Genomic DNA, 57,671 nt, shown 5'->3' with positions numbered 1-57,671 from the left:
CCGCGCGTCCCCGTAGTGGTGCGAGCCGTCCATGACGAGGCAGGGCACCGCCAGGTAGGGCGCGTTGCGCAGCACGTCGCCGCGGCGCACCCGCTTGGCGATGGACTCCTCGCTCTTGCCGTCCCGGCGCAGGTCCGCGATCCAGGCGTCCCGCATCGCGTCCAGCAGCCGGGTCCGGGACTCGGCCGACTCCAGCAGCACGAACCGCCAGGGCGTGGTGTGGTGCGGGGCGGGCGCGGTCACGGCCGCCGCCACCGCCCGCCGCACCGAACCGGGGTCCACGGGATCGTCGGTGAAGGCCCGCACGGTGCGCCTTTGGGTCACCGCCTCGCGGACGGCCTCGGAGGTGCCGAGCCGGAACATGTCGTCGGCCGCGTTGCGCACCAGCGCCCGCGCGCCCGTGTCGCCGTCCCGCTCCACCACGTGGGGCAGACCGCGCACCACCGCGACCGGCCGGCCCTCGGCCTTGCCCTTGACCAGGTCTCCGGCGGCGGCCAGTTCGTCCGCCGTGGCCACCACGGTGGCGCTGAGCGGATTGCCGTACGCGTCCGTGCCGCCGCGCAGGTCGTCCAGCACCCGCACCCCGGCGGCGCCGATCGCCACGTCCGTCAGCCCGGAGCGCCAGGGTCGCCCGAAGGTGTCGCTGACGACGACCCCGACCTCGACCCCGAGCGTGTCCCGCAGGCCGTCCCGGATGGCCCGGGCGGAGGCGTCCGGGTCCTCGGGCAGCAACAGCACGGTTCCGGCGGGGGTGTTGGAGGCGTCCACCCCGGCGGCGGCCATGACCAGGCCCTGCCGGTTCTCCACGATCCGCAGGGTGCCCCGGCGGGCCACCACCCGGACCGTCTCCGCGTCGATCGCGGCCTCCCGGTCCTCGGCCTCCATGATCCGGCCCTCGGCCTTGGAGACGATCTTGGAGGTGACGACCACCACGTCGCCGTCGGCCAGGCCGGGCTCGGCGTCGGCGATCAGCTTGGCGAGGTCGTCGCCCTCGCGCACCTCGGGAAAGCCGGCCGGCGCCCAGACCCGGAACCCCGGGCGCTCCTCGCTGTCCGTGCTCACGCGCCGCGCACCTCCTCGGCCAGGGCCAGCGCCTCCCGCGCCATCTGCGCGGCCGCGTCCACGTCGGTCATCATCAGCGGTACGGCCCGGCAGCGGATGCCGTCGGCCTCGACGCGCTCCACCACCGCGGCGTCCACGGTGTCCACCAGCCAGCCGTCCAGCAGGCCCGAGCCGTAGTGCTCGGCGACCGCCGCGGCGGTGGACTCCACGCCGACCGCCGCGAGCACCTTGTCGGCCATCCCGCGCACGGGCGCGTCGCCGACGATGGGGGACAGGCCGACCACGGGCACGCCCGCGTCCGCGATGGCCTCCCTTATGCCGGGGATCGAGAGGATCGTGCCGATGGACACGACGGGGTTGGACGGCGGGAAGAGGATGACGTCCGCCCCGGCGATGGCCTCCAGGACGCCCGGGGCCGGCTTGGCCTGCTCGGCGCCGACCGGGACCACGGCCTCGGCGGGGACGGAGGCCCGCAGCCGCACCCAGTACTCCTGGAAGTGGACCGCCTTGCGTTCGCCGTCGATCTCGACGGCCACATGGGTCTCCACGCGGTCGTCGGTCATCGGGATCAGCCGCACGCCGGGCTTCCAGCGGTCGCACAGCGCCTCGGTCACCGCGCTCAGCGGGTAACCGGCGCCGAGCATCTGCGTCCGCACGATGTGCGTGGCGAAGTCCCGGTCGCCGAGCCCGAACCACTCCGGGCCGACGCCGTAGGCCGCCAGTTCCTCCTTGAGATGGAAGGTCTCGTCGGACCGCCCCCAGCCCTGTTCCTCGTTGATGCCGCCGCCCAGCGTGTACATCACCGTGTCGAGGTCCGGGCAGACCTTCAGCCCGAAGAGGTGGATGTCGTCGCCGGTGTTGCCGATCACCGTGACGTCCGCGTCCGGCACGGCCCGCTTCAGACCGCGCAGGAAACGGGCACCGCCGATGCCGCCTGCCAGAACCACAATGCGCATGGGGACCAGTCTCGCAGGAGGGGCCGACAACATGTCAGGCGGTCGCCGGACGCGCCTCGCAGGAGGGGGCCGTAGGGGCGGCCCCGGCCGCACGGAGCCGGGACGGGGACAGCATCGGCATCTCGGTCAGGCCGGGGTGGTAGATGTGCAGGCTGACCGCCGGTTCCAGCGTGTCGTTGACGACCTCGTGCACATAGCCCGGCGCGAACACCCGCTGCGCGCCGGGCGCGAGGGCGTGGCCGCCGCGCCGGGTGTGCTCGGTGAGGGTTCCGGCGAGGACGGTGAGGACACCGGAGGAGCGGCCGTGGTCGTGCCGCCCGCTGCCCTGCCCGGGCAGCCAGGACAGCAGCCACACCTCGTAGCCGGGGCCGGTGCGCAGCCGGTGGTACCAGCGGGTGGTGGCGTCGTAGCGGACCAGGCCGGCCCACTGGGCGCGGTCGGCGGCGATGGCGCGGGCCAGCCCCGCGAACTCGGCGACGGTGGCCGGGTGCTCGCGCGGCGGCTGGAGCAGGTGCGGGACCTCGAGCAGGTCGCCGGCGATCTGGAGGTCGTTGTCGCTGTTCATGGGTGCGCTGGTTCCTCGGCGGAGAGAGGGCGGAGAAAGCGGGGACCCGGGTCGGGAGCCGGATCCGGCGAAGCGGCGGAGCTGGGGTGGGGACGTACGGCCGAGCCGCGCGGGGCGTCGGCGGCAGCCGGAGCGAAGACCTGGGAAGAGGCCGGCTCAACAGCTGGAACAGCGACAACAGCTACAGCGCGCCCGGGCAGCACCGTGGGACCCGGCGGTGCGGGTCGAGGTGAATGCCGAGTGCGCGAGCATGCCCCCTAGGACAACGGTTCACACCTGCGCTGTCAACTCGATGACCGCCACGTGGGACACAATTCACCTCATCCGGGGCATCTGGCCGAGTGGGGGTTTGCGCCTCGGGACTCCGGGACACATGGGGCACATCCGAGCGGGCGACGAGCCGTGTGCAACGCGATCGAACGCCAGGGCGTCTTTCTCCGTACAGGGGCCCCAGAGGTGCCGTGCGGGGTACGGCAGCCCGTCGGGCCTCGGCCATGTGTCGGGGTTTATGGCGATTTGAACACTTTCCGCATGGCCTTGGTTCCGCAGAGTGAATAACGGGCTCAATAGCAGATCTCGGCTTGACTCGCCCGGAGCAGCACACTTGTAATTTCACTCGTGTCGTTCAGCCGAAATCGGTAACGGCCACGCCACGGGGACGCGAAAGACAGACGAGGGGCGCACATGACCGAGCTGGTGCAGCAACTGCTGGTCGACGACGCGGACGAGGAACTCGGCTGGCAGGAGCGCGCGCTGTGCGCCCAGACCGACCCCGAGTCCTTCTTCCCCGAGAAGGGCGGCTCCACCAGAGAAGCGAAGAAGGTCTGCCTCGCCTGCGAGGTCCGTTCCGAGTGCCTTGAATACGCCCTCGCCAACGACGAGCGCTTCGGCATCTGGGGCGGCCTGTCCGAGCGGGAGCGCCGCCGCCTGAAGAAGGCCGCCGTCTGAGCGCGCGCGGGCAGCACGCATACCCGGGGAAACGTCACGAACGGCCCGTGGCCGGTGGGTTGTCCACAGGCGGCGGGCCGTCGTCGTGGGCAGCCGATAGTGTGGTCGCTCGTCCGAGACGGCCCGCACTCCCCTCGACGTCCCCCTGAGGTCGCAGGAGGCGCGGGCGTCCACCGCAGTCCATCGAACCGGGGCCCGTACCTCGATGTCCGTGCACAGCCATACGGCAGCCCAAGACCCGGCCGCCGCCGCAGCGTTCGACCCAGCCCGCCCGCCCGAGTTCCCACGCCATGTGGTGACCGCGGTCCTCGTCTCCCACGACGGCGCCCGCTGGCTGCCCGACGCGCTCGCCGGGCTGCTCGGCCAGGAGCGCCCGGTCCAGCAGGCGGTGGCCGCCGACACCGGCAGCGCGGACGACTCCGCCCGGCTGCTCGGCGAATTTCTCGGCGACGCGGGCGTGCTGCACCTCGCCCGTCGCACCGGCTTCGGCCAGGCCGTCGAGGAGGCGAGCCGCACCGCACCCGTCCTCACCCCGGACGAGCTGCCCTACCTCAAGCGTCCCAGCGGCTGGGACCCGGCCACCCGCACCTGGCGCGACGACGCCTACGACCTTCCCGAACTGCCGTACGGAGAACCCGTCCAGTGGCTCTGGCTGCTGCACGACGACTGCGCGCCCGAACCCGACGCCCTCGCCCAGCTGCTGCGGGTCGTCGACAACGAACTCGAACTGGGCCGCGACGACGTGGCGGTGGTCGGCCCCAAGCTGCGCGGCTGGTACGACCGCAGGCAACTGCTGGAGGTCGGCGTCTCCATCGCCAACTCCGGCCGCCGCTGGACCGGTCTGGACCGCCGTGAACAGGACCAGGGCCAGCACGACCACGTCCGCTCCGTGCTGTCCGTCTCCACCGCCGGCATGCTGATCCGCCGCGACGTGTTCGAACAGCTCGGCGGCTTCGACCGCCGACTGCCCCTGATGCGCGACGACGTCGACCTGTGCTGGCGCGCCCACCTGGCCGGTTACCGTGTCCTGGTCGCCCCCGACGCGGTCGTACGGCACGCCGAGGCCGCCTCCCGTGAGCGCCGCACCGTCGACTGCGTGGGCCGCACCGCCGCCTCACCGCACAAGGTCGACAAGGCGGGTGCCGTCTACACCCTGCTCGCCAACACCCGTACCGCGACCCTGCCCTGGGTGATGCTCCGGCTCGTCCTCGGCACCCTGCTGCGGACCGTCGCCTACCTCGTCGGCAAGGTCCCCGGACAGGCCGTGGACGAGATCCGCGGCCTGCTCGGCACCCTGCTGCGCCCCGAGCGGATCATCGCCGCCCGACGCCGCCGCGGCACCCCGAGGATCGACAAGGACGAGCTGCGCCGCCTCTTCCCGCCGCCCGGCGCCACCATCCGGGCCACCGTGGAGCAGTTCGCCGGCAACCTCACCGCGGGCTCCGACACCGACACCGCCCCGGCCGGCCGGCACGGCGGCGCCGTGGAGTCCGGGCCCGGCGGCGACGACGCCGACTTCCTGGAGATCGAGCAGTTCGCCCGGCTCAAGCGCATCGCCCGCAGGCCCGGACCGGTGCTCTTCCTCGCGCTACTGGTCATCTCCCTGGTCGCCTGCCGCGCCCTGCTCTCCGGGGGCGCGCTCGGCGGCGGCGCCCTGCTGCCCGCCCCGGCGAGCGCCGGCGAACTGTGGTCCCGCTTCGCGGACGCGTGGCACCCGGTGGGCGCCGGCGGCACCCCGTCCGCGCCGCCCTACCTGGCGCTCGTCGCCACCCTCGCCACCCTGCTCCTCGGCTCCACCGGACTCGCGGTCACCGTGCTGCTGGTCTGCTCGGTGCCGCTCGCCGGGTGCACCGCCTACTTCGCCTCCCGGCCCCTGGTCACCTCCCGGCTGCTGCGCGCCTGGGCGGCCATCGCCTACGCCTTCCTGCCCGCCACCACCGGCGCCCTGGCCGGCGGACGCGTCGGCACCGCCGTACTCGCCGTGCTGCTGCCGCTCATCGCCCGCGCGGGCATCGCCGCGAGCGGCCTCACCGGCCGCGACGGCACCCGCGGCAGCTGGCGCGCCACCTGGGCGTACGCGCTGCTGCTGACCATCACCACCGCCTTCACCCCGGTGGTCTGGCCGATCGCGCTGATCCTCGGCCTCGGCGTGCTCGCGCTGCGCCGCGCCGACCTGGCCGCGTCCGGACTGCGCTTCCTCGCCCAGCTCGGCACCCCGCTGCTGCTCCTCGCCCCCTGGTCGCTGACCCTGCTGCCGACCGGCTTCTTCACGGAGGCGGGCCTGGCGTACGGCGCCTCGGCCGCCTCCGCGCTCGACCTGCTCGGCATCAGCCCGGGCGGCCCCGGCACCGCGAGCGGCCTGCTGCTGCTCGGCATCGTGCTCGCCGCCCTGGCCGCACTGCTGCGCTCCGAACGGCAGTTGGGCATCCGCACCGCCTGGGCCGTCGCCCTGGTGGGCCTGGTCTTCGCGGTGCTCGCCAACCGGTCCGCCTGGGCCGGCCCGGCCACTCTCGTCTACGGCATCGCCCTGCTGTCGGCCGCCGCCCTCGGCGCCGACGGCGCCCGCGCCCGCGTGGCCGAGCAGAGCTTCGGCTGGCGCCAGCCCGTCGCCGCCCTGATCGCCCTCGCCTCGGCCGTGGGCCCGCTGCTGCTGGCGGCCGGCTGGATGCTGCGCGGCGCCGACGGGCCCGTGGAGCGCCGCGACCCGGCCCAGGTGCCCGCGTTCGTCGCCGAGGACTCCACCACCGGCGACCGCGCCCGCACCCTCGTCCTCGACAGCGACTCCGCCGCGCGGGTGCGCTACACCCTGGTGCGCGGCGCCGGCGCCCGCATGGGGGACGGCGAACTGGCCGCCGCCGACGGCGAGAACGCGCGCCTGGACAAGGTCGTCGCCAACCTGATCGCCGGCTCCGGCGCCGACCAGGCCGACGAACTCGGCGGCTTCGCCGTGCGCTACGTCCTCGTCCACAAGGGCGCGCCCCGCGACATCTCCCGCGTCCTCGACGCCACCCCCGGGCTCGCCCGGCTCAGCCAGCAGGACGGCAACGCGCTGTGGCGCGTCGACCAGGAGGTCTCCCGCGCCGTCATCCTGCCCGCGGGCGGCTCCGGTTCCGCGGCCGGCCGGCCGGTGAGCGCCGGACCGGTGGACATCCACACCACCGTCCCCGCCGGCTCCGACGGCCGGGTCCTGCGCCTCGCCGACAGCGCCGCCCCCGGCTGGACGGCCACCCTGGACGGCAAGCCGCTGCCGCGCACCACCGTCGACGGCTGGGCCCAGGGCTTCCGGCTGCCGTCCGCCGGCGGCCGGCTCGACGTCACCTACGACGCGCCGATCACCCACACCGCCTGGCTGTGGGCCCAGGGCCTGCTCGGCCTCGTCCTGGTCGTGCTCGCCCTGCCCGGCCGCCGCCGGGACGTGGACGACGACCTCCCCGAGGAGGAGCCGGTGCCCGCCCAGGCCGTCGCCGGTGAGGGCCGTCGCGCCCGCCGCCTGCGTGCCCAGGCCGAGGCCGAGCGGGCACCGGCCGAGGACGCACGGGAGACACCGGTCGAGGAGGCACCGGCCGTCGTGGACGACGCCGGGGAGCAGCCCGCGCCGATCCCGCACCAGCAGCCGTACGACCCCTCCTTCGACGAGTCGTACGCCGGCTCCTACGCGAACACCCCGTACCCCGGCTACGGCACCGACGCCTACCAGACCGGCGGCTACGACCAGCAGCAGCCGTACCAGGCCGACCCCTACCAGACGGCCGGGTACGACCCGTACGCCTACGGCGACGGTCAGCAGCCGTACGACCCGGCGGCCTACCAGCAGCAGGTCTACGACCCGGCGTACGACCCCACCCAGCAGGGCTACGACCCCCAGCATCCCCATGGCACCGGCAGCGAGCGCCCCGACGGGAGCCAGCAGTGAACCGCACCACCCTGTCCCTGATCGCCGGCACCAGCGCGCTGGCCGCCGTCACGGCGTTCGCCGCGCTGGCCGGTCCCTCGGCCTCCGGCGCGGCCGCGCCCACGGCCGCCGCCCACCTGCCGGTGGAACGCACCAGCCTCATGTGCCCGGCGCCCAGCGTCTCGGACATCGCCGACACGTCGTACACCTCGTTCACCCCCGTCACCCAGGGCGCGGCGAGCGACGGCAAGGCCCAACTCCGGCCCGCCTCCGAGGAGTCGGCGGACGGCACGGGCGGCACCCGGCAGGGCAAGGGCAAGGACGGCAAGAAGACCACCGCCGAACCCGTGCTCACCCCGAAGGCGCCGGGCACCCCCGCTACCGGGGACACCTCGGGCGCCGACGCCCCCGCGGTGATCGGTACCGCCGACGGGAAGTTCGCGCCCGGCTGGACGGTCCAGGAGACCACCGAGATCGCCGTCGGCACCGGCCGCGGCCTCCAGGGCGTCACCTGCACGCCCGCGGACACCGAGTTCTGGTTCCCGGGCGCGAGCACGGCCGACAGCCGCACCGACTACCTCCACCTGACCAACCCGGACGACTCCGCCGCCGTGGTGGACGTCGAGCTGTACGGCAAGAACGGCGCGATCAAGTCGCCGCTGGGGGAGAACCTCACGGTCAAGCCGCACACCAGCGAGCCGATCCTGCTGTCCACGCTGACCGACGAGCGGCAGGACGACGTGACCGTGCACGTCAGCGTGCGCAGCGGGCGGGTCGGCGCGACCGTGCAGGCGCTGGACGGCAAGACCGGCGGCGACTGGCTGGCGGCGGCCGCCGACCCGGCGGGCTCCCTGGTGCTGCCCGGCATCCCCAAGGACGCCACCGACGTCCGTCTGATCGCCTTCACGCCCGGTGACGCCGACGCGGACCTCACGGTCCGCCTCGCCTCGCCCAGCGGTCTGATCACCCCCGCCGGGAACGAGACGCTGCACGTCAAGTCCGGCATGACCACCGCGGTGGACCTCGGCCCGGTGACCCGCGGCGAGGCCGGCTCGCTGGTGCTGACGCCCACCGACCAGTCGGTGCCGGTGGTCGCCGCGCTGCAGGTGCTGCGCGGCAAGGGCGCGAACCAGGAGATGGCCTTCATCCCGGCCACCGCCCCCGTCGGCACCCGCGCCACCTCGGCCGACAACAGCGCCAAGGGCACGACCCTCGCCCTGACGGCGCCCACCGGCGCGGCCAAGGTCAAGGTCACCGCCTCGGCGGGCAGCGACGGCGGTACGGCGGTCTCCAGGACCTACACGATCGGCTCCGGCACCACGCAGAACATCGAGGCGCCGGTCCCCTCGGGCCAGGGCGGCACCTATGCCCTGACGGTCGAACCCCTCAACGGCGCGCCCGTCTACGCCGCCCGCACCCTCACCGCCACCGAGTCGGGCATCCCCGGCTTCACCATCCAGACCCTCCCGAACGACCGGGGCCTGGTCGCGGTCCCGAAGACGGACGAGGACCTGTCCATCCTCCAGAAGTGACCGGCCGGCGCCCGCGGTTGCACCGCCGCACTCCGCGAACGCGGGCGCCCGGCCCGGTCCGAACGAGAGGTCCTAGTCCTCCCCGTACCGGGGATCCACGGTCTCCGGGGTCAGCCCCAGCAGCTCGGCGACCTGCTCGACGACCACCTCGTGCACCAACGCGGCCCGTTCGTCCCGCCCCTTGGAGCGGATCTCCACCGGACGCCGGTACACCACCACCCGCGCCCGCCGCCCCTCGCGGGCCGGCACGGCCCCGCCGAGCGGCACCGCCTCGTCGCCCCACAGCCCCGCCTCGGCCCCTTCGAGCCGCGGCACCTCCAGCACCAGGAAGTCGACCTCGGTCAGCTGCGGCCACCGCCGCTCCAGCCGGTCCACGGAGTCCTGCACCAGGTCGGCGAAGACCTCCGCGCGGCTGGCCGCCAGCGGCACCTGCGGAGGCGCGATCGGCCCCCGCATGCCCCGCCCGTGGCGGTCACGGCGACGGGGCCCGGGGCCTGCGGCTCGGGGCGGTACACGGTTGTCCATCACCGGTGAAGCGTAGTCCTCGCCCGCCCGGCTCGCCCGGCCGCACGCGCCAACCGGCCACCGGTGACTTCATGTCGCGTTCGTGTCGCCGGATGACCGTTCCGGCCAAGGACCGGCTCGTTTCGGCAACCGTCCGGAAACCGTTCACGGCCATAGAACTCAAGCCATTTGACGGTGTTTGTACCGGGTGATGACCGAAAACGGCCCCTCCCGATCCCCCCGAAAACCCCTTCCGCGCAGGTCAACAAGGCCTGTCCGAGGGGCATGTGGGGCGTCTCACAGCACGACACGGGGGAGTGACTGGGCGGGGAGTCGTCGCGGCCCGCTCAAGAGTGCGGTACCGTCCAACGTCGTGAGCCCTGTACGTCGCTGTTCGCGCACCGCCTGCGGCCGACCCGCCGTCGCGACGCTGACGTACGTCTACGCCGACTCGACCGCGGTCCTCGGCCCGCTCGCCACCTACGCCGAACCCCACTGCTACGACCTGTGCGCCGAGCACTCCGAGCGCCTCACCGCCCCGCGCGGCTGGGAGGTCGTCCGTCTCCTCGACGGCTCCGCCCCCGCCCGCCCCAGCGGTGACGACCTGGAGGCGCTCGCCAACGCCGTGCGCGAGGCCGCCCGCCCCCAGGAGCGCGCCGCCGAGGCCGGCGGCGGCGCCCGCACGGCGGACCCCATGGAGGTCGCCCGCCGCGGCCACCTCCGGGTCCTGCGCTCCCCGGACAACTGAGCGGTACCGGACACCACTCCTGCCGGTGATGCCCACGCGTCCTGCCGGTGTCCGCACACCTCGCCCTTACCCCGGACGGGTAGTTTGTGGGCACCCAAGAACTTCAGGAGGGTTGGCCGTGACTGCTGATCTGTCGCAGATCGTGAAGGCGTACGACGTGCGCGGAGTGGTCCCGGACCAGTGGGACGAAACACTGGCCGGGCTCTTCGGCGCCGCCTTCGCGGAGGTGACGGAGGCCACGGCGATCGTCGTCGGCCACGACATGCGGCCCTCGTCCCCCGGACTGTCCCGCGCCTTCGCGCGCGGCGCGGCGGACCGCGGCGCCGACGTCACCGAGATCGGCCTGTGCTCCACGGACCAGCTGTACTACGCCTCGGGCGCGCTGGACCTGCCCGGCGCGATGTTCACCGCCTCCCACAACCCGGCCCAGTACAACGGCATCAAGATGTGCCGGGCCGGTGCCGCCCCGGTCGGCCAGGACACCGGTCTCGCCCAGATCCGCGAACTGGTCGAGGAATGGCTGGAGTCGGGCGCCCCCGAGCCGGTCGCCGAGCCCGGCACCATCGGCTCCCGCGAGACGCTGGAGGACTACGCGGCGCACCTGCGCTCGCTGGTCGACCTCACCGCCGTCCGCCCCCTGAAGGTCGTGGTGGACGCGGGCAACGGCATGGGCGGCCACACCGTGCCCACGGTCTTCGCCGGCCTGCCCCTGACCCTCGTCCCGATGTACTTCGAACTGGACGGCACCTTTCCGAACCACGAGGCCAACCCGCTCGACCCGGCCAACCTCGTGGACCTCCAGAAGCGGGTCCCGGCCGAGGGCGCCGACCTCGGCATCGCCTTCGACGGCGACGCCGACCGCTGCTTCGTCGTCGACGAGAACGGCGACCCGGTCTCCCCGTCCGCCGTCACCGCCCTGGTCGCCGCCCGCGAACTCGCGCGCAACGGCGGGGCGGGCACCGTCATCCACAACCTGATCACCTCGCGCACCGTCCCGGAGGTCGTCCGCGAGCACGGCGGCACCCCGGTCCGCACCCGCGTCGGCCACTCCTTCATCAAGGCGGAGATGGCCCGCACCGGCGCGATCTTCGGCGGCGAGCACTCCGCGCACTACTACTTCAAGGACTTCTGGAACGCCGACACGGGCATGCTGGCCGCCCTGCACGTGCTGGCCGCCCTCGGCGGCCAGGAGGGCACGCTGTCCGCGCTGGTCGCCCAGTACGACCGCTACGCGGGCTCCGGCGAGATCAACTCCACCGTCGCCGACCAGGCCGGCCGCATCGCCGCGATCCGCGCCGCCTACGAGGGCCGCGACGGCGTCACCCTGGACGACCTCGACGGGCTCACCGTCTCCGCCGCCGACTGGTGGTTCAACGTCCGCCCCTCCAACACGGAGCCCCTGCTCCGGCTGAACGCCGAGGCGAAGGACGAGGCCACCATGGCCGCGATCCGCGACGACGCCCTGGCGATCATCAGGGCCTGAAACCCCGACCCGCCCCGCAGCGGTTACGCTGACCAGCGGTCAACGAAACTCCGCCCCTCGAAGGGACACCCCATGCCGCTCGAAGCCGGCCTTCTGGAGATCCTCGCCTGCCCGGCCTGCCACGCGCCCCTCAAGGAGCAGGACGCCGAGCTGATCTGCACCGGCCGGGACTGCGGTCTCGCCTACCCGGTCCGCGACGGCATCCCGGTCCTCCTCGTGGACGAGGCCCGCCGCCCCGAGTGAGCCGGGCCGCCCGGCGCCGTGACCTCCAGCAGCGTCACGGGCGCCGCGGACCCGCGTAGCGTCGTAGACACCGCATCCCGGCGATCGGAGGGCTGCCGCCCATGCTGGACGAAACGCTGCTCGACAGCCCGGAGGGCCTCGCCGAGGCCGACCACCGGGGCCTGCTGCGCGGTGCCGCCGAGGCAGGCGCCCGGGTGCGCACCGCGGCCCGGCACGCCGCCGAGGCCGGCGTCGGCGGCCTGGCACCCGACGGCCGCCCCCGCGCCGTACTGATCGCGGGCCCCGGCGCCGCCGCCACCCACACCGCCGACCTGCTCGGCACCCTGGCCGGGCCCGGCAGCCCGGTGGTCCGCCTGGCCCCCACCGGAGTCGCCCCCGCCGCGGGCGCCCTGCGCTGGGAACTGCCCGGCTGGGCCGGCTCCGTGGACCTGCTGCTGATCGCCACTCCGGACGGCACCGAGCCCAGCCTCTCCCTCCTCGCCGACCAGGCCTACCGCCGGGGCGTCTCGGTGGTCGCCGTCGCCCCGGCCGGCACCCCGCTCGCCGAGGCGGTCTCCGGCGCGCACGGACTGTTCGTTCCGATGGCGACGGCCCCCTACGACCAGGAGGAACCGCTCGCCGCGTCCTCCCCGGGCGTCTTCTGGGCCCTGCTGACCCCGCTGCTCGCCCTGCTGGACCGCGTCGGCCTGCTCAGCGCCCCGCCGGAGGCCCTGGAGAAGGTCGCCGACCGGCTCGACGAGGTCGCCGAGCGCTGCGGCCCCGCCATCGTGGCCTACAGCAACCCGGCCAAGACCATCGCCGCCGAACTCGCCGACGCACTGCCCGTGGTGTGGACCGAAGGCGCCTCCGCCGGTCCGGCGGGCCGCCGGTTCGCCGCCGCCCTCGCCGAGCTGGCCGGCCATCCCGCCGTCGTCGCCGAACTCCCCGAGGCGCTCGCCGCGCACGGCGCCCTGCTGGCCGGCCCGCTCGCGGCCAGCGCCGACCCGGACGACTTCTTCCGCGACCGGGTGGAGGAGCCGCCCGCGCTGCACGCACGCGTGCTGCTGCTGCGCGACCGCCCGCTCGGCGGCCTCACCGCCGCCCCCGCCGCCCGTGACCTGGCGCTGAGCCACGACACACCGATCAGCGAACTCGAACCCGAGGAGGGCGGCGAACTGGAGACGCTCGCGGAACTGATCGCCGTCACCGATTTCGCCGCCGTTTACCTGGCGCTCGCCTCCGGGGCCTGATCTGGCTACAGGCCGGAGAGCACCGGTCGGCGCACGCACGGAAGACAGAGAAGACACATGGACCGCCTCGACAACACCGTCCGCCCCTACGCCTGGGGTTCCCGCACCGCCATCCCGCGGCTGCTCGGCACCGAGCCGACCGGCGAGCCCCAGGCGGAGATGTGGATGGGCGCCCACCCCGGCGCCCCCTCGCGCACCCCGCGCGGCACGCTCGCCGAGGTGATCGACGCCGACCCGGAGCGCGAACTGGGCAAGGAGGCCGTCGCCAAGTTCGGCCCGAGGCTGCCGTTCCTGCTGAAGATCCTCGCCGCGGACGCGCCCCTGTCCCTCCAGGTGCACCCCGACCTCGCGCAGGCCAGGGAGGGCTACGCCGACGAGGAGCGCCGCGGCGTCCCGCTCGACGCCCCCGAACGCAACTACAAGGACGCCAACCACAAGCCCGAACTGATCTGCGCCCTCACCGAGTTCGACGGCCTGTGCGGTTTCCGGCCCCCGGAGCGGGCCGCCGACCTGCTCGCCGCGCTCGGCGTCGACTCCCTCAAGCCGTACGTTGACCTGCTGCACGCCCGCCCCGAGGACGCGGCCCTGCGCGAGGTCCTCACCGCGATCCTCACCGCGGACCGCGAGGAGACGGCCCGCACGGTCGCCGAGGCCGCGGCCGCCTGCGCCCGCCTGGGCGGCGACCACGCCCCCTACGCCCAACTCGCCCACCACTACCCCGGCGACCCGGGCGTCCTCGCGGCCATGCTGCTCAACCACGTCCGACTCCAGCCCGGCGAAGCCCTGTTCCTCGGCGCCGGCGTCCCGCACGCCTACCTCAGCGGCCTCGGCGTGGAGATCATGGCCAACTCGGACAACGTGCTGCGCTGCGGGCTGACCCCGAAACACGTCGACGTGCCCGAACTCCTGCGCGTGGTCCGCTTCGAGGCGAGCGAACCGGGCGTGCTGCGGCCCGAGGCCGCCCCGGACGGCGAGGAGGTCTACGAGACGCCGACCGACGAGTTCCGGCTCTCCCGCCACGTCCTGCCCGAGGGCGGCACCGCCCACGACCTCACCCGCGACACCCCGCAGATCCTGCTCTGCACGGCCGGTGCCGTCCGCGCCGGCGAGCACGAACTGGGCCCCGGGCGCTCGGTGTTCGTCCCGGCCGGCGAGAAGGCCGAGATCTCGGGCGCGGGCACGGTCTTCCGCGCCACCGTGGTCGTATGAATGGTCGTATGACCGGGCCTGTGGAAACCTGACGCGCCGGTGCCCGGCCGGGCTGCAAGAATGGCCCACCGGCAAAGGCCGGGCAAAGACGCAGGCACCGAGCAGAGACCGAAGGGACAACGCGGACACATGAGCGCGTCAGGCGGTACCAGGGCGATCGTGGCGGCACTCGGCGCCAACCTCGCGATCGCGGCATCGAAGTTCGTGGCGTTCGCCTTCAGCGGCTCCTCCTCGATGCTCGCCGAGGGCGTCCACTCGGTCGCCGACTCCGGCAACCAGTTCCTGCTGCTCATCGGCGGCAAGAAGGCCCAGCGCGAGGCCACCCCGCAACACCCCTTCGGCTACGGCCGCGAGCGCTACATCTACGCCTTCCTCGTCTCGATCGTCCTCTTCTCCATCGGCGGCATGTTCGCCATCTACGAGGGCTACGAGAAGATCTCCCACCCGCACGCGCTGGAGAACTGGTACTGGCCGGTGGCCGTCCTCGTCTTCGCGATCCTCGCCGAGGGCTTCTCCTTCCGCACCGCCATCAAGGAGTCCAAGGAACTGCGCGGCACGCTGTCCTGGTCGCAGTTCATCCGCCGTGCCAAGGCCCCCGAGCTGCCCGTCGTCCTCCTGGAGGACTTCGGCGCGCTCATCGGTCTCGTCCTCGCCCTCGCCGGCGTCGGCCTCTCCCTGCTCACCGGCGACGGCGTCTGGGACGGCATCGGCACCGTCTGCATCGGTGTCCTCCTCGTCTGCATCGCCCTGGTGCTGGCCGCCGAGACCAAGTCGCTGCTGCTGGGCGAGGCGGCCGGCCTCGACGTGATCAAGAAGATCGAGGCGGCGACCGTCGACGGCGAGACGGTCACCCGCATCATCCACATGCGCACCCTCCACCTCGGCCCCGAGGAACTCCTGGTCGCCGCCAAGATCGCGGTCCGGCACGACGACACCGCCGCCGAGGTCGCCGCCGCCATCGACGCCGCCGAGGACCGCATCCGCACGGCCGTCCCCATCGCCCGCGTCATCTACCTGGAACCGGACATCTACAGCGAGGCCGAAGCCGCCAAGGGCCCGGACCCGGCGGCCACCCCCGGCGGCCCGAACCCGCACGCCACCGGCCACTGACCCGGCCCCGGCCGGTCGCCCGCCGGCCGCGTGGCCGCCCGGCGAACGGGTCACACCACGCGGACGCGGACTGTGGGCGACCGGGCCGTCCGGTGTAGCTTGGGACGGAGCCAGACGTCGCTGCTGATGGCGGTCGGGCGGTCCCCACGGACCGGCCGAGGGAGAGAGGGCCTCCGACGGACTGCGCTGCGCACACGCGGGCATGCCAGTGTCCTCTTCTCGGGGACCCATATGTCCGCCGCCGCGCAGACCAGCCGTACCCACCTCGACCCGAATCCGAGGAGCAGCTCGCAATGACGACTGTCGACAACCGACAGGACTTCAAGGTCGCCGATCTCTCGCTGGCCGAGTTCGGCCGCAAGGAGATCACCCTCGCCGAGCACGAGATGCCCGGTCTGATGGCGATCCGCAAGGAGTACGCCGAGGCCCAGCCTCTCGCCGGCGCCCGTGTCACCGGCTCTCTGCACATGACTGTGCAGACCGCGGTGCTGATCGAGACCCTGGTCGCGCTCGGCGCCAGGGTCCGCTGGGCTTCCTGCAACATCTTCTCCACCCAGGACCACGCGGCCGCCGCCATCGCCGTCGGCCCCGACGGCACGCCCGACAACCCGCGCGGCGTCCCGGTCTTCGCCTGGAAGGGGGAGACCCTGGAGGAGTACTGGTGGTGCACCGAGCAGGCGCTGACCTGGCCGGACAGCCCCACCGGCGGCCCGAACATGATCCTGGACGACGGCGGTGACGCCACCCTCCTCGTCCACAAGGGCGTCGAGTACGAGAAGGACGGCAAGGTCCCCGGCCTGGAGACCGCCGAGTCCGACGAGCACCGCGTCATCCTCCAGCTCCTGCACCGCACCCTGGGCGAGAACCCCCAGAAGTGGACCCAGCTGGCCTCCGAGATCCGTGGTGTGACGGAGGAGACCACGACGGGTGTGCACCGGCTGTACGAGATGCAGCGTGACGGTGTGCTGCTGTTCCCGGCGATCAATGTGAACGACGCGGTCACGAAGTCGAAGTTCGACAACAAGTACGGCTGCCGGCACTCGCTGGTGGACGGTATCAACCGGGCCACCGATGTGCTGATCGGTGGGAAGACCGCGGTGGTGTGCGGTTACGGCGATGTCGGCAAGGGGTGTGCGGAGTCGCTGCGCGGTCAGGGTGCGCGGGTGATCGTGACGGAGATCGACCCGATCTGCGCGCTGCAGGCGGCGATGGACGGGTACCAGGTCACGACGCTGGACGAGGTCGTGGACAAGGCCGACATCTTCGTGACGACGACGGGCAACAAGGACATCATCATGGCCTCGGACATGGCCCGGATGAAGCACCAGGCGATCGTCGGGAACATCGGTCACTTCGACAACGAGATCGACATGGCCGGTCTGGCGAAGGTCCCGGGCATCGTCAAGGACGAGGTGAAGCCGCAGGTCCACACGTGGACCTTCCCGGACGGCAAGGTGATCATCGTGCTGTCGGAGGGGCGGCTGCTGAACCTGGGCAATGCCACCGGTCACCCGTCGTTCGTGATGTCGAACTCGTTCGCGGACCAGACGCTGGCCCAGATCGAGCTGTTCACCAAGCCGGACGCGTACCCGACGGGTGTGTACGTGCTGCCCAAGCACCTGGACGAGAAGGTCGCCCGGCTCCACCTGGACGCGCTCGGTGTGAAGCTGACCAAGCTGCGCCCGGAGCAGGCCGCCTACATCGGTGTCGAGGTCGACGGCCCGTACAAGCCGGACCACTACCGCTACTGACCGCCCCCGAGCCGCTCACCGCGTCTCGGCCAGGTCCGCAGAGACAGGCCCCCGCACCCCCGTGCCGGGGGCCTGTCCCGTTGGCGCCGGTACGGCCCCCATCCACCCGCCCGGCGCTCACGCCCGGACCGGCACACGGCGGCGACCCGAGCCCGTCACGACCCAGGACCCCCATGCCCCGCGGCCGCTATTCGCTCCACGATCCGCACGACCACACCCCCCTCGGAGAAGAACACTTCCAGTGCGCCCCCGGCCCGTCCGGCTGGCGCTACGTCTCCCGGCTGACCACCCCCGCGGGGGACCACCGCGGCTCGGTCGACCTCGCACTGGACGACCTCGGCCGCCCCCTGCGCCTCGAACTCCACGCGGGCGGCTGGCAGGTGCGCGGTGCCGCCCTCGACGGCGTCACCTGGGTCCGCACGGACCCCACCGGCACCCATGCCACCGAAGGCAATGTGCGCGCCCACGCCTTCACCGGCACGTCCCCCGCGTTCCTCGTCGCCACCGCTCGTCTGCTGCGCCTCACCCCTTCCTCCGCGACCCGCGTACGACTCGTCGCCTTCACGGACCCGGTCCTCGCCCCCCGCACCGTGGACCAGTCCTGGGCACTGGTGGACAGCGAAGCACACGCCACTGACAACGGACCCCTGACCGTGGACGAATACCAGGTCACAGCCCTGGACACCGGCGAACGGCACACCGTCCACATCGCCGGCGACGTGGTGCTGGCCGCGCCCGGGATCGAGCTGGAGGACCTCGAGTCCCCGCCGTCGGCGTTCGACTGAGCGGGGCGCGCGAGGGAAGGAAGGCGCCTGCCTTACGCGGGCGGCGCGAACCCGGTGGCCGGACGCTCCTGCCGTCCGGGACCGGCCGACGGCCCGACGGATGCCCGCGGCGCCGTCGCAGGTGGCTGGTCCGTGGGCCGCGGGCCGGCCCCGGGGCCCGGCTGCCCGCCCGTCCCGGTCGCGGCCGGGTCGCCCTCCGGCACGGGACCGCCCGCGCCGAACGCCCGCCGGGTTTCCCGCGACTGCCGCTCGTGCACCACGGCGGCCAGGAAGACGGCCGGAGCGAGATCGGCGGGCGGCAGAGCCCCCGTGCACGCCGCGAGGTCGCCCGCGAGCCGCTGTGCCATGTCCCGGGACACCCCGGGTTCCAGCTGGTGCATCCGCATCAGGTACTGCCGTACGGCGAGCCACAGCCCGTCCGGTACGGCCGACAGATCCAGCCCGGCGAACCGCCCCGCGAGCTGCGGCGGCGGAGGCACGACGAGGCCGGTCCGCGCCACCGGTATCCGCTCCCGCACCACGAGGGTCCCCGCGAACACGTCCCCGAGCCGCCGCCCGCGCGCGGACACCAGGGACGCGATGCTGGCGATCGTCCCGAACGTCATCAGGATCTCGACCACACCGATCGCGCCCCGCACCAGCGCGTGCCGGAACCGGATCGGCCCGCCGTCGTCGCGCACCACCCGAAGCCCGAACGCCAGCTTCCCCAGCGAACGGCCGTGGCTCAGCGTCTCCACCGCGATCGGCCCGCCGACCGGCACCAACAGGAACGCCGCGATCCCCAGCGCGGTCTGCGCGGCGGTGTCCAGGGAGGACGTGGTCAGCACGAGCACCACGGTGACCGCGACATAGGCGATCATCGCCGTCACCACGTCGAGCAGCACCGCCAGCGCCCTGCTCGGAAGCTTCGCGGGCAGCAGTTCGAGCGCCACCGCCTCGCCCGTCACCAGCTCACTCACGCTCGCCCGTCCCTTCCCCTGGTCCACCCGTGGGCAGCAAGTCTGCCAAGCTGTGGGCGCATTGCACGCCAGTACGACAAGCTGACGGCAAGCCCGAGCAGCCACGACGAGCAGTCGGTGACCAGCCGAGGAGCAGGCAGACCCGATGGACCTGGACGTCTTCGTCTCCGCGCACCGAGCCGATTGGGACCGCCTCGACGCCCTGCTCCGCCGCCGGCGCCGCCTGGACGGCGCCGAGGTCGACGAGCTCGTCGCCCTCTACCAGCGCACTGCCACCCACCTCTCCCTCATCCAGTCCAGCGCGCCCGACCCGCAGCTGACCGGATGGCTCAGCCAACTCGTCGCCCGCGCGCGCAGCGCCGTCACCGGCGCCCGCCGCGCCTCCTGGCGTGACGTGACCCGCTTCCTGGGCCGCGGCTTCCCGGCCGCCGTCTACCGCGCGCGCCACTGGTGGGTCCCCACGGCGCTCGTCTCCACGGCCGTGGCGATCCTGCTCGGGTGGTGGATCGGAGCCCACCCGGAGGTGCAGTCGTCCATCGCCGCCCCCGACCAGCTGCGCCAGCTGACCCGCCCGGGGGGCGAGTACGAGACCTACTACTCCAGCCACCCGGCGGCCTCCTTCGCCGCCCAGGTGTGGACGAACAACGCCGAAGCGGCCGCGCTCTGCCTGGTCCTCGGCGTCTTCCTGGGCCTGCCGGTGCTGCTGATCCTCTTCGAGAACATGCTCAATCTCGGTGTCGGCTTCGGCTTGATGTCCTCGGCCGGCCGCCTCGACACGTTCCTCGGCCTGGTGCTGCCGCACGGACTGCTCGAACTGACCGCCGTGTTCGTCGCCGCCGGCACCGGCCTGCGCCTGGGCTGGACCCTCGTCGATCCAGGCCCCCGCACCCGGCGCGCCGCGCTCGCCGAGGAGGGCCGGGCCGCGGTGGGCATGGCCATCGGCCTCGCCCTGGTCCTGTTCGTCTCCGGTGCCATCGAAGGCTTCGTCACCCCGTCGGGGCTGCCGACCTGGGCCCGCATCGGCATCGGTGTCGTGGCCGAGCTGGCGTTCCTGACGTACGTCTTCGTGCTCGGCGGCCGCGCGGTCCGTGAGGGCGAGACGGGTGATCTCGACGCCGCGGATCGCAGTTCCTCCGTGCCCACGGCCGCCTGATGTGCGTTCGACCCCTGTGAGCTGCTAGTCTCCTCTTCGCCCCGCAAGAGCCGTTGACACGGCAGGCGTGGGGAGGTAGATTCAAACAGTTGCCTAGAACTGGACAGGTTCGATGGGCGGCCGTTAGACTCTACTGGCTTCCAAGAAGTCGCTATCGACATTCAAAAGAAGCATCCTCTCCGATTACTCAGAAATGAGCGGCTGGTCAGACCGGCCGAGAACTTCTGATAAAGTCGGAACCGCCGGAAAGGGAAACGCGGAAGCGGGAACCTGGAAAGCACCGAGGAAATCGGGTCGAGAAAAGATCTGATAGAGTCGGAAACACCGAAGGGAAGCGCCCGGAGGAAAGCCCGAGAGGGTGAGTACAAAGGAAGCGACCGTTCCTTGAGAACTCAACAGCGTGCCAAAAGTCAACGCCAGATATGTTGATACCCCGTCCATCGGATCACCGATGGTCGAGGTTCCTTTGAAAAAACACAGCGAGGACGCTGAGGACGATCGGACTATTCCTCCGGTCGTTCCGCTCCCGTGTGTGCCAACCGGATTACCGGTAAACATTCACGGAGAGTTTGATCCTGGCTCAGGACGAACGCTGGCGGCGTGCTTAACACATGCAAGTCGAACGATGAAGCCCTTCGGGGTGGATTAGTGGCGAACGGGTGAGTAACACGTGGGCAATCTGCCCTGCACTCTGGGACAAGCCCTGGAAACGGGGTCTAATACCGGATATGACCGTCTTGGGCATCCTTGATGGTGTAAAGCTCCGGCGGTGCAGGATGAGCCCGCGGCCTATCAGCTTGTTGGTGAGGTAATGGCTCACCAAGGCGACGACGGGTAGCCGGCCTGAGAGGGCGACCGGCCACACTGGGACTGAGACACGGCCCAGACTCCTACGGGAGGCAGCAGTGGGGAATATTGCACAATGGGCGAAAGCCTGATGCAGCGACGCCGCGTGAGGGATGACGGCCTTCGGGTTGTAAACCTCTTTCAGCAGGGAAGAAGCGAGAGTGACGGTACCTGCAGAAGAAGCGCCGGCTAACTACGTGCCAGCAGCCGCGGTAATACGTAGGGCGCAAGCGTTGTCCGGAATTATTGGGCGTAAAGAGCTCGTAGGCGGCTTGTCACGTCGGTTGTGAAAGCCCGGGGCTTAACCCCGGGTCTGCAGTCGATACGGGCAGGCTAGAGTTCGGTAGGGGAGATCGGAATTCCTGGTGTAGCGGTGAAATGCGCAGATATCAGGAGGAACACCGGTGGCGAAGGCGGATCTCTGGGCCGATACTGACGCTGAGGAGCGAAAGCGTGGGGAGCGAACAGGATTAGATACCCTGGTAGTCCACGCCGTAAACGGTGGGCACTAGGTGTGGGCAACATTCCACGTTGTCCGTGCCGCAGCTAACGCATTAAGTGCCCCGCCTGGGGAGTACGGCCGCAAGGCTAAAACTCAAAGGAATTGACGGGGGCCCGCACAAGCGGCGGAGCATGTGGCTTAATTCGACGCAACGCGAAGAACCTTACCAAGGCTTGACATACACCGGAAAGCATTAGAGATAGTGCCCCCCTTGTGGTCGGTGTACAGGTGGTGCATGGCTGTCGTCAGCTCGTGTCGTGAGATGTTGGGTTAAGTCCCGCAACGAGCGCAACCCTTGTCCCGTGTTGCCAGCAGGCCCTTGTGGTGCTGGGGACTCACGGGAGACCGCCGGGGTCAACTCGGAGGAAGGTGGGGACGACGTCAAGTCATCATGCCCCTTATGTCTTGGGCTGCACACGTGCTACAATGGCCGGTACAATGAGCTGCGATACCGTGAGGTGGAGCGAATCTCAAAAAGCCGGTCTCAGTTCGGATTGGGGTCTGCAACTCGACCCCATGAAGTCGGAGTCGCTAGTAATCGCAGATCAGCATTGCTGCGGTGAATACGTTCCCGGGCCTTGTACACACCGCCCGTCACGTCACGAAAGTCGGTAACACCCGAAGCCGGTGGCCCAACCCCTTGTGGGAGGGAGCTGTCGAAGGTGGGACTGGCGATTGGGACGAAGTCGTAACAAGGTAGCCGTACCGGAAGGTGCGGCTGGATCACCTCCTTTCTAAGGAGCACTTCTTACCGGGCTTGCCTGGTCAGAGGCCAGTACATCAGCGAATGTCTGATGCTGGTTGCTCATGGGTGGAACGTTGACTACTCGGCACGGTTCAGGATGGACCAGGCGTTAGTACTGCTCTTCGGGGCGTGGAACGCTGATCTGGTTGGCTGATCGTGTCGGGCACGCTGTTGGGTGTCTGAGGGAATGATCTTCTCCTCAGTCGCCGGCCCCAGTGCACTCACCGGCTTTGCTGGTGGGGTGATGGGTGGCTGGTCGTTGTTTGAGAACTGCACAGTGGACGCGAGCATCTGTGGCCAAGTTTTTAAGGGCGCACGGTGGATGCCTTGGCACCAGGAACCGATGAAGGACGTGGGAGGCCGCGATAGTCCCCGGGGAGTCGTCAACCAGGCTTTGATCCGGGGGTTTCCGAATGGGGAAACCCGGCAGTCGTCATGGGCTGTCACCCGCTGCTGAACACATAGGCAGTGTGGAGGGAACGAGGGGAAGTGAAACATCTCAGTACCCTCAGAGAAAACAACCGTGATTCCGGGAGTAGTGGCGAGCGAAACCGGATGAGGCCAAACCGTATGCGTGTGAGACCCGGCAGGGGTTGCGTGTGCGGGGTTGTGGGATCTCTCTTCTACGGTCTGCCGGCCGTAGGGCGAGTTAGAAACCGTTGATGTAGGCGAAGGACATGCGAAAGGTCCGGCGTAGAGGGTAAGACCCCCGTAGTCGAAATGTCAGCGGCTTGCTTGAGAGACACCCAAGTAGCACGGGGCCCGAGAAATCCCGTGTGAATCTGGCGGGACCACCCGCTAAGCCTAAATATTCCCTGGTGACCGATAGCGGATAGTACCGTGAGGGAATGGTGAAAAGTACCCCGGGAGGGGAGTGAAATAGTACCTGAAACCGTGTGCCTACAAGCCGTGGGAGCGTCGGAATGTGCTTGCACATTCTCGTGACTGCGTGCCTTTTGAAGAATGAGCCTGCGAGTTTGCGGTGTGTTGCGAGGTTAACCCGGGTGGGGAAGCCGTAGCGAAAGCGAGTCCGAATAGGGCGTTTTTAGTAGCACGCTCAAGACCCGAAGCGGAGTGATCTAGCCATGGGCAGGTTGAAGCGGAGGTAAGACTTCGTGGAGGACCGAACCCACCAGGGTTGAAAACCTGGGGGATGACCTGTGGTTAGGGGTGAAAGGCCAATCAAACTCCGTGATAGCTGGTTCTCCCCGAAATGCATTTAGGTGCAGCGTCGTGTGTTTCTTGCCGGAGGTAGAGCACTGGATAGGCGATGGGCCCTACCGGGTTACTGACCTTAGCCAAACTCCGAATGCCGGTAAGTGAGAGCGCGGCAGTGAGACTGTGGGGGATAAGCTCCATGGTCGAGAGGGAAACAGCCCAGAGCATCGACTAAGGCCCCTAAGCGTACGCTAAGTGGGAAAGGATGTGGAGTCGCACAGACAACCAGGAGGTTGGCTTAGAAGCAGCCACCCTTGAAAGAGTGCGTAATAGCTCACTGGTCTAGTGATTCCGCGCCGACAATGTAGCGGGGCTCAAGCGTACCGCCGAAGTCGTGTCATTGCAGCATTAGGGCCAACGCCTGCTGTGATGGGTAGGGGAGCGTCGTCTGCCGGGTGAAGCAGCACCGGAAGGTAGTTGTGGACGGTTGACGAGTGAGAATGCAGGCATGAGTAGCGATTCACACGTGAGAAACGTGTGCGCCGATTGACTAAGGGTTCCTGGGTCAAGCTGATCTGCCCAGGGTAAGTCGGGACCTAAGGCGAGGCCGACAGGCGTAGTCGATGGATAACCGGTTGATATTCCGGTACCCGCTGTGAAGCGTCAAACATCGAGCATCGTGATGCTAAGGCCGTGAAGCCGCCCCGGAGCCTTCGGGCAAAGGGGAGTGGTGGAGCCGCTGAACCAAGCGGTTAGTAGGTGAGTGATGGGGTGACGCAGGAAGGTAGTCCATCCCGGGCGGTGGTTGTCCCGGGGTAAGGGTGTAGGCCGCAAGGTAGGCAAATCCGCCTTGCATACGGCTGAGACCTGATGCCGAGCCGATTGTGGTGAAGTGGATGATCCTATGCTGTCGAGAAAAGCCTCTAGCGAGTTTCATGGCGGCCCGTACCCTAAACCGACTCAGGTGGTCAGGTAGAGAATACCGAGGCGTTCGGGTGAACTATGGTTAAGGAACTCGGCAAAATGCCCCCGTAACTTCGGGAGAAGGGGGGCCACACCTGGTGATGATCTTTACGGTCTGAGCTGGGGGTGGCCGCAGAGACCAGCGAGAAGCGACTGTTTACTAAAAACACAGGTCCGTGCGAAGCCGTAAGGCGATGTATACGGACTGACGCCTGCCCGGTGCTGGAACGTTAAGGGGACCGGTTAGCTCCACTTCGGTGGGGCGAAGCTGAGAACTTAAGCGCCAGTAAACGGCGGTGGTAACTATAACCATCCTAAGGTAGCGAAATTCCTTGTCGGGTAAGTTCCGACCTGCACGAATGGCGTAACGACTTCTCGACTGTCTCAACCATAGGCCCGGTGAAATTGCACTACGAGTAAAGATGCTCGTTTCGCGCAGCAGGACGGAAAGACCCCGGGACCTTTACTACAGTTTGATATTGGTGTTCGGTTCGGCTTGTGTAGGATAGCTGGGAGACTGTGAAGCGGCCACGCCAGTGGTTGTGGAGTCGTCGTTGAAATACCAGTCTGGTCGTGCTGGATGTCTAACCTGGGTCCGTGATCCGGATCAGGGACAGTGTCTGATGGGTAGTTTAACTGGGGCGGTTGCCTCCTAAAGGGTAACGGAGGCGCCCAAAGGTTCCCTCAGCCTGGTTGGCAATCAGGTGTTGAGTGTAAGTGCACAAGGGAGCTTGACTGTGAGACCGACGGGTCGAGCAGGGACGAAAGTCGGGACTAGTGATCCGGCGGTGGCTTGTGGAAGCGCCGTCGCTCAACGGATAAAAGGTACCCCGGGGATAACAGGCTGATCTTCCCCAAGAGTCCATATCGACGGGATGGTTTGGCACCTCGATGTCGGCTCGTCGCATCCTGGGGCTGGAGTCGGTCCCAAGGGTTGGGCTGTTCGCCCATTAAAGCGGTACGCGAGCTGGGTTTAGAACGTCGTGAGACAGTTCGGTCCCTATCCGCTGTGCGCGTAGGAGTCTTGAGAAGGGCTGTCCCTAGTACGAGAGGACCGGGACGGACGAACCTCTGGTGTGCCAGTTGTTCTGCCAAGGGCATGGCTGGTTGGCTACGTTCGGGAGGGATAACCGCTGAAAGCATCTAAGCGGGAAGCCTGCTTCGAGATGAGGACTCCCACCCACTTGATGGGGTAAGGCTCCCAGTAGACGACTGGGTTGATAGGCCGGATCTGGAAGCCAGGTAACTGGTGGAGGTGACCGGTACTAATAGGCCGAGGGCTTGTCCTCAGTTGCTCGCGTCCACTGTGTTGGTTCTGAAACCACGAACAACCATTGTGCTGGTTGTCAGTTTCATAGTGTTTCGGTGGTTATAGCGTGAGGGAAACGCCCGGTTACATTCCGAACCCGGAAGCTAAGCCTCACAGCGCCGATGGTACTGCAGGGGGGACCCTGTGGGAGAGTAGGACGCCGCCGAACAATTTTTGAGGGGAACCCCCGCACTTTTGGTGCGGGGGTTTTCCGCGTTTCAGGGGCCTTTTCCGTCGATGGGGGGATGGTCGACGCCCGACGGACGGCGTCAAAAAACCACCCATGCCCCGAGGGGCGACGGGCCGGAAACACTCAGAGCCGGCCCGCCGCCTTCAGAGCCAGATAGGCGTCCGCCAAAGCGGGCGCCAGCTCCTCCGGCGTCGCGTCGACGACCGTGACACCGCGGCGACGCAGTTTGTCGGCGGTACGCCGGCGTTCGTCCTGCGCGTGGGCCGCCGCAGCGGCCTCGTACACCGCTTCCGCACTACCCCGCGCCTGAGCCATCCGAGCGATGTGCGGGTCCGCCACCGCCGCGACCACGACCGTGTGCCGCTGTGTCAGCCGAGACAGCACCGGAAGCAGGCCCTGCTCCACCGGCGCCGCGTCCAACGTCGTCAGCAACACCACCAGGGAGCGCCGCGGCGCCGTACGCAGCGCCATGGAAGTGAGACCGCGGCTGTCGGTCTCCACGATCTCCGGTTCGAGCGTGGCCATCGCCCCCACGAGCGACGGCAGCAGCTCACCCGCGGACCTGCCCTGCACCAGGGCCCGTACCCGGCGGTCGTAGGCGAGGAGATCCACACGGTCACCGGCACGGGAAGCGAGGGCCGCGAGGAGAAGGGCCGCGTCCATGGCGGCGTCCAGGCGCGGGACGTCCCCCACACGCCCGGCCGAAGTGCGCCCGGTGTCCAACACGAGAAGGATGCGCCGGTCGCGCTCCGGGCGCCACGTGCGCACGGCCACCGCGGACTGCCGGGCGGTGGCCCGCCAGTCGATCGAGCGGGTGTCGTCACCGGGCACGTACTCCCGGAGACTGTCGAACTCCGTGCCCTCACCACGCGTCAGGACGCTGGTGCGACCGTCGAGTTCACGCAATCGAGCGAGTTTCGACGGAAGATGCTTCCGGCTCGTGAACGGGGGCAGAACCCGTACAGACCAGGGCACCCGATGGGCGCCCTGGCGGGAGAACAGCCCGAGGGGACCGTAGGAGCGGATCGTCACGCGATCGGCCTCGCGGTCGCCCCGGCGGGTGGGGCGCAGCCGGGTCGTCACCCGCCGGCGCTCGCCCGGGGGCACGGTCAGGCGGTGCCGGGACGACTCGACCTCCGTCCCGGGCAGCCAACTGCTGGGCGGCCAGCCGTCCCGCAGCCGCGCCCGCAGAAGGCGGCGCGACGGGTTGGTGACGGTGAGCGTGACATCGGCGCCTTCCCCGAGGCGAGCGGTGGTGTCGCCGGAACGCGTGAGCACCAGACGGCGTACCGGCGCGGCCAGCGCGAAGTCGCAGGCGCAGGCCAGGGCCAACGGGCCGTTGACCGCGAGGATGCCCGCCCAGCCGGGTTCCAGGATGCCGACGGGGATGGAGCCGAGGGCCGCCAAGAGGGCGGCGCGTCCGGTGAGGGCCATCAGCGCGGGACCGGGACGTGGGCGAGGACGGCGTCGATAACGGAGTCGGCCGTCACCCCTTCCATCTCCGCCTCCGGGCGGAGCTGGACGCGGTGGCGCAAGGTCGGCAGGGCGAGAGCCTTCACGTCGTCGGGGATCACGTAGTCCCGACCCGTCAGCCAGGCCCAGGCCCGAGCGGTCGACAGGAGAGCGGTGGCCCCACGGGGGGACACACCCATGGTGAGCGAGGGGGATTCACGAGTGGCACGGCAGATATCCACGACATAGGCCGTGATCTCCGGAGAGACGGTCGTGCCGGCGACCGCGGCACGGGCCGCCTCCAGGTCGGCGGCGCCCGCGACCGGGCGTATGCCCGCCGCCCGCAGATCACGGGGGTTGAAGCCCGAGGCGTGGCGGGTGAGGACGTCGATCTCGTCCTGGCGGGACGGCAGCGGCACCGTCAGCTTGAGCAGGAACCGGTCCAGCTGGGCTTCCGGCAGCGGGTAGGTGCCCTCGTACTCGACCGGGTTCTGGGTCGCGGCGACCAGGAACGGCTCGGGGAGCGGGCGAGGCGTGCCGTCGACCGTGACCTGCCGTTCCTCCATGGCCTCCAGGAGAGAGGACTGGGTCTTGGGCGGGGTGCGGTTGATCTCGTCCGCGAGCAGCAGGTTGGTGAAGACCGGGCCGGGCTGAAAGGAGAACTCGGCGGTACGGGTGTCGTAGACGAGAGAGCCGGTGACATCGCTCGGCATCAGATCGGGGGTGAACTGGACACGCTTGGTGTCGAGTTCCAGAGCCGACGCGAGGGCCCGGACGAGCAGGGTCTTGGCCACGCCGGGGACGCCTTCGAGCAGGACGTGCCCGCGGCACAGCAGGGCGACGACGAGACCGGTCACGGTGGGGTCCTGGCCGACCACGGCTTTGGCGATCTCGGCGCGCAGGGCTTCCAGGGCGGCGCGGGGATCGGCCGCGGCCTCGGTCCCCGCGGCGATGTCGGTGGTCGGGTCCATCATGAACGGCGTACCTCTCTTTCGAGGGCGTCGAGTTGGTCGGTCAGTGTGATCAGGGCCGTGTCGTCGCCGGGCGGCGGCCCGAACAGCAGGGAGCGCAGATCCTGCCCTTCGCCGGTGAGGCGGGCGGACAGGGCGGGGAGCAGGGCCTCGGGCGTGTGCGCCTGGGCGGCGGGGAGCCCGACGAGAGGGGCGAGGCGGGTGCGGGTGGCGGAACGGAGAGCGGCGGCCGCACGGTCGCGGGCGTTGGCCTTGCGGTAGAGGCGGGCGCGGCCCTCGGTGGTCTCCGAGGCCCGGACGGCGACGGGAAGGCGTTCGGGCACGAGAGGCCCGAAGCGGCGTCCGCGCCAGAAGGCGGCGAGGACGGCCGCGATGAAGAGCTGGAGGGTCGCCCACAGCCAGCCCGAGGGGAGCAGGTCCAGGAAGCTCTCGCCGTCGGCGTTGTCCGCGGCGGAGTCGTCGGAGAGCGAGGGGAGGTACCAGACCAGATGGGGGCGGGAGCCGAGGAGCTGCAGGGCGAGCGACGCATTGCCCTGCTTGTCGAGGCGGTCGTTGTAGAGGATGTCGGGCGCGCCGAGGACGACGGTGTCGCCCCCGGACGCCGCGGGGAGCCGCAGCAGCGTGGCGAGCCGGTCACTGGGGTAGCAGGCCTGGGCGCCGCTCCGGGTGGTGGTGTAGCGGTTGCCCCCGGTGTCGGCGCTGCCCGCGCGGCGGGCCTCGGGCAGGGCGCAGTCGGGGGCCAGAGTGGTGTCGAGGCTGTCGGCGGGGTCGGCGACGACCCCGGGCGCGAGCCGTTCGACGGACCAGCTGCTCGCGGCGACGAGGATCGTGCGCCCGCCGGAGCCCGCGGTCGCCCGGTGCAGCGCGGTCTGCTGGCCACGAGTGAGCAGGTCGGGGACGGCGACCAGGAGGGTGGTGTCGGGGCCGGCGGCGGCGCGGGCCGCGTCGAGGGTGCCGACCACACGCGTGGTGACCCCGCGTTCGGCCAGCAGTTCGGCGACGGCGCGGCTGCCGGTGGGGTCGGCGGAGCGCGGGTCCAGTGCCCCGTGCCGCTCGGTGGAGCGCACGGCGGCCAGGACGACGGCCCCGGCGAGGAGCAGCACCACGGCGAGGGCGATCCCTCGGGTGCGGGTCCACACGGCGCGGGCCGTGGGCGCGGTGGAGGTGGCCGGCGGCGCGGCTGCGGTGGTCACTCGGCGGCCCCCTGGCTGGTGCTGCGGGCCGGGCCGGCCGCGCTGTCGGCGTGGGCGGGCCTGGTGCGTTCCAGGTCGCGGTCGAGCTCGGCCAGGCGGCGGTACGACTGCTCGCTCCCACCGCGTCCGCCGTACGTCACGTCGTCGAACTCGCGGGCGGCGGCGCGCAGCCGGTCGAGGTGCGCGGGCAGGGCGCGGCCGGCCTCGGCGGCCGCCTCGTCGGCGGTCCGGCCCGGACGCGCGTCGAGCACGGCGCGCTCCTCCAAGGCGCGGACGACGGCCCGCATGCGTTCCTGGACGGCCTGGCTCCAGTGGCCCTGGGCCGCGTGCGCCTCGCTCGCGGCGCGGTGCTCGGCGGCGCTGCGCGGGCCGTCGTCGAACAGGACCGCCGCGGACCGGGGCGCGCGGCGGCCGGGGGTGCCCAGGCGCCACCACAGGGCGGCCAGGACGGCGACGACGAACAGCACGACGACCCACAGGCCGACCGAGCCGCCGGGGGCCAGGGGGGCGGCCGAGTCGAACAGCCCGTGGAGCCAGTTCCACAGCGCCCTCAGGGCGCGTGCGACCAGGCCGGGGTCGTTCTCGTGGTACATGCGCTTGGCCAGCTCGTGCCGGGCCGCCTCGCGCGCGGGGTCACGCGGATCGGTCACCGGCGGCCCGTCCCCCGCGGCCAGCACGGCGGTGCCCGGCGCGCGCAGCAGAGCGTGGACGGCCGTCGCCACGGCGGCGAGCCGGCCCGGCGCCGTGGCGATTCCCCCCGTGAAGATCACCCCGTCAGCTCCCCGGGACGGGGCCGGGGGCGCCGGCGGGGGCGCCCTGGGCACCGGCGGCGCGGGCCAGTTCCAGGTCGAGGCCCTCGCGGCGGATGCGCTGGTCGACGTAGAGGAGCACGGTGACTCCGGCGGAGATCGGCAGCGTGATGGTGGTGCCGATCACCGCGCCGATCCCGCTGATCAGCAGGAACGTCCAGCCGACGTGCGCCCCGTTCTCGCCGAGGAAGCCGGCCAGGCTGTCGCCGCCGCCCGCGATCATCGCGGCGACGGTGAACGGGATCGAGATGACGACCTTGGCGATGCCGACGATGAGCCCGGCGAGCAACTGGATGCCGAGGATCCGCCACCAGGAGCCCTGCACCAGCTTGGTGGAGCGGCGCAGCGACTGCACGATGCCCTGGCGCTCCAGCATCAGCGCGGGCGCGGCCAGCGAGAAACGCACCGTCAGCCAGATGACCACGACGAACGCGGCGAGCAGGCCGAGGACCAGGAGGGTGATGCCGACGTTCTCGTTGCCGACGAGGAAGCCGATGATGCCGGGCACCGCGCCGCCCAGCATGACGCCGACGCCGATGAGTCCGAGCAGGAGCAGCTGGCCGAACAGCTTCCACACCTGCGGGCGGGCTTCCCGCCAGGCCTCACCCGGGCCGACCGGCCGGCCGAGGACGGCGCGGCTGGTCACGCTCGTCAGCATCGCGGTGGCGATGAGCGTCCCGATCAGGGTGATCAGGGACAGGGCGAAGGTGCCGAGGAGGGACTCGCCCATGACACGGAAGGCGTCGGCGGCCGAGGCGCTCGGATCGCTCAGGGTGTCCTGGGCGGCGGTGTTGTTCAGGAAGTAGCGCTGCAGGAGGATCGTGGCGATCTCCGTGACCACGGCGAGCGTCAGGGATATGCCGAGGACCGTGCGCCAGTGGGTGCGCAGGGTGGAGACGGCGCCGTCGAGGATCTCGCCGACGCCGAGCGGGCGCAGCGGGATGACACCGGGCTTGGCCGCGGGCGGGGCCCAGCCACCGCCCCAGGCTCCGTAACCACCGGGGACGCCGTAGCCGCCGTACCCGCCGCCGTAACCCCCGGGACCGCCGGGGGGCGCTCCGTAGCCGCCGGGCACGCCGGACCCGGGGCCCGCCCAGCCGGGGCCGGGCGGCGGGGGCGGTGGGGTCTGGCCGGGGCCCGGGGCTCCGGTGGGCGCGGACCACTGGCCGGCCGCCGGCTGCTCCTTGGACCACTGCGCGCCTGGGCCCTGCGGCTGCGCGCCCGGCTGCGGCGCGGGCGCGCCGGAACCGGTTCCGGGCTGGTCGGCCGGGTCGGACGCGCCGGGCTCCCGTCCCTCGGGCGTCGGGTCGGATCCGGGCGAGGCCCAGCCCGGAGTGTCAGTCATCGATGCTCCTTCTCGGTGCCCGTCCGCGGTCGCGGCGGCAGGTTGGCAGACATCGTGCCATGGGTCGGTCAAGGCCGGAGCGGGCGAGGTGACGGCTGGATGCCTTCAGTTGCCCGCGGTCTCCGGGGCAGACTGACCGCATGGCTGATCATCAGGCACGAAGCGGCGGGGACGAACGGCCGTCCGGAATACCGGCGATCCGATGGGAGGAACCACCCGAAGGTCCCGTACTGGTCCTGCTCGACCAGACGAGGCTTCCCGTGGAAGAGGTCGAGTTGGTGTGCACGGACGCACCGGCGCTGGTGGAGGCGATCCGTTCGCTCGCCGTGCGCGGGGCGCCGCTGCTCGGGATCGCGGGGGCGTACGGCGTCGCGCTCGCCGCCGCGCGCGGCTTCGACGTGCCCGAGGCGGCACAGGCGCTGGAGGGCGCCCGGCCGACCGCGGTGAACCTGTCCGTCGGGGTGCGCCGGGCCCTGGCCGTGTACGAGGCCGAGCTGGCCGGGAGCGGTGAGCCGGCCGCGGCGGCGGAGGCGGCGCTGGCCGCGGCGCGGGCGCTGCACCGGCAGGACGCCGAGGCCAGCGCCCGGATGGCGGCTCACGGTCTGGCGCTGCTGGGCGAGCTGCTGCCCGGCGGCGGTCACCGGATCCTGACCCACTGCAACACCGGGGCGCTGGTCTCGGGCGGTGAGGGCACGGCCTTCGCGGTGGCGCTCGCGGCGCATCGGGAGGGGCGGCTGCGGCGGCTGTGGGTGGACGAGACGCGTCCACTGCTCCAGGGGGCGCGGCTGACGGCGTACGAGGCGGCCCGCAACGGGATGGCGTACACCCTGCTCACCGACAACGCGGCGGGTTCCCTGTTCGCGGCCGGTGAGGTGGACGCGGTGCTGATCGGGGCGGACCGGATCGCGGCGGACGGCTCGGTGGCGAACAAGGTGGGGAGCTATCCGCTCGCCGTGCTCGCCCGCCACCACCAGGTGCCGTTCATCGTGGTGGCGCCGCTGACCACGATCGACATGGCCACCCCGGACGGAGCGGCCATCGAGGTCGAGCAGCGCGCCGGCTTCGAGGTGACCGAGGTGATGGCGCCGCAGGCGCAGGTGACCGGGGCCGGCGGCGGCATCCCGGTGGCGCCGCTGGGCACGCAGGCGTACAACCCGGCGTTCGATGTGACGCCGCCCGAGCTGGTGACGGCCATCGTCACCGAGGAGGGCGTCGTATCACCCGTGACCGGGGAGGCGCTCGCGGAGATGTGCGCCGCGGCGACCGGCTGAGCGGCGTGCGGCGCCGGGCCCGCCCGGCGCCGCAGTCCGCCCCGCGAGACGGCCGGGGGCAGACAGTGACGGCCCCGTACGACTATCGTCACCGGCCAGTGACCTCGCTCACCAGCGCCTCTGTCACTGTTACGAGAATGGGATGATGTCGTTTATGAAGGGACGAGTCCTTGTCGTCGACGACGACACCGCACTGGCCGAGATGCTCGGCATCGTGCTGCGTGGTGAAGGTTTTGAGCCGTCTTTCGTAGCCGACGGCGACAAGGCGCTGGCCGCGTTCCGTGAGAGCAAGCCCGATCTGGTGCTGCTCGACCTGATGCTGCCCGGACGGGACGGCATCGAGGTGTGCCGGCTGATCCGGGCGGAGTCCGGAGTGCCGATCGTCATGCTCACGGCCAAGAGCGACACCGTCGATGTCGTGGTGGGCCTGGAGTCGGGCGCGGACGACTACATCGTCAAGCCGTTCAAGCCGAAGGAGCTGGTGGCGCGGATCCGGGCGCGGCTGCGGCGGTCCGAGGAACCGGCGCCGGAGCAGCTGACCATCGGTGACCTGGTCATCGACGTGGCCGGGCACTCGGTGAAGCGGGACGGGCAGTCGATCGCGCTGACCCCGCTGGAGTTCGACCTGCTGGTCGCGCTCGCCCGCAAGCCCTGGCAGGTCTTCACGCGCGAGGTGCTGCTCGAACAGGTGTGGGGGTACCGTCACGCCGCGGACACCCGCCTCGTCAACGTCCATGTGCAGCGGCTGCGTTCCAAGGTCGAGAAGGACCCGGAGCGGCCGGAGATCGTGGTGACCGTCCGTGGTGTCGGTTACAAGGCCGGGCCGAGCTGACATGTCCGGGGACAGTGCCGCTCCGGATTCCGGCATGCCCGGGGACCGTCCGCAGCGGCCTGTCGGCCGGACAACGGGCGCGCGCCTCAGGCGGCTCTTCGAGGGCGGGCTGCTGCAGGGCGGGGTGCAGGGCAGCCCGGTCCTGCGGCTCTTCCTGCGCTGGGTGCGCCGGCCGCTGCTGCCGGTGATGCGGCTGTGGCGGCGCAACATCCAGCTCAGGGTCGTCGCCACCACCCTGGTGATGTCGCTGGGCGTGGTCCTGCTGCTCGGCTTCGTGGTGATCGGGCAGGTGCGCAACGGCCTGCTGGACGCGAAGGTGCGGGCCTCGCAGAGCCAGGCCACCGGCGGTTTCGCGGTGGCCAAACAGCGCGCCGACGAGGCGTCCGGCACCAACGGCACGGGTGCCGACACCGCGCCCGCCACCGTCGACGGCGGTACGGACGGCACCGCGGGTGCGGACGGACGGCCGACACAGAACGTCATCCAGTGGATGAGCGATCTCGTGGAGTCGCTGTCCAGCGGTGGCGCGGGCGCCTTCGACGTGGTGACGCTGCCCGTCGGTGACGACAGCGGCGGCGGCCGCAGCCCGCGCGGCTCCGGGAACGTCAACCCAACCTCCAGCGTTCCCGCCGATCTGCGCGACCGGGTCAACAGCGGGACGACGGCCGCCCAGAGCTACACCCGGATCGTCTACTCCAACGGCAAGGACTCCCAGCCCGCGCTGGTCATCGGCAAGCAGGTCAACGACCCCAACGGACGGCCGTACGAGCTGTACTACCTCTTCCCGCTCACGCAGGAGGAGAAGTCGCTGAGCCTGGTCAAGGGCACCCTGGCGACCGCCGGGCTGTTCGTGGTCGTCCTGCTCGGCGCCATCGCGTGGCTGGTGGTGCGGCAGGTCGTCACGCCGGTGCGGATGGCGGCCGGGATCGCGGAACGGCTGTCGGCCGGGCGTCTCCAGGAGCGGATGAAGGTCACCGGCGAGGACGACATCGCGCGCCTGGGCGAGGCCTTCAACAAGATGGCGCAGAACCTCCAGGGCAAGATCCAGCAGCTGGAGGACCTGTCGCGGATGCAGCGCCGGTTCGTGTCGGACGTCTCCCACGAACTGCGCACCCCGCTGACCACCGTGCGCATGGCCGCCGATGTCATCCACGAGGCGCGTGAGGACTTCGACCCGGTGACCGCGCGCTCCGCCGAGCTGCTCGCCGACCAGCTGGACCGGTTCGAGTCGCTGCTCGCCGACCTGCTGGAGATCAGCCGCTTCGACGCGGGCGCGGCGGCGCTGGAGGCCGAGCCGATCGATCTCAGGGAGGTCGTGCGGCGCGTGGTCGGCGGCGCCGAGCCGCTCGCCGAGCGCAAGGGCACCCGGATACGGGTGGTCGGCGACCAGCAGCCGGTGGTCGCCGAGGCCGACGCCCGGCGGGTGGAGCGGGTCCTGCGCAACCTCGTCGTCAACGCCGTCGAGCACGGCGAGGGCAAGGACGTCGTCGTGAAGATGGCCGCGGCCGGCGGCGCGGTCGCCGTCGCGGTGCGCGACTACGGCGTCGGGCTCAAGCCCGGCGAGGCGACCCGCGTGTTCAGCCGCTTCTGGCGGGCCGACCCGGCACGCGCGCGCACCACGGGCGGCACCGGCCTCGGGCTGTCGATCGCCCTGGAGGACGCGCGGCTGCACGGCGGCTGGCTCCAGGCATGGGGCGAGCCGGGCGGTGGCTCGCAGTTCCGGCTGACGCTGCCCCGGACCGCGGACGAGCCGCTGCGGGGATCGCCGATACCGCTGGAGCCCAAGGACTCGCGCCGCAACCGCGGCCCGGGCGGATCCGGTACGCGCCGTGCGGGCGAGGAGAAGCGGGCGACCGTTCCGGCGCAGCAGGGCGGCCACCACCCGCCCGCGCTGCCGCCGCGCGCCCCGGCCGCGCCCACCGCCGACCCGACCGCGCTGCCGGGCAACGGCAACGGGGCGCGCGTGGTGCCCCGGCACGTACGGCCCGAACCCGAACGGCCCGAACCCGTGCGTTCTGATCCCGTACGACCGGAGCCCCGGCCGGAACCGGCGGGCCCGGAGGACTCGACCGAGCCAGGGGAGGCATTTCGTGGGCGCTGACCGCGAGGGGGGCGCCCGGCGGCGGCCATGGCGCGCGGCGGCGTACACCGCCTTGGGGGTCGTTCTGCTGGCCGGGTGCGCCTCGATGCCCGACAGCGGTGATCTGCGGGACGTGGAGTCCACGCCCCGGCAGGACACCGGAGTGCGCGTGTTCGCCATGCCACCGGCCGACGACGCCACCCCCGGCGAGATCATGCAGGGCTTCCTGGAGGCACTGACCAGCGACGATCCCGCGTACGACACGGCGCGCAAGTACCTGACGACGGACGCCGCGCGCACCTGGCGGCCGGAGCGGTCGGCCACGGTCCTCGCGAACGGGCCGAGCATCGAGACCGACTGCCGCGCGGGCAACCGGGAGGTGACCAACAGCATCACCTGTGTGCTCACCGGCAGCCGGGTGGCCACGGTCGACGCCCGGCAGGCGTACCAGCCCGCCGGCGGCACCTACCGCAGGAAGGTGCACCTCGTGCGGGACGCCAAGACCGGGCAGTGGCGCATCGACGAGCTGCCCGACGGCGTGGTCATGGGCAAGTCGGACTTCCAGCGCAACTACACGTCCGTCGACAAGTACTACTTCGCCTCCGGCACGTCCGTCGGGGAGGCCGGCGAACCGGTCGCGGTCGCCGATCCCGTGTTCGTGCGCAGCAAGGTCGACCCGATGACGCAGATCGTCGGGTCCCTGCTGAAGGGACCGACCAGCTGGCTCGGTCCGGTGGTCCGCTCCAGCTTCCCGACCGGTACGGCCCTGCAGAAGGGCGTGTCCGGGCTGGCGCCGGACGACCAGAACCGGCTGACGGTGCCCCTGAACCTCAAGGAGTCCCAGGTCTCCGCGGCCAAGTGCACCGAGATGGCGACCCAGGTGCTGTTCACCCTGCGGAACCTGGCGCCGACCCTGGAGTCGGTCGAACTCCAGGGGATCGGCGGCCACCGGCTGTGCGACCTCACCGAGGAGCGCGCCGAGTCCGCCGCCTGGCACGGGTCGGCGAAGCGGCCCGAATACCTGTACTACGTCGACGGCAAGCGCCGGCTGGTGCGCATGCCGACCGGGAGCACCGGCACCGGTTCCGTGCCGGTGCCGGGCGTGCTCGGCGAGGGCGACCGGACGCTCCAGTCGGTGGCGGTGTCGCGGGACGAGCACAGCGTGGCCGCGGTCGACGACGACGGCGCGTCGCTGCACGTCACGCCGCTGAATTCGGACGGCACGCTGGGCACCGCGCTGGTCACCAGCAGGGGCGCGACCCCCGACGAGCGGCTGACCACCCCGAGCTGGGACGCCCGCGGCGACCTGTGGGTGGGCGACCGCGACCGCGGCGCCCCCGCGCTGTACGTCGTGGCGCACGGTGCCGCCAAGGCGGAGAAGGTCGCCGTGCCGGATCTGCCCGGGGACATCAAGGACGTGCGGGTGGCCGCCGACGGCGTGCGGATCGCGCTGGTCGTGGAGAAGGACGGCAAGCAGTCGCTGCTGATCGGCCGGATCGAGCGCGACGACCGAACCGGCGAGGGCCCCTCGGTGGTCGAACTCCGTTCCGCGGCGCCCGACTTGGAGCAGGTCAGCGCCATGACGTGGGCCGGGGACAGCAGACTGCTGGTGGTCGGCCAGGAGCAGGGCGGCGTGCAGCAGATGCGGTACGTGCAGGTCGACGGCGCCACCCTGGACGGTCCCGCGCCCGGCGCGCTGCCCGGGGTGAAGGCGATCACCGCGTCCGAGGACGACCGGGTGCCGCTGGTGGCCTACTCGGACGACGGGATCGTCCGGCTGCCGAGCGGGGCGCAGTGGCAGAAGGTCGACAAGGACGGGATGGCACCGGTCTATCCCGGCTGAGCGCCGGGACTGTCCCTGTGGGGGTTTGCGCAGGTCAGCGCCGCCCGCGCCGGTTCCCGCGGGTTGTCCACAGGCCGTTGTCCACAGGGGTGGTGGGCCCGCTCGGGCCTTGGCACAGTGGTGGCCATGCGCGGGTGGTGGCAGGACCTCACCGACCTGGTGCTGCCGACCGACTGCGCGGGCTGCGGGGCACCTCGTACGACGCTCTGCCCGCGGTGCCGGACCGCGCTGGCCGGGGGCGCGCCCCGGCGGGTGCGGCCGCTGCCGAAGCCGCCCGGGCTGCCGGCGGTGTACGCGTCGGCGCCGTACGCGGAGGCGGTGCGGGCACTCCTCCTCGCGCACAAGGAGCGGGGCGCGCTGACGCTCACCGGAGCGCTGGGCGCGGCGCTGGCGGGGGCCGTGCGGGCGGGCCTCGGCGGTCCGGCCGGGGCGTTCGGGGTGCCCGGGACCGTGGTACTCGTGCCGGTGCCCTCCGCGCGGTGGGCCGTGCGGGCGCGGGGGCACGATCCGGTGCGGCGGATGGCGCTCGCGGCGGCCGGCGAGTTGCGGCGCACCGGGACCCCGGCCCGGGTGGCGGCGGTGCTGCGCCAGCGCAGACCCGTGGCGGACCAGGCGGGGCTGGACGCACCGCGGCGTCTGGCGAACCTCGCGGGCGCGCTGGAGATCGCCAAGGGCGGTGAGCGGCTGCTCGGCGGCGGCCGGGTGGTGCTGGTCGACGACCTCGTGACCACCGGCGCCACGCTCGCGGAGGCGGCGCGGGCCCTGCGCGAGGGCACCGTCCTGTGCCGCGAGAGGGGAAATGGGCCCACAAGGCCCGTGTACGAGAACGCAACTCGGGAAGGAAGGGAAGAACGACAGACCGGAACGCGACCGGAGAAGGGGAAGTGGGTGCACGGTGCAGTGAAAAACGCGGCGGTGAACGCCCTTGGCGCGCCCTCGTATGCGGCCGTGATCGCCGCTCCGCGGGACACCTTCGAAATAGCCGGGAACTGACTGCGGACCGGCATCGTTGCAGGTATCGAGAGGGTCATTGCACCTGAACGGAGGTACACCGCGGTAGAGGGTGACGACATCCGTCCGGGCGAGATATGTTCGGTTGTGAGGAAAGGCGCAGGCCACGCCTCTCATATCCGAATGCCGCGCCGCGGGTTTTCCGCAATTCACCCGCGCCGGTGGGCTGGAGATCCCGCCCATGGGGGAGGAGGAGGTGGACGTCACCGAGTCCGAGGTCCGGTGCTCACCGGACCTGGTGCGAAAGGGAGATGCTCCGCCGAAGCAGCGGAGCGATCCGGGAACGGAGTTCTGCGTGGACATCGTCGTCAAGGGCCGCAAGACCGAGGTGCCCGAGCGGTTCCGCAAGCACGTGGCCGACAAGCTGAAGCTGGAGAAGATCCAGAAGCTCGACGGCAAGGTGATCAGCCTCGACGTCGAGGTGTCCAAGGAGCCCAACCCCCGACAGGCCGACCGCTGCGACCGAGTGGAGATCACGCTCCGCTCCCGTGGCCCGGTGATCCGGGCGGAGGCGGCGGCCAGCGATCCGTACGCGGCACTCGACCTGGCGGCGGAGAAGCTGGAGGCACGGCTGCGCAAGCAGCACGACAAGCGGTTCTCGCGCCGTGGCGCACGCCGGATCTCGGCGGCAGAGGTTCCCGACCACGTCCCTGGTGTGGCGACGCTGAACGGAAACGGCCTCCCCGTGGGGGAGGAAGAGACGGACGGAGTGCCGACCAAGAAGATCGGCTCGCTGGAGGTCAAGGGTGAAGGGCCCCTGATCGTCCGCGAGAAGACCCACGTCGCCTCCCCGATGAGCCTGGACCAGGCCCTCTACGAGATGGAACTGGTCGGCCACGACTTCTACTTGTTCGTCGACTCCGAGACGAAGGAGCCGAGCGTCGTCTACCGGCGCCACGCCTACGACTACGGCGTGATCCATCTCAGCACCGACCCGATGGTCGCCGAGGCGCAGCCCCCCGCGGCAGGGGGCACGCTGGGCGGCTGACCGCCCGGGCCGAAGCCGAACCGGTGCCCCTGGAGCGCGCGTGCGCCCCCGGGGCACCAGTGTGCGACCGGTTCACGCCGCGCACGGCGCCTCGGTGCCGTCCCGGCATGAAATCATGGCCGCAAGGGCCCAACCGGTGGGCCGCTGCCTTGGGTTGGCGATGGCACGGGACCACACAGGCCACAGCCTTCAGGGGGAGGAACGATGGCGGACACCTTCGGACCGATGCGGAGCGAGGGGGCCGACGACACCGACGACGGTGTACTCGGCACGGCCCCCGACGGGGGCCCGCCACGCGCGGAACCGATCAGAGTCCTGGTGGTGGACGACCACGCCCTGTTCCGGCGCGGACTGGAGATCGTGCTCGCGGCCGAGGAGGACATCCAGGTCGTCGGCGAGGCGGGGGACGGCGCCGAGGCCGTGGACAAGGCGGCCGATCTGCTGCCGGACATCGTGCTGATGGACGTCCGGATGCCCCGGCGCGGCGGGATCGAGGCGTGCACCTCCATCAAGGAGGTCGCCCCCAGCGCGAAGATCATCATGCTGACGATCAGCGACGAGGAGGCCGACCTCTACGACGCGATCAAGGCGGGTGCCACCGGATATCTGCTCAAGGAGATCTCCACCGACGAAGTGGCCACCGCCATTCGCGCGGTCGCCGACGGGCAGTCGCAGATCAGCCCGTCCATGGCGTCGAAACTCCTCACCGAGTTCAAGTCGATGATCCAGCGCACCGACGAGCGCCGGCTGGTGCCGGCGCCCCGGTTGACGGACCGTGAGCTGGAAGTCCTCAAACTCGTCGCCACCGGCATGAACAACCGGGATATCGCCAAGGAGTTGTTCATCTCCGAGAACACGGTGAAGAACCACGTCCGCAACATCCTGGAGAAGCTTCAGCTGCACTCCCGGATGGAGGCCGTGGTCTACGCGATGAGGGAGAAGATCCTGGAGATCCGCTGACCGCGGAACCCGCCCCGCACCGCCGCCTCACCCGACGGTGCGCGCGAGCTCCGCGGCCAGTGGACCGCGCAGGGCGGGCGGGTCCACCCGCTCCACCCGGACATCGGTGCAGTCCACCCAGGTCGCGGCCTCGACCAGGGCCTGGGCGACCGCCGGGACCGCCTTGGGCCCGTCCAGGGTGACCTGCCGGGCGACCAGGGTGCGGCCCTCCCGGGCCGGGTCGACACGCCCGACCAGCCGGCCGCCCGCCAGCACCGGCATCGCGAAATAGCCGTACACCCGCTTGGGCTTGGGGACGTACGCCTCCAGGCGGTGGGTGAAGCCGAAGATGCGCTCCGTGCGCGCCCGTTCCCAGATCAGCGAGTCGAACGGGGACAGCAGGGTGGTGCGGTGGCGGCCGCGCGGCGGTGCCGCCAGGGCCGCCGGGTCCGCCCAGGCGGGCTTCCCCCAGCCCTCGACCTCGACCGGCACCAGACCCGAGTCCGCGATCACCGCGTCCACCTGCTCGCCCTTGAGCCGGTGGTAGTCGGCGATGTCCGCGCGGGTGCCCACGCCCAGGGACTCACCGGCCAGCCGGACCAGGCGGCGCAGGCACTCGGCGTCGTCCAGCTCGTCGTGCAGCAGTTCCCCGGGGACGGCGCGTTCGGCGAGGTCGTACACCCGCTTCCAGCCGCGCCGCTCGACGCACACCACCTCGCCGTACATCAGCGCCCGTTCCACCGCGACCTTGGTGCCGGACCAGTCCCACCACTCGCTGGTGCGCTTGGCGCCGCCCAGCTCGGTCGCGGTCAGCGGGCCTTCGACGCGCAGCTGCTTGACGACCTGTTCGTAGGCGCCGTCGGGGAGTTCGTGGTTCCAGTGCGGGCGGTTGCGGTAGGCGCGGCGGCGGAAGGCGAAGTGCGGCCACTCCTCGATGGGCAGCACGCAGGCCGCGTGCGACCAGTACTCGAAAGCGTGCACGTCCTTCCAGTAGGCGTTCTCGACCGTCTTGCGGCCGACCGCGCCGAGGCGGGCGTACGGCACGAGTTCATGGGAGCGCGCCAGGACGGAGATGGTGTCGAGCTGGACCGCGCCGAGATGGCGCAGCACCCCCCGGACCCCGGCGCGCCGGTCGGGCGCGCCGAGCAGTCCCTGGGCCCGCAGGGCCATGCGGCGGGCGTCGTCCGCGGTGAGCGTCGTGGTCGGGCGCGGCAGGGTCGTCATGTCTGCGGACGATAGACGCCCGCACTGACAACGCGCGCCGGACCCCGGTCATCTCCCCGGGCTCGGCAGGTACGGGGCGGTGGACGGCAGGCCGAGGTCCGAGGGGAGCAGGGAGCCGACCCAGCAGTCCCGCCGCACCCCCTTGTTGCCGATCGCGGAGCGCAGGGTGCCCTCCAGGGTGAAGCCGGCGCGCTCGGCCACCGCGCGCGAGGCGTGGTTGCCGACCTCGGCGCGCCACTCGACGCGGTCGACGCCCCGGTCGGTGAAGATCCAGCGGCAGGCGGTGAGCGCGGCCTCCGTGACATAGCCGTGGCCGCGGTGCTCCTTGGTGGCCCAGAAGCCGATCTCCGCGGTGCCCGGCGCGTGCATCGTGAGGCTGAGCATGCCGGCCAGCTCCCCGCCGGCGAGGAAGATCCCGAAGGTGAACATCGAGTCCAGGGCCCAGCCGTCCGGGACCATCTCGTGCGTGAAGCCGCGGGCGTGTTCCGGCAGATACGGGGAGGGGATCGTGGTCCAGCGCTGGATCTCGGCGTCCTGGGCGGCCTCGAACACCGCCTCGGTGTCCTCGGGGCCGACGGCGCGCAGCCGCAGCCGGCCGGTGGTGAGCGTGACGGGTTCCATCGGCCGATTCTGCTCGTCTCGTCCCGCCAGGACCATCGATTTCCGCGATCCGTGAGCACGCGATCACATTTCGCACAATTCCCTGCGCGGATGCGGCACTATCCGGATACCCCGTCCGTTGTCCCGGATGAAGCAGTGGCCGGGACGCCAGGCCCTCCCGGCGCGGCCGGGTCCTCGCATACGATGGCCGTTGCTCAGTACGTCACATGGAAAACCGACCGTCCCAGGCCCGACCGGCAAGGAGACCAGCCCCCGTGTCCGTCCTCTCGAAGATCATGCGTGCAGGCGAAGGCAAGATCCTGCGCAAGCTGCACCGCATCGCGGACCAGGTCAACTCCATCGAAGAGGACTTCGTCGACCTCTCCGACGCCGAGCTGCGGGCCCTCACCGATGAGTACAAGCAGCGGTACGCCGACGGTGAGAGCCTGGACGACCTGCTCCCCGAGGCGTTCGCCACCGTCCGCGAGGCCGCCAAGCGCGTCCTGGGCCAGCGTCACTACGACGTGCAGCTGATGGGCGGCGCAGCGCTGCACCTCGGCTACGTGGCCGAGATGAAGACCGGTGAGGGCAAGACGCTCGTCGGCACCCTGCCCGCGTACTTGAACGCGCTGTCCGGCGACGGCGTGCACATCGTCACGGTCAACGACTACCTGGCCGAGCGCGACTCCGAGATGATGGGCCGCGTCCACAAGTTCCTGGGCCTCGACGTCGGCGTCATCCTCGCCAACATGACGCCGGCCCAGCGCCGCGAGCAGTACAACTGCGACATCACCTACGGCACGAACAACGAGTTCGGCTTCGACTACCTGCGCGACAACATGGCGTGGTCGAAGGACGAGCTGGTGCAGCGCGGCCACAACTTCGCCATCGTGGACGAGGTCGACTCCATCCTGGTGGACGAGGCGCGTACCCCGCTGATCATCTCCGGCCCGGCCGACCAGGCCACCAAGTGGTACGGCGACTTCGCCAAGCTGGTCCTGCGCCTGAAGAAGGGCGAGGCGGGCAACCCGCTCAAGGGCGTCGAGGAGACCGGCGACTACGACGTCGACGAGAAGAAGCGCACGGTCGCGATCCACGAGTCCGGTGTCAGCAAGGTCGAGGACTGGCTGGGCATCGACAACCTCTACGAGTCGGTGAACACCCCGCTCGTCGGCTACCTGAACAACGCCATCAAGGCGAAGGAACTGTTCAAGAAGGACAAGGACTACGTCGTCATCGACGGCGAGGTCATGATCGTCGACGAGCACACCGGCCGTATCCTCGCGGGCCGCCGCTACAACGAGGGCATGCACCAGGCGATCGAGGCGAAGGAAGGGGTGGAGATCAAGGACGAGAACCAGACGCTCGCCACCATCACCCTCCAGAACTTCTTCCGCCTCTACAAGAAGCTCTCCGGCATGACCGGTACGGCGATGACCGAGGCCGCCGAGTTCCACCAGATCTACAAGCTCGGCGTGGTCCCCATCCCGACCAACAAGCCGATGATCCGCAAGGACCAGTCCGACCTCATCTACCGCACCGAGGTGGCCAAGTTCGAGGCGGTCGTCGACGACATCGCCGAGAAGCACGAGAAGGGCCAGCCGATCCTCGTCGGCACCACCTCCGTCGAGAAGTCCGAGTACCTCTCGCAGCAGCTCAGCAAGCGCGGCATCCAGCACGAGGTGCTGAACGCCAAGCACCACGAGCGTGAGGCGTCGATCGTCGCCCAGGCCGGCCGCAAGGGCGCCGTGACGGTCGCCACCAACATGGCCGGCCGTGGTACGGACATCAAGCTCGGCGGCAACCCCGAGGACCTCGCCGAGGCGGAGCTGCGCCAGCGCGGCCTCGACCCCGAGGAGCACATCGAGGAGTGGGCCGCGGCCCTGCCCGCCGCCCTGGAGAAGGCCGAGCAGGCCGTCAAGGCGGAGAAGGAGGAGGTCGAGGCGCTCGGCGGCCTCTACGTCCTCGGCACCGAGCGGCACGAGTCGCGGCGCATCGACAACCAGCTGCGCGGTCGTTCCGGCCGTCAGGGCGACCCCGGCGAGTCCCGCTTCTACCTCTCCCTCGGCGACGACCTGATGCGCCTGTTCAAGGCCCAGATGGTCGAGCGCGTGATGTCCATGGCGAACGTGCCGGACGACGTGCCGATCGAGAACAAGATGGTCACCCGCGCGATCGCCTCCGCGCAGTCGCAGGTCGAGCAGCAGAACTTCGAGACCCGCAAGAACGTCCTGAAGTACGACGAGGTGCTCAACCGGCAGCGCGAGGTCATCTACGGCGAGCGCCGGCGCGTGCTGGAGGGCGAGGACCTGCACGAGCAGATCCAGCACTTCATGGACGACACCATCGACGCGTACGTCGCCGCGGAGACCGCCGAGGGCTTCCCCGAGGACTGGGACCTGGACCGGCTGTGGGGCGCCTTCAAGCAGCTCTACCCGGTGAAGGTCACCATCGAGGAGCTGGAGGACGCGGCCGGTGACCGGGCGGGTCTGACCGCCGAGTTCATCTCGGAGTCCATCAAGGAGGACATCCACGAGCAGTACGAGGCCCGCGAGGCGCAGCTCGGCTCCGAGATCATGCGCGAGCTGGAGCGGCGGGTCGTGCTGTCGGTCCTCGACCGCAAGTGGCGTGAGCACCTCTACGAGATGGACTACCTCCAGGAGGGCATCGGCCTGCGCGCGATGGCGCAGAAGGACCCGCTGGTCGAGTACCAGCGCGAGGGCTTCGACATGTTCACCGCGATGATGGAGGGCATCAAGGAGGAGTCCGTCGGCTACCTGTTCAACCTGGAGGTCCAGGTCGAGCAGCAGGTCGAGGAGGTGCCGGTCGAGGAGGCCGAGCCGGTCGGCGAGGGCGTCCAGGACGCGGTGCCTGCGCAGGCGGGCGCGGGCCGTCCCGAGATCCGCGCGAAGGGGCTCGACGTCCCCCAGCGCCGGGACCTGCACTTCTCCGCGCCCACGGTGGACGGCGAGGGCGGCATCGTCGAGCGGGACCTGGAGGACGACGGCCCGGTGCGCTCGGCGTCGGACGGGCTGACCCGGGCGGAGCGCCGTAAGCAGGCGAAGGGCGGGCGGCGTCGCAAGAAGTGACGCGTACCGCCTGAACAAGGGCCGGGTTCCTCGGGGACCCGGCCCTTTCGCGTGCCGTGGCGGGCGGGAAAGGCCCTAGGAGGCGGCCGTCCGGGCGCGGGGCCCGGTCTCCACGGCGGTGCAGCGCCAGCGCAGGTCCTGGCCCAGCTCCAGCCGGAAGGCCAGGGCACGGAGCTGGTCGCCGGCGGCGATGCGGGCGAAGACCTCCAGGGCGCCCTCGCCGGCGACGTAGTAGCCGATGTCCCGGACGACCGGGCGGGTGCCGCGGGCGCGCAGCGGGCGGCGGGCGGCGAGGCCGGCCAGGTCGTCGTAGGCGCGGCCGGCCGTGTGGCGGAGCATCCAGTGCACGGGACGCTGACCGCTCAGGACGGCCAGCAGACGGTCCGCGAAGACATCGGTGGGGCGAGACCGTCCGGCGGCCTCACCCGGGGCCGGGCGGGGCGGCTGCGGGGGCGAGGCGCGCCTCGCGGGGGTGCGGGGCGGGGCGCCGGCGGGCCGGCGGGTGTCGTGGCGGGTCGGCGGGCGGTGGCGGGGGCGCGGACGCGGGTGAGGGGTGCGGCTCATGACCTTGTTCATGGGGGTCCCCGTTCGGCGGGCCCGGGGATACCGGGCGGTAACCAGTTGGTGGGGCTCTTGTACGGGGCCGGGGAGCGCGCGGCAAGGAGGCGGGCCCCGGTGGCGAGGGGGCGGGGAAGGTCACCGGTCAGGGGGATGGACAAGGGTCCGAGGCCCGGGAACAAGCGGGTGCACCGGGTGAAGAACGGCCTGTGGGGTTGACGTTCGCGGGGTGCGGGCAGGGACCCGAAAGGGGACAGCCGCACGTATCCTGAAGGCCCTCCGGACGGCGGGGGAGCCCATGACCAGGAAAGAGCGGCCAGCATGCGCGTCTACGTCCCCCTGACCCTCCCCGGCCTCGCCGAGGCGCACCGGACGGGTGAGCTCGGGGCCGGCCCCTTCCTCGCGTACGCCGTCACGCCCGCGCTGCGCGAGTGGTACCTCTCCGACGACATCGAGGAACTGGAGTACGCCGCGCTCGGCCGGGCCGCGCTGGCCTCCCTGCGGCTCCTCGCGGCCGACGCCGACGCGCCCCGGCGCCGGGTCGTGGTGGCCGTGGACGTCGCCGACGGTGCCGCCACCGTCGACCCGGACCGCGGGCTCGACCCGGCCGCGCTGGGCGAGGTGACCGTGAACGTGACCGTGCCGCTCGCCAAGGCGGCGGCGGTCCACGTCGACGCCGACGACGCGGAACAGGACGTGACCGCGGCGGCGGAGGCACTGGCGGCGGCGGACGACGGGGACGACGACGCCCAGTTCGTGGTGGACGGCGCCGACGACCACGAGCTGCTGTGGTTCGCCACGCAGGAGATCCCCAACCTCGTCGGACGGCGCTGACCAGGCGAAACGGGCGTTCCGGCCGGATTGTCAGTGGGGCCGGGTACGGTCTTGGGCATGGGGAAGCAGGCAAGCGCGCACATCGTCTGGGACTGGAACGGCACGCTCTTCCACGACAACGAGGCGATCATCGGGGCGACCAACGCCGCGTTCGCGGAACTGGGGCTGGCGCCGATCACGCTGGAGCAGTACCGGGCGCTGTACTGCGTGCCCGTGCCGAAGTTCTACGAGCGGCTGATGGGGCGGCTGCCGACCGAGTCCGAGTGGGAGCTGATGGACGGCGTCTTCCACCGGTGCTACACGGAGCGGCGGGCGCGGTGCGCGCTGACCGACGGCGCGGCGGAGCTGCTGCTGGGGTGGCGGTCGGCGGGCCACAGCCAGTCGCTGCTGAGCATGTACGGGCACGAGGAACTGGTGCCGCTCGTGCGGGGGTTCGGGATCGAGGAGCACTTCGTCCGGGTGGACGGGCGCACCGGCCCGTCCGGCGGGAGCAAGGCGGAGCACATGGTGCGCCATCTGTCCCGGCTGGCGGGGGCGGTGGACCCGGCGCGGACGGTGGTGATCGGAGACGCGGCGGACGACGCGGTCGCGGCACGGCACGTCGGCGCCGGGGCCGTGCTGTACACCGGGGGCTCGCACAGCAGAGCCAGCCTGGAGGAGGTCGGCGTGCCCGTGGTGGACACGCTGGCGGAGGCGGTCGAGGTGGCGCAGCGCATAGCCGCCTGACCGGGGGCTCGGCGACGGCCCGTGCGCCCGGTCCCCGGTGCCCTGCGCCGGCCCCTCAGTTGACCGGGGCCTTGGCCCGCAGCACCTTGATGAACTCCCGCATCCAGCCGGGGTGATCCGGCCAGGCCCGCGCCGAGACCAGTGTGCCGTCGGTCACCGTCTCCGCGTCCTGGAAGCTCGCGCCGGCCGCCTGCATATCGGGTTCCAGCGCCGGGTAGGCCGTGACGCGCCGGCCGCGCAGGGTGTCGATCGCGGCGGTGAGCAGCGGGCCGTGGCAGATCTGGGCGACCGGCTTGTCCGCGTCGAAGAAGGCCTTCAGGATCTTGCGCAGTTCGGGATCGTTGCGCAGGTACTCGGGGGCCCGCCCGCCGGGGATGACCAGCGCGACGTACTCCCCGGGGTCCACCTCGGCGAAGGACAGGTCGGCCGGCCAGGTGTAGCCGGGCTTCTCGGTGTAGGTGTCGTAGCCGGGCTCGAAGTCGTGCACGACGAAGCGGAGCGTCTTGCGGGAGGGGGCCGCGATGTCGACGCCGTAGCCCTCCTCGCGCAGCCGCTGGTAGGGGTAGAGGACTTCCAGGGACTCCGCTGCGTCACCGGTGACGATGAGGATCTTCGCAGGCATGTCGGCGCTCCTCCGGACAGGGACAGGCTCCTGGTCGTACCCAGGGTGCGGCGCGCGGCGGCCGGACGCTACCCCGTCCCGCACCTCGACCGGCTGATTCCGGTTACGTCACCCGGGTGGCGCTGGACGCTGTGCAGAACGTCAAACTTCGACCCCCTGTTTTGTACACATACGGCTCATGACGGTTCCCGGGTGAGGAGCGATAGCCTTGTGGCGTGATCAGCGCGATAGCTCGCGGGGCCGATCCGGCTCCCGCCCTGCGCCCGGGTTGCACGGAGCATCTCCGTGACCGGGCGGCGGTCGCTGGTCTTCGCGGGCGGTGCGGGGGCGCGGATGCCCTCCGGACGCCGAGGACGGCTCGGACGGCGACGGCGCCGAGAGCAGCGTCACACCCGGCGGTCGTGTCGGAAATGGCCGAATACCCCCCGCTCATCTCACCTCGCGGCATAGCGTCGGAACGGACCGGAAACCCCGGGCCGTGGCGTCGAGCCGCAGGGGAAGAGCCAGTACTTCCTTCTACGTCACGCAACGGCGCGCGACAGGAGCCAGAGGACAATGCAGACCAAGCTGGACGAAGCCAAGGCCGAGCTGCTCGAGAGGGCCGCCCGGGTAGCTGAGAACAGCCCGGTCGGGGGGCACCTACCGACCGGGTCGACGGGGGAGGGAGCCCCGGACACCCCGGACGGCGAGTCCACCCTCGCGTTCCTCCAGCGCTACTACCTGCACACGGCACCGGAAGACCTCGCCGACCGCGACCCGGTCGACGCCTTCGGCGCCGCGGTCTCGCACTACCGTCTCGCCGAGAACCGCCCCCAGGGCACCGCGAACGTCCGGGTGCACACCCCGACGGTCGAGGAGAACGGCTGGACGTGCAGCCACACGGTCGTCGAGGTCGTGACCGACGACATGCCGTTCCTGGTCGACTCCGTCACCAACGAGCTGACGCGCGGCGGACGCGGCATCCATGTCGTGATCCACCCCCAGTTCGTGGTCCGCCGCGACCTCACCGGCAAGCTGCTGGAGGTCCTGCCGACCCCGCCCACCTCCGCCGGTGACCTGCCGCACGACGCGCACGTCGAGTCCTGGATCCACGTCGAGATCGACCGGGAGACCGACCGCGCCGACCTCAAGCAGATCGCCGCCGACCTGCTGCGCGTGCTGTCCGACGTCCGGGAGGCCGTCGAGGACTGGGAGAAGATGCGCGAGGCGGCGACCCGGATCGCCGGCGAGCTGGAGACCGAGCCGGTCCCCGCCGACATGCCCCAGCCGGAGGTCGAGGAGGCCCGTGAGCTGCTGCGCTGGCTCTCCTCCGACCACTTCACCTTCCTGGGCTACCGCGAGTACGAGCTGCGCGGTGACGACATCCTGGCCGCGGTGCCCGGCACCGGTCTCGGCATCCTGCGCTCCGACCCGCAGCACGCGGAGGACGACCAGCACCCGGTCAGCCCGTCCTTCGAGCGGCTGCCGGCCGACGCCCGCGCCAAGGCCCGCGAGCACAAGCTGCTGGTGCTGACCAAGGCGAACAGCCGGGCCACCGTGCACCGGCCGTCGTACCTGGACTACATCGGCGTCAAGAAGTTCGACAAGGACGGCAACGTCGTCGGCGAGCGGCGCTTCCTCGGCCTGTTCTCCTCGGCCGCGTACACCGAGTCGGTGCGCCGGGTGCCCGTCATCCGCCGCAAGGTGGCCGAGGTGCTGGAGCGCGCCGGGTTCTCGCCCAACAGCCACGACGGCCGCGACCTGCTCCAGATCCTGGAGACCTACCCGCGCGACGAGCTGTTCCAGACGCCGACCGCCGAGCTCCAGTCCATCGCCACCAGCGTGCTCTACCTCCAGGAGCGGCGCCGACTGCGGCTCTACCTGCGCCAGGACGAGTACGGCCGCTACTACTCGGCCCTCGTCTACCTGCCGCGCGACCGCTACACCACCGGCGTGCGCCTGCGGATCATCGACATCCTGAAGGAGGAGCTGGGCGGCACCAGCGTCGACTTCACCGCCTGGAACACCGAGTCGATCCTGTCCCGGCTGCACTTCGTCGTGCGCGTCCCGCAGGGCACCGAGCTGCCCGAGCTGTCCGACGCCGACAAGGAGCGCATCGAGGCCCGCCTGGTCGAGGCCGCCCGCTCCTGGGCGGACGGGTTCGCCGAGGCGCTCAACGCCGAGTGCGGCGAGGAGCGCGCCGCCGAGCTGCTGCGCCGCTACACCAACGCCTTCCCCGAGGGCTACAAGGCCGACCACAGCCCCCGCGCGGCCGTCGCCGACCTGGTGCACCTGGAGCGGCTCACCCGCGAGAAGGGCGCCGACTTCGCGCTGAGCCTGTACGAGCCGGTGGGCGCCGCCCCCGACGAGCGCCGCTTCAAGATCTACCGCACCGGCGAGTCCGTCTCGCTGTCCGCGGTGCTGCCGGTGCTCCAGCGCATCGGCGTCGAGGTCGTCGACGAGCGGCCGTACGAGCTGCGCTGCGCGGACCGCACCACGGCCTGGATCTACGACTTCGGTCTGCGCATCCCCACGCTCGGCGGCGCGGGCGGCGACCTGTTGGGCGACGACGGCCGCGAGCGCTTCCAGGAGGCGTTCGCCGCCACCTGGACCGGCCGCGCGGAGAACGACGGCTTCAACGCCCTCGTGCTCAGCGCCGGGCTGAACTGGCGCGAGGCCATGGTGCTGCGCGCCTACGCCAAGTACCTGCGCCAGGCCGGTTCGACCTTCTCGCAGGACTACATGGAGGACACCCTCCGCAACAACGTCCACACCACCCGCCTGCTGGTCTCCCTCTTCGAGGCGCGGATGTCGCCGGAGCGGCAGGGGGCCGGCCTGGAGCTGACGGACGCGCTGCTGGAGGAGCTGGACGCGGCGCTGGACCAGGTGGCGAGCCTGGACGAGGACCGCATCCTGCGCTCCTTCCTGACCGTCATCAAGGCGACCCTGCGCACCAACTTCTTCCAGCGGCGCGCCGACGGCAGCCCGCACGACTACGTGTCGATGAAGTTCGACCCGCAGGCCATCCCGGACCTGCCCGCGCCGCGCCCGGCGTTCGAGATCTGGGTGTACTCGCCGCGCGTCGAGGGCGTGCACCTGCGCTTCGGCAAGGTCGCGCGCGGTGGTCTGCGCTGGTCCGACCGGCGCGAGGACTTCCGCACCGAGATCCTGGGCCTGGTCAAGGCGCAGATGGTGAAGAACACCGTCATCGTGCCGGTGGGCGCCAAGGGCGGCTTCGTCGCCAAGCAGCTGCCGGACCCGGCCAAGGACCGCGACGCGTGGCTGGCCGAGGGCGTCGCCAGCTACAAGACGTTCATCTCGGCGCTGCTGGACATCACCGACAACATGGTCGGCGGCGAGGTCGTCCCGCCCAAGGACGTGGTCCGGCACGACGGCGACGACACCTACCTGGTCGTCGCGGCCGACAAGGGCACCGCCACCTTCTCCGACATCGCCAACGGGGTCGCCGAGAAGTACAACTTCTGGCTGGGCGACGCGTTCGCCTCCGGCGGCTCGGCGGGCTACGACCACAAGGGCATGGGCATCACCGCGCGCGGCGCGTGGGAGTCCGTCAAGCGGCACTTCCGCGAGCTGGGCGTGGACACCCAGTCCGAGGACTTCACGGTCGTCGGCATCGGCGACATGTCCGGTGACGTGTTCGGCAACGGCATGCTGCTGTCCGAGCACATCCGCCTGGTCGCCGCCTTCGACCACCGGCACATCTTCATCGACCCGAACCCGGACGCGGAGACCTCCTACGCCGAGCGCCGCCGCCTGTTCGAGCTGCCCCGTTCCAGCTGGGCGGACTACAACAAGGAGCTGCTGTCGGCGGGCGGCGGGATCTTCCCGCGCAGCGCCAAGTCGATCCAGCTCAACGCGCACATCCGCGAGGCCCTCGGCATCGAGGACAAGGTCGCCAAGATGACCCCGGCCGACCTGATGAAGACGATCCTCAAGGCGCCGGTCGACCTGCTGTGGAACGGCGGCATCGGCACCTATGTGAAGTCCTCCGCGGAGTCCAACGCGGACGTCGGCGACAAGGCCAACGACGCCATCCGCGTCGACGGCGCCGACCTGCGGGTCAAGGTCGTCGGCGAGGGCGGCAACCTGGGGCTGACCCAGCTCGGCCGGATCGAGTTCGCCACGCAGGGCGGGAAGATCAACACCGACGCGATCGACAACAGCGCCGGTGTGGACACCTCCGACCACGAGGTGAACATCAAGATCCTGCTCAACGGGCTGGTCGCGGACGGCGACATGACCGTCAAGCAGCGCAACAAGCTGCTCGCCGAGATGACCGACGAGGTCGGCGCGCTGGTCCTGCGCAACAACTACGCGCAGAACACCGCGCTCGCCAACGCGCTGTTCCAGGCCAAGGACATGCTCCACGCCCAGCAGCGGTTCATCCGCCACCTGGTGCGCGAGGGCCACCTGGACCGGGCCCTGGAGTTCCTGCCGACCGACCGCCAGATCCGCGAGCGCCTCGCCCAGGGCCAGGGCCTGACCGGCCCGGAGACAGCCGTGGTGCTGGCGTACACGAAGATCACGGTCGCCGAGGAACTGCTGCACACCTCGCTGCCGGACGACCCGTACCTGCGCACCCTGCTGCACGCGTACTTCCCGACCGCGCTGCGCGAGCGGTTCGCGGAGGCCGTCGACAACCACCCGCTGCGCCGCGAGATCACCACCACGGTGCTGGTCAACGACACGGTCAACACGGGCGGTACGACGTATCTGCACCGGCTGCGCGAGGAGACCGGCGCCTCCCTGGAGGAGATCGTCCGCGCCCAGACCGCGGCCCGCGCGATCTTCTGCTCGGCCCCGGTGTGGGACGCGGTGGAGGCCCTGGACAACCGGGTCGACGCGGACGTGCAGACCCGGATCCGGCTGCACTCGCGCCGCCTGGTCGAGCGCGGCACCCGCTGGCTGCTCAACAACCGCCCGCAGCCGATCCAGCTCGGCGAGACGGTGGAGTTCTTCGCCGAGCGCGTCGAGCAGGTCTGGCAGCAGCTGCCCAAGCTGGTGCGCGGCGCGGACCTGGAGTGGTACCAGCACGTGTACGACGAGCTGTCCGCGGCCGGCGTCCCGGACGAACTGGCCACCCGCGTGGCCGGGTTCTCCTCCGCCTTCCCGGCGCTCGACATCGTCTCGGTGGCCGACCGGATGGGCAAGGAGCCGCTGGACGTCGCCGAGGTCTACTACGACCTCGCCGACCGCCTCGGCATCAGCCAGCTGATGGACCGCATCATCGAGCTGCCGCGCAACGACCGCTGGCAGTCCATGGCCCGCGCCTCCATCCGCGAGGACCTGTACGCGGCCCACGCGGCGCTCACCGCGGACGTGCTGACGGCGGGCAACGGCACCTCCACGCCGGAGCAGCGCTTCGGTGAGTGGGAGCAGCGCAACGCTCCCATCCTGAGCCGGGCGCGCACCACCCTGGAGGAGATCCGCAGCTCGGACTCCTTCGACCTCGCCAACCTGTCGGTGGCGATGCGGACGATGCGGACGCTGCTGCGCACGCACTCGTAACCGCGGGACGACGGGAACGCCCCGGGCCGATGGACCATCGGACCGGGGCGTTCCCTTTCTTGCCGACCTTTGTACCAAAACGATCTGCCGATTTACTGTTTCCTGCTAATCGGTGTGATTCGGATAGGGTCTGCGCTGGGAGAGTCAATTCCCTGGGCTTTCATTTTTCGTCTATCGCATACGGGTGTTCCAGCAGGATGCACGCAGCGCCGTCTGACCTCGAAGAGCACGTGAGCCGAAGCACGCCGCCGAACGGCACCGCACGGGCGGCCCGGGCGCTGCCCCAGGCCGCCGCCGTGCTGGTCCTGGTGCTGCTGCTCCTGGTGATCGTCCGGCTGCCGTGGATCGGCGACCTGGGCATGCACGCGGCCACCGTGCAGCGGCTGAGCCACGACCTGCTGCACCCCGGCAACCCGCTGGTCGACGCGGACACGCCGAGCCCGTACTACTCGCCGTGGATGCTGGTGCTCGGCGCGCTCGCCAAGGTGACCGGCCTGTCGGTGTTCGTGGTGTTGCGCGCCGCCGCGCTGGTCGGCCTCACCCTGCTGGTCACCGGCGTGTGGCGGTACGTGCGCACGCTCAGCGCGCACCGGGCGGCGCCGGCGCTGGCCCTGCTCAGCCTGGTGCTGCTGTGGGGGACGGCGGTCCTCAACTGGAGCGGCTTCGTCGGCCTGCACTCCCTCGCGCTGACCATCGCCTACCCGAGCGTGTTCGCGCTGGGGCTCACCTTCCACTTCTGGGCCTGGCTCACCCGCGCCCTGCGGGCCGAGGCCTCCTGGGCGCGCTGGCTGGGGCTGGGCGTGCTGTGGGCGCTGGTCCTGCTGTGCCACCAGTTCACGGGCGTCGTCGCCACGCTCGGCGCGCTGGCCATGGTGGTCTCCGCGCGGCCCGGCCGGGCGGTGTGGCTGCGGCTCGGCGGCGGGCTGCTCCTCGGAGCGGTGCTGCTGTGGCTGTGGCCGTACTACGACTTCTTCTCGCTGTTCTCCGCCGGGTCCGACCTGGAGGCCATCCACAAGCCGCTGTACGAGCACCTGGGCACCCGGTTCGGGCTGGTGCTGCTGGGAGTTGCGGCGCTGGCGCTGCGCTTCAGGCGGGACCGGTGGGACGCCCTCGTGCTGTTCTTCGTGCTCGGCGCGCTGGTGTTCGCGGCGGGCGGGCTGACCGGGCACTACAGCTGGGGCCGGGCCATGCCCGCCGCGCTGATCCCGGCGCAGCTGGCCGCGGCCCTGGAGGTGGTGACGGTCGGCCGCCGGGCGGTGCGGACCGGGTGGGCGTGTCTGCTGGGCGTCGCGCTGGCGGTCGGGGCGTGGGCGCAGGCCGGGACGCTCGGGTACGCGACCGGCAAGGGAGCGCTGCCGTCCGTGCTGGCGGCCAAGTACCAGGCGCCCTGGGTGGGATACCACTGGATCACGCCGTGGGTGCGGTACGGGGACGTGGTGATGGCGCGGACGTATCCGGCGCGGCAGATCCCGGCGTACGGGGCGTACACCGTCGCGCCGGGCTATCCCGATGTGTTCCTGCCGGACGCCGCGCGGCGGTCGGCCGCGGTGGACCGGTTCTTCGCGGACGGGACGACCCCGGCGCAGCGGCAGGGGATCCTGCGCGAGTACGGCGTGCGGTGGGTCGTCGGGCCGGCCGGTCTGGCCGGGCCGGGCCTGCGGAAGGTGACCACGGGCCCGGCGAACCAGGTCCTGTACCGGGTCGAGCGCTGAGCCGCCCACGGCCGGCCTGAAGCACCATGGCCGGCCTGAAGCACCATGGCCGGCCTGAAGCACCATGGCCGGCCTGAAGCACCATGGCCGGCCTGAAGCACCATGGCCGGCCTGAAACACCGCGACCGGCATGAAACACCGCGGCCCCGTGGATGTCCACGGGGCCGCGGTGCCATGGCGCTGTCGCGCGCCCGGCGCTACTTCAGAACGCTCGCCACCAGCTTCGCCGCCTTGCGGACCCTGGGGCGGGCGATCTTGCGCAGGACCGGCCGGATCACCGTGGCCGTCGCGCCCACCGGGCGCCAGCGCAGCTGGAGACGGCCGGGGTTGCGGCCCTCCGGCTCCACCGTGACCTCGTGTGGCGTCGCACCGGAGCGGTAGTCGACGCGGGCCGTGGCCGCGGGGAAGTCCAGCGGGGCCAGCAGGACACCGGAGTTCCACAGGCCCTGCTGGTTCAGCCGGACCAGGGGGTGGCGGATGCCCTCGAAGCCCTGGAGGGGGAGCTGCGCGGCGGCGAGGTCCAGCCGGACGGTGCCCTCGAAGACGCCGGGGCTGACCGGGTCCAGCCGGAAGGGCACCGTCATCCGGCGCCCGCCGGGGGAGAGGATCAGACCGGCCCGCTGGGGCCCCACGGGGAGCCGCAGCCCGGGATCGTACGTGCGGATGGCCAGCGTGAGCGAGGCCCCGGCGCCGCGGGTCAGTTCGGTGATCTCGTGCCGGAACTGCGCCGTCGGGAACGGGCGCGTGTCCAACTCCAGGTCGGCCACGGCCAGTTCGCGGCGGCCCCGGTCCGTGTCCGGGACGCTGTCGCCCCAGTACGGCACGCCCGCCGCGTCCGAGGTGACCCGGCGCGGCGCCACCTCCTGGCCGAGCCCGCGCGCCGCCGTCCGGACGTCGGCGAGACGGCCCGAGCGCAGCAGTTCGAGGACGATCCGCTCGGGGCGGGGCAGCCGGGTGTAGGCGCCGGGGGCCAGGGTGTCCAGGTACGGGTTCATGATGTCCGCGAAGGCGGCCAGCCACTCGTCGTCCCGGTAGGGCAGGTCGCCCGCGTACATCCGGAAGTCGTGCTTGAGGAACTTGTAGTCCTTGTCCTCCCGCAGCCCCGCGTGCCCGCTCTCCACCAGGAAGTCGTCGATGAGCCGCTGGACGTGCACCCGGTCACGGACGTTGGTGACCTTGTGCCGCTGGTTGGAGATGGACGCCGAGGCGGCCGCCGCGTACGGGTCGATGTACCAGACGTACACCGGGTCCGGGATGATCGTGAACGCCTTGGCCAGGCAGTACGCCTGCGCCGAGAACAGCTGGTCCTCGTAGTGGATGCCCTCGGGGAAGCGCAGGTCGTGCCGGTCCAGGAAGGCACGCGCATACATCTTGCTGGTCGACAGGTGCTCGAAGAACAGCCGCGGGTCCGCCTCGATGCCCTCGATCGTGCGGTGCTCGGCGACCAGGTGCGGCATCCACGTGGTACGGCGGCCGTTGTCCACGCGGACCCGGCGCACCGCGCCCATGGTGAAGTCGACCTCGCGTTCGCGGTGCGCGGCCAGCAGCAACTCCACGGCGTTGGGCGGGAGTTCGTCGTCGCTGTCGAGGAACATCAGATACGGCGCGCGGGCGATCTCGATGGCCCGGTTGCGCGGCGCGCTGCACCCGCCGCTGTTCTCCGGCAGCCGCAGGTAGCGGACGCGGGGGTCCTCGGCCTCCAGACGGCGCGCCACGGTCGGCGTGTCGTCGGTGGAGTGGTCGTCGCTGATGATGATCTCGATGTTGGCGTGCGTCTGCGCGCGCAGCGAGGCGACCGCCCGGGGCAGGCGGGCCGCGTCGTTGTAGACGATGACGGTGACCGTGACGTCGGGGGTCGTGGCCTGGGTCGTCATGCCGTGGCCTCCTCGGGGGTCGGGGCGGGGGTGCGGTCCTCGATCGGCAGCACCGGTGGCAGTGCCTCCTCCGGCTCGCCGAGGAACACCCGCCGTACGACCCGCTCGGCGGCGCGGCCGTCGTCGTACTCGCAGAACCGGCGCCGGAAGGCGGTCCGGGCCTTGGCCGCGCGGTCGTCGCGCCAGGCGCCGGAGCGGAAGATCTCCGTCAGCTCCTCCTGGGTGCGGGCGACCTGCCCGGGGTGCTCGGTCATCAGGTCGAAGTAGACGCCGCGGGTGGTGCGGTAGGTCTCCCAGTCGTCGGCGTAGACGACGATCGGGCGGTCCAGGTTGGCGTAGTCGAACATG

General features: G+C 71.2%; 39 protein-coding genes, 3 rRNA genes and 1 pseudogene (2 of these 43 cut by a window edge). 27 read left to right on the top strand and 16 right to left on the bottom strand.

What is annotated here, in order from left to right; genetic code table 11:
• The 3 genes in view from ACSP97_RS14980 to ACSP97_RS14970 are tightly spaced (at most 34 nt apart) and all read right to left on the bottom strand, a layout consistent with a single transcriptional unit that may run on beyond the window.
• Positions 1-1,062, bottom strand: partial view of a coenzyme F420-0:L-glutamate ligase gene (locus tag ACSP97_RS14980; RefSeq protein ID WP_355147574.1) — the 5' portion only. It extends 255 nt beyond the left edge of the window; only the first 1,062 of its 1,317 coding nucleotides appear in the window; the start codon lies at positions 1,060-1,062; the stop codon falls past the left edge of the window.
• Entirely contained in the window at positions 1,059-2,018 is a 960-nt protein-coding gene (gene cofD / locus ACSP97_RS14975) for a 2-phospho-L-lactate transferase (RefSeq protein WP_355147572.1), read from the bottom strand. Before cofD ends, ACSP97_RS14980 begins: the two co-directional genes overlap by 4 nt.
• Positions 2,019-2,052: 34 nt before the next feature.
• On the bottom strand, positions 2,053-2,583 hold the full coding sequence (locus ACSP97_RS14970; protein ID WP_355147570.1) for a cysteine dioxygenase: 531 nt from the start codon (positions 2,581-2,583) through the stop codon (positions 2,053-2,055).
• Between the two features lie 684 nt (positions 2,584-3,267).
• On the opposite strand from ACSP97_RS14970, the gene ACSP97_RS14965 reads away from it, so the two are divergent.
• The 3 genes from ACSP97_RS14965 (at position 3,268) to ACSP97_RS14955 (ending at position 8,955) form a co-directional block, all read left to right on the top strand.
• The gene (locus tag ACSP97_RS14965) at positions 3,268-3,531 is read left to right on the top strand and encodes a WhiB family transcriptional regulator (RefSeq protein ID WP_003975777.1); all 264 of its coding nucleotides are present in this window, start codon (positions 3,268-3,270) and stop codon (positions 3,529-3,531) included.
• A 205-nt stretch (positions 3,532-3,736) separates the two neighbouring features.
• Complete coding sequence (locus tag ACSP97_RS14960; RefSeq protein WP_440557889.1) at positions 3,737-7,444, top strand: glycosyltransferase; 3,708 nt, start codon at positions 3,737-3,739, stop codon at positions 7,442-7,444.
• Positions 7,441-8,955 (top strand): DUF5719 family protein, encoded by a 1,515-nt coding sequence (locus tag ACSP97_RS14955; RefSeq protein WP_440557887.1) that lies wholly within the window; start codon positions 7,441-7,443, stop codon positions 8,953-8,955. The genes ACSP97_RS14960 and ACSP97_RS14955 overlap by 4 nt, the downstream gene beginning before the upstream one ends.
• Before the next feature lie 72 nt (positions 8,956-9,027).
• Here the strand turns inward: ACSP97_RS14955 and ACSP97_RS14950 are convergent, their stop codons facing one another.
• Positions 9,028-9,480: a metallopeptidase family protein gene (locus ACSP97_RS14950; protein ID WP_355155715.1), complete on the bottom strand. Its 453-nt coding sequence runs from the start codon at positions 9,478-9,480 to the stop codon at positions 9,028-9,030.
• A 352-nt stretch (positions 9,481-9,832) separates the two neighbouring features.
• On the opposite strand from ACSP97_RS14950, the gene ACSP97_RS14945 reads away from it, so the two are divergent.
• The 8 genes from ACSP97_RS14945 to ACSP97_RS14910 all read left to right on the top strand — a co-directional run bounded on the left by ACSP97_RS14945 (position 9,833) and on the right by ACSP97_RS14910 (position 18,017).
• Positions 9,833-10,207 (top strand): DUF3499 domain-containing protein, encoded by a 375-nt coding sequence (locus tag ACSP97_RS14945; protein WP_037660842.1) that lies wholly within the window; start codon positions 9,833-9,835, stop codon positions 10,205-10,207.
• 118 nt (positions 10,208-10,325) lie between these two features.
• Positions 10,326-11,690 (top strand): phosphomannomutase/phosphoglucomutase, encoded by a 1,365-nt coding sequence (locus ACSP97_RS14940; protein WP_358679782.1) that lies wholly within the window; start codon positions 10,326-10,328, stop codon positions 11,688-11,690.
• Between the two features lie 72 nt (positions 11,691-11,762).
• A complete protein-coding gene (locus ACSP97_RS14935) occupies positions 11,763-11,933 on the top strand; it encodes a Trm112 family protein (RefSeq protein WP_071828489.1) in 171 nt (56 codons plus the stop codon).
• A gap of 101 nt (positions 11,934-12,034) precedes the next feature.
• A complete protein-coding gene (locus ACSP97_RS14930; RefSeq protein ID WP_355322362.1) occupies positions 12,035-13,162 on the top strand; it encodes an SIS domain-containing protein in 1,128 nt (375 codons plus the stop codon).
• Positions 13,163-13,219: 57 nt separating this feature from the next.
• Positions 13,220-14,371, top strand: coding sequence for a mannose-6-phosphate isomerase, class I (manA, locus tag ACSP97_RS14925; protein WP_440557884.1), 1,152 nt, complete (start codon positions 13,220-13,222; stop codon positions 14,369-14,371).
• A gap of 129 nt (positions 14,372-14,500) precedes the next feature.
• A complete protein-coding gene (locus tag ACSP97_RS14920; protein ID WP_355322366.1) occupies positions 14,501-15,481 on the top strand; it encodes a cation diffusion facilitator family transporter in 981 nt (326 codons plus the stop codon).
• Between the two features lie 293 nt (positions 15,482-15,774).
• The gene (ahcY, locus tag ACSP97_RS14915; protein ID WP_364723116.1) at positions 15,775-17,232 is read left to right on the top strand and encodes an adenosylhomocysteinase; all 1,458 of its coding nucleotides are present in this window, start codon (positions 15,775-15,777) and stop codon (positions 17,230-17,232) included.
• Positions 17,233-17,405: 173 nt separating this feature from the next.
• Positions 17,406-18,017 (top strand): hypothetical protein, encoded by a 612-nt coding sequence (locus ACSP97_RS14910; RefSeq protein ID WP_180330775.1) that lies wholly within the window; start codon positions 17,406-17,408, stop codon positions 18,015-18,017.
• A 32-nt stretch (positions 18,018-18,049) separates the two neighbouring features.
• Here ACSP97_RS14910 and ACSP97_RS14905 read toward each other — a convergent pair whose 3' ends face one another.
• Complete coding sequence (locus ACSP97_RS14905; protein WP_440557881.1) at positions 18,050-18,976, bottom strand: RDD family protein; 927 nt, start codon at positions 18,974-18,976, stop codon at positions 18,050-18,052.
• Positions 18,977-19,121: 145 nt separating this feature from the next.
• On the opposite strand from ACSP97_RS14905, the gene ACSP97_RS14900 reads away from it, so the two are divergent.
• The 4 genes from ACSP97_RS14900 to rrf all read left to right on the top strand — a co-directional run bounded on the left by ACSP97_RS14900 (position 19,122) and on the right by rrf (position 25,821).
• A complete protein-coding gene (locus tag ACSP97_RS14900) occupies positions 19,122-20,129 on the top strand; it encodes a stage II sporulation protein M (RefSeq protein WP_355155701.1) in 1,008 nt (335 codons plus the stop codon).
• Positions 20,130-20,686: 557 nt separating this feature from the next.
• Positions 20,687-22,211: ribosomal RNA gene (locus ACSP97_RS14895) — 16S ribosomal RNA — on the top strand.
• A gap of 306 nt (positions 22,212-22,517) precedes the next feature.
• Positions 22,518-25,632 (top strand): 23S ribosomal RNA (locus ACSP97_RS14890).
• A gap of 72 nt (positions 25,633-25,704) precedes the next feature.
• A 5S ribosomal RNA gene (rrf, locus tag ACSP97_RS14885) occupies positions 25,705-25,821 on the top strand.
• Together the 16S, 23S and 5S rRNA genes form the textbook arrangement of a ribosomal RNA operon.
• Positions 25,822-25,965: 144 nt before the next feature.
• On the opposite strand, the gene ACSP97_RS14880 is transcribed toward rrf, so the two are convergent.
• From ACSP97_RS14880 to ACSP97_RS14860, 5 genes are read right to left on the bottom strand one after another with little or no spacing between them, the layout of a single operon-like run.
• Positions 25,966-27,276: a DUF58 domain-containing protein gene (locus tag ACSP97_RS14880; protein WP_355153606.1), complete on the bottom strand. Its 1,311-nt coding sequence runs from the start codon at positions 27,274-27,276 to the stop codon at positions 25,966-25,968.
• Entirely contained in the window at positions 27,276-28,265 is a 990-nt protein-coding gene (locus ACSP97_RS14875) for an AAA family ATPase (protein WP_440558435.1), read from the bottom strand. Before ACSP97_RS14875 ends, ACSP97_RS14880 begins: the two co-directional genes overlap by 1 nt.
• A complete protein-coding gene (locus ACSP97_RS14870) occupies positions 28,265-29,458 on the bottom strand; it encodes a DUF4350 domain-containing protein (protein WP_440557878.1) in 1,194 nt (397 codons plus the stop codon). Before ACSP97_RS14870 ends, ACSP97_RS14875 begins: the two co-directional genes overlap by 1 nt.
• Complete coding sequence (locus ACSP97_RS14865; protein WP_440557876.1) at positions 29,455-30,228, bottom strand: DUF4129 domain-containing protein; 774 nt, start codon at positions 30,226-30,228, stop codon at positions 29,455-29,457. The genes ACSP97_RS14870 and ACSP97_RS14865 overlap by 4 nt, the downstream gene beginning before the upstream one ends.
• 4 nt (positions 30,229-30,232) lie before the next feature.
• Positions 30,233-31,612, bottom strand: coding sequence for a hypothetical protein (locus ACSP97_RS14860; protein ID WP_440557874.1), 1,380 nt, complete (start codon positions 31,610-31,612; stop codon positions 30,233-30,235).
• A 140-nt stretch (positions 31,613-31,752) separates the two neighbouring features.
• On the opposite strand from ACSP97_RS14860, the gene mtnA reads away from it, so the two are divergent.
• The 7 genes and pseudogenes from mtnA (at position 31,753) to ACSP97_RS14825 (ending at position 40,597) form a co-directional block, all read left to right on the top strand.
• On the top strand, positions 31,753-32,883 hold the full coding sequence (gene mtnA, locus ACSP97_RS14855; RefSeq protein ID WP_440557872.1) for an S-methyl-5-thioribose-1-phosphate isomerase: 1,131 nt from the start codon (positions 31,753-31,755) through the stop codon (positions 32,881-32,883).
• Between the two features lie 142 nt (positions 32,884-33,025).
• On the top strand, positions 33,026-33,715 hold the full coding sequence (gene mtrA / locus ACSP97_RS14850) for a two-component system response regulator MtrA (RefSeq protein ID WP_187279108.1): 690 nt from the start codon (positions 33,026-33,028) through the stop codon (positions 33,713-33,715).
• A 1-nt stretch (position 33,716) separates the two neighbouring features.
• Positions 33,717-35,697, top strand: a pseudogene (gene mtrB / locus ACSP97_RS14845) (MtrAB system histidine kinase MtrB); the annotation flags it as partial.
• A gap of 108 nt (positions 35,698-35,805) precedes the next feature.
• A complete protein-coding gene (locus ACSP97_RS14840) occupies positions 35,806-37,638 on the top strand; it encodes an LpqB family beta-propeller domain-containing protein (protein ID WP_355532458.1) in 1,833 nt (610 codons plus the stop codon).
• Between the two features lie 126 nt (positions 37,639-37,764).
• Positions 37,765-38,631 (top strand): ComF family protein, encoded by an 867-nt coding sequence (locus ACSP97_RS14835; protein WP_440557869.1) that lies wholly within the window; start codon positions 37,765-37,767, stop codon positions 38,629-38,631.
• 313 nt (positions 38,632-38,944) lie between these two features.
• A complete protein-coding gene (hpf, locus tag ACSP97_RS14830; protein ID WP_355153616.1) occupies positions 38,945-39,637 on the top strand; it encodes a ribosome hibernation-promoting factor, HPF/YfiA family in 693 nt (230 codons plus the stop codon).
• A gap of 204 nt (positions 39,638-39,841) precedes the next feature.
• A complete protein-coding gene (locus ACSP97_RS14825) occupies positions 39,842-40,597 on the top strand; it encodes a response regulator transcription factor (RefSeq protein WP_355153591.1) in 756 nt (251 codons plus the stop codon).
• A gap of 27 nt (positions 40,598-40,624) precedes the next feature.
• On the opposite strand, the gene ACSP97_RS14820 is transcribed toward ACSP97_RS14825, so the two are convergent.
• Both ACSP97_RS14820 and ACSP97_RS14815 read right to left on the bottom strand, forming a co-directional pair.
• Positions 40,625-41,800, bottom strand: a complete 1,176-nt coding sequence (locus ACSP97_RS14820) for a winged helix-turn-helix domain-containing protein (protein WP_358273696.1) — start codon at positions 41,798-41,800, stop codon at positions 40,625-40,627.
• A 48-nt stretch (positions 41,801-41,848) separates the two neighbouring features.
• Positions 41,849-42,421 carry a GNAT family N-acetyltransferase gene (locus tag ACSP97_RS14815; protein WP_355532454.1) on the bottom strand — a complete coding sequence of 191 codons (573 nt, stop codon included), beginning with the start codon at positions 42,419-42,421 and terminating at the stop codon, positions 41,849-41,851.
• A gap of 254 nt (positions 42,422-42,675) precedes the next feature.
• On the opposite strand from ACSP97_RS14815, the gene secA reads away from it, so the two are divergent.
• On the top strand, positions 42,676-45,489 hold the full coding sequence (gene secA, locus ACSP97_RS14810; protein ID WP_355153585.1) for a preprotein translocase subunit SecA: 2,814 nt from the start codon (positions 42,676-42,678) through the stop codon (positions 45,487-45,489).
• Positions 45,490-45,564: 75 nt separating this feature from the next.
• Here the strand turns inward: secA and ACSP97_RS14805 are convergent, their stop codons facing one another.
• Entirely contained in the window at positions 45,565-46,065 is a 501-nt protein-coding gene (locus ACSP97_RS14805) for an Rv3235 family protein (RefSeq protein WP_355153583.1), read from the bottom strand.
• Between the two features lie 303 nt (positions 46,066-46,368).
• On the opposite strand from ACSP97_RS14805, the gene ACSP97_RS14800 reads away from it, so the two are divergent.
• Both ACSP97_RS14800 and ACSP97_RS14795 read left to right on the top strand, forming a co-directional pair.
• Entirely contained in the window at positions 46,369-46,881 is a 513-nt protein-coding gene (locus ACSP97_RS14800; RefSeq protein WP_355153581.1) for a DUF6912 family protein, read from the top strand.
• A gap of 57 nt (positions 46,882-46,938) precedes the next feature.
• Positions 46,939-47,607 carry an HAD family hydrolase gene (locus ACSP97_RS14795; protein WP_355153579.1) on the top strand — a complete coding sequence of 223 codons (669 nt, stop codon included), beginning with the start codon at positions 46,939-46,941 and terminating at the stop codon, positions 47,605-47,607.
• 55 nt (positions 47,608-47,662) lie between these two features.
• On the opposite strand, the gene ACSP97_RS14790 is transcribed toward ACSP97_RS14795, so the two are convergent.
• Positions 47,663-48,229: a DJ-1/PfpI family protein gene (locus ACSP97_RS14790; RefSeq protein WP_440557866.1), complete on the bottom strand. Its 567-nt coding sequence runs from the start codon at positions 48,227-48,229 to the stop codon at positions 47,663-47,665.
• Positions 48,230-48,784: 555 nt separating this feature from the next.
• Here ACSP97_RS14790 and ACSP97_RS14785 point away from each other — a divergent pair.
• Together ACSP97_RS14785 and ACSP97_RS14780 are read left to right on the top strand one after the other, a co-directional pair.
• On the top strand, positions 48,785-53,737 hold the full coding sequence (locus tag ACSP97_RS14785; RefSeq protein ID WP_355325051.1) for an NAD-glutamate dehydrogenase: 4,953 nt from the start codon (positions 48,785-48,787) through the stop codon (positions 53,735-53,737).
• A gap of 197 nt (positions 53,738-53,934) precedes the next feature.
• Positions 53,935-55,449 (top strand): hypothetical protein, encoded by a 1,515-nt coding sequence (locus tag ACSP97_RS14780; RefSeq protein WP_440557863.1) that lies wholly within the window; start codon positions 53,935-53,937, stop codon positions 55,447-55,449.
• A 197-nt stretch (positions 55,450-55,646) separates the two neighbouring features.
• Here the strand turns inward: ACSP97_RS14780 and ACSP97_RS14775 are convergent, their stop codons facing one another.
• On the bottom strand, positions 55,647-57,323 hold the full coding sequence (locus ACSP97_RS14775) for a glycosyltransferase family 2 protein (protein WP_355153571.1): 1,677 nt from the start codon (positions 57,321-57,323) through the stop codon (positions 55,647-55,649).
• Positions 57,320-57,671 carry the final stretch of a CDP-glycerol glycerophosphotransferase family protein gene (locus ACSP97_RS14770; protein WP_358681596.1) on the bottom strand. The gene runs 1,844 nt beyond the window's last position, so the window shows 352 of its 2,196 coding nt (coding positions 1,845-2,196); its start codon lies beyond the right edge, outside the window; the stop codon is at positions 57,320-57,322. The genes ACSP97_RS14775 and ACSP97_RS14770 overlap by 4 nt, the downstream gene beginning before the upstream one ends.

Origin of the sequence: Streptomyces sp. SCPE 10, from assembly GCF_051980735.1 — a bacterium.
Classification (GTDB): Bacteria; Actinomycetota; Actinomycetes; order Streptomycetales; family Streptomycetaceae; genus Streptomyces; species Streptomyces misionensis.
The sequence above is the reverse complement of the archived record's forward strand: the minus strand, read 5'-3'. Positions and strand labels throughout refer to the sequence as shown.

What these genes read in the sequence shown, in the direction of transcription:
- cofD (WP_355147572.1), bottom strand. Translation starts at nt 2,018, where the DNA reads ATGCGCATTGTGGTTCTGGCAGGCGGCATCGGCGGTGCCCGTTTCCTG.
- ACSP97_RS14970 (WP_355147570.1), bottom strand. Translation starts at nt 2,583, where the DNA reads ATGAACAGCGACAACGACCTCCAGATCGCCGGCGACCTGCTCGAGGTC.
- ACSP97_RS14965 (WP_003975777.1), top strand. Translation starts at nt 3,268, where the DNA reads ATGACCGAGCTGGTGCAGCAACTGCTGGTCGACGACGCGGACGAGGAA.
- ACSP97_RS14960 (WP_440557889.1), top strand. Translation starts at nt 3,737, where the DNA reads ATGTCCGTGCACAGCCATACGGCAGCCCAAGACCCGGCCGCCGCCGCA.
- ACSP97_RS14950 (WP_355155715.1), bottom strand. Translation starts at nt 9,480, where the DNA reads ATGGACAACCGTGTACCGCCCCGAGCCGCAGGCCCCGGGCCCCGTCGC.
- ACSP97_RS14935 (WP_071828489.1), top strand. Translation starts at nt 11,763, where the DNA reads ATGCCGCTCGAAGCCGGCCTTCTGGAGATCCTCGCCTGCCCGGCCTGC.
- ACSP97_RS14930 (WP_355322362.1), top strand. Translation starts at nt 12,035, where the DNA reads ATGCTGGACGAAACGCTGCTCGACAGCCCGGAGGGCCTCGCCGAGGCC.
- manA (WP_440557884.1), top strand. Translation starts at nt 13,220, where the DNA reads ATGGACCGCCTCGACAACACCGTCCGCCCCTACGCCTGGGGTTCCCGC.
- ACSP97_RS14920 (WP_355322366.1), top strand. Translation starts at nt 14,501, where the DNA reads ATGAGCGCGTCAGGCGGTACCAGGGCGATCGTGGCGGCACTCGGCGCC.
- ahcY (WP_364723116.1), top strand. Translation starts at nt 15,775, where the DNA reads ATGACGACTGTCGACAACCGACAGGACTTCAAGGTCGCCGATCTCTCG.
- ACSP97_RS14910 (WP_180330775.1), top strand. Translation starts at nt 17,406, where the DNA reads ATGCCCCGCGGCCGCTATTCGCTCCACGATCCGCACGACCACACCCCC.
- ACSP97_RS14900 (WP_355155701.1), top strand. Translation starts at nt 19,122, where the DNA reads ATGGACCTGGACGTCTTCGTCTCCGCGCACCGAGCCGATTGGGACCGC.
- ACSP97_RS14880 (WP_355153606.1), bottom strand. Translation starts at nt 27,276, where the DNA reads ATGGCCCTCACCGGACGCGCCGCCCTCTTGGCGGCCCTCGGCTCCATC.
- ACSP97_RS14875 (WP_440558435.1), bottom strand. Translation starts at nt 28,265, where the DNA reads ATGGACCCGACCACCGACATCGCCGCGGGGACCGAGGCCGCGGCCGAT.
- ACSP97_RS14860 (WP_440557874.1), bottom strand. Translation starts at nt 31,612, where the DNA reads ATGACTGACACTCCGGGCTGGGCCTCGCCCGGATCCGACCCGACGCCC.
- mtnA (WP_440557872.1), top strand. Translation starts at nt 31,753, where the DNA reads ATGGCTGATCATCAGGCACGAAGCGGCGGGGACGAACGGCCGTCCGGA.
- mtrA (WP_187279108.1), top strand. Translation starts at nt 33,026, where the DNA reads ATGATGTCGTTTATGAAGGGACGAGTCCTTGTCGTCGACGACGACACC.
- ACSP97_RS14835 (WP_440557869.1), top strand. Translation starts at nt 37,765, where the DNA reads ATGCGCGGGTGGTGGCAGGACCTCACCGACCTGGTGCTGCCGACCGAC.
- ACSP97_RS14825 (WP_355153591.1), top strand. Translation starts at nt 39,842, where the DNA reads ATGGCGGACACCTTCGGACCGATGCGGAGCGAGGGGGCCGACGACACC.
- ACSP97_RS14820 (WP_358273696.1), bottom strand. Translation starts at nt 41,800, where the DNA reads ATGACGACCCTGCCGCGCCCGACCACGACGCTCACCGCGGACGACGCC.
- ACSP97_RS14815 (WP_355532454.1), bottom strand. Translation starts at nt 42,421, where the DNA reads ATGGAACCCGTCACGCTCACCACCGGCCGGCTGCGGCTGCGCGCCGTC.
- ACSP97_RS14805 (WP_355153583.1), bottom strand. Translation starts at nt 46,065, where the DNA reads ATGAACAAGGTCATGAGCCGCACCCCTCACCCGCGTCCGCGCCCCCGC.
- ACSP97_RS14800 (WP_355153581.1), top strand. Translation starts at nt 46,369, where the DNA reads ATGCGCGTCTACGTCCCCCTGACCCTCCCCGGCCTCGCCGAGGCGCAC.
- ACSP97_RS14795 (WP_355153579.1), top strand. Translation starts at nt 46,939, where the DNA reads ATGGGGAAGCAGGCAAGCGCGCACATCGTCTGGGACTGGAACGGCACG.
- ACSP97_RS14790 (WP_440557866.1), bottom strand. Translation starts at nt 48,229, where the DNA reads ATGCCTGCGAAGATCCTCATCGTCACCGGTGACGCAGCGGAGTCCCTG.
- ACSP97_RS14785 (WP_355325051.1), top strand. Translation starts at nt 48,785, where the DNA reads ATGCAGACCAAGCTGGACGAAGCCAAGGCCGAGCTGCTCGAGAGGGCC.
- ACSP97_RS14780 (WP_440557863.1), top strand. Translation starts at nt 53,935, where the DNA reads ATGCACGCAGCGCCGTCTGACCTCGAAGAGCACGTGAGCCGAAGCACG.
- ACSP97_RS14775 (WP_355153571.1), bottom strand. Translation starts at nt 57,323, where the DNA reads ATGACGACCCAGGCCACGACCCCCGACGTCACGGTCACCGTCATCGTC.